At 62.2% G+C, this 55,905-nt stretch carries 56 protein-coding genes and 1 pseudogene (2 of these 57 running past the window's edge); 33 read left to right on the top strand and 24 right to left on the bottom strand.

The genetic code is table 11. From position 1 onward, the window contains the following. The 9 genes from AC1RJY_RS19975 to AC1RJY_RS19935 form a co-directional block, all read left to right on the top strand. Positions 1-1,087: the 3' portion of an MBL fold metallo-hydrolase gene (locus AC1RJY_RS19975; RefSeq protein ID WP_498603090.1), read on the top strand. Its footprint begins 326 nt before the window's first position; 1,087 of the gene's 1,413 nt are visible here — the last part of the coding sequence; the start codon falls outside the window, past its left edge; its stop codon occupies positions 1,085-1,087. A 79-nt stretch (positions 1,088-1,166) separates the two neighbouring features. Further along, positions 1,167-2,441, top strand: coding sequence for an MFS transporter (locus tag AC1RJY_RS19970; protein WP_498603089.1), 1,275 nt, complete (start codon positions 1,167-1,169; stop codon positions 2,439-2,441). 130 nt (positions 2,442-2,571) lie between these two features. Further along, entirely contained in the window at positions 2,572-2,985 is a 414-nt protein-coding gene (locus AC1RJY_RS19965; RefSeq protein ID WP_498603102.1) for an SOS response-associated peptidase family protein, read from the top strand. 328 nt (positions 2,986-3,313) lie between these two features. Further along, positions 3,314-4,315 (top strand): SIS domain-containing protein, encoded by a 1,002-nt coding sequence (locus tag AC1RJY_RS19960; RefSeq protein WP_210064852.1) that lies wholly within the window; start codon positions 3,314-3,316, stop codon positions 4,313-4,315. Between the two features lie 85 nt (positions 4,316-4,400). After that, entirely contained in the window at positions 4,401-5,285 is an 885-nt protein-coding gene (locus AC1RJY_RS19955; RefSeq protein WP_498603088.1) for a PfkB family carbohydrate kinase, read from the top strand. A 74-nt stretch (positions 5,286-5,359) separates the two neighbouring features. Then, on the top strand, positions 5,360-6,466 hold the full coding sequence (locus AC1RJY_RS19950) for a LacI family DNA-binding transcriptional regulator (RefSeq protein ID WP_011773198.1): 1,107 nt from the start codon (positions 5,360-5,362) through the stop codon (positions 6,464-6,466). 213 nt (positions 6,467-6,679) lie between these two features. After that, positions 6,680-8,005 carry an ABC transporter substrate-binding protein gene (locus AC1RJY_RS19945; RefSeq protein ID WP_498603087.1) on the top strand — a complete coding sequence of 442 codons (1,326 nt, stop codon included), beginning with the start codon at positions 6,680-6,682 and terminating at the stop codon, positions 8,003-8,005. Positions 8,006-8,016: 11 nt separating this feature from the next. Next, positions 8,017-8,988 carry a carbohydrate ABC transporter permease gene (locus AC1RJY_RS19940; protein WP_498603086.1) on the top strand — a complete coding sequence of 324 codons (972 nt, stop codon included), beginning with the start codon at positions 8,017-8,019 and terminating at the stop codon, positions 8,986-8,988. Beyond that, positions 8,982-9,818, top strand: a complete 837-nt coding sequence (locus tag AC1RJY_RS19935; protein WP_011773201.1) for a carbohydrate ABC transporter permease — start codon at positions 8,982-8,984, stop codon at positions 9,816-9,818. Before AC1RJY_RS19940 ends, AC1RJY_RS19935 begins: the two co-directional genes overlap by 7 nt. Before the next feature lie 22 nt (positions 9,819-9,840). Here AC1RJY_RS19935 and AC1RJY_RS19930 read toward each other — a convergent pair whose 3' ends face one another. Next, positions 9,841-10,791, bottom strand: a complete 951-nt coding sequence (locus AC1RJY_RS19930) for a hypothetical protein (RefSeq protein ID WP_498603085.1) — start codon at positions 10,789-10,791, stop codon at positions 9,841-9,843. A gap of 4 nt (positions 10,792-10,795) precedes the next feature. Next, positions 10,796-11,392: a DUF6318 family protein gene (locus AC1RJY_RS19925; RefSeq protein WP_498603101.1), complete on the bottom strand. Its 597-nt coding sequence runs from the start codon at positions 11,390-11,392 to the stop codon at positions 10,796-10,798. 329 nt (positions 11,393-11,721) lie between these two features. Here AC1RJY_RS19925 and AC1RJY_RS19920 point away from each other — a divergent pair, with 329 nt between their 5' ends. From AC1RJY_RS19920 to AC1RJY_RS19875, 10 genes are all read left to right on the top strand, one after another. Next, on the top strand, positions 11,722-12,168 hold the full coding sequence (locus AC1RJY_RS19920; protein WP_011773204.1) for an Asp23/Gls24 family envelope stress response protein: 447 nt from the start codon (positions 11,722-11,724) through the stop codon (positions 12,166-12,168). After that, complete coding sequence (locus AC1RJY_RS19915) at positions 12,165-12,356, top strand: hypothetical protein (protein WP_014920563.1); 192 nt, start codon at positions 12,165-12,167, stop codon at positions 12,354-12,356. The genes AC1RJY_RS19920 and AC1RJY_RS19915 overlap by 4 nt, the downstream gene beginning before the upstream one ends. Then, positions 12,353-12,733, top strand: coding sequence for a hypothetical protein (locus tag AC1RJY_RS19910; RefSeq protein ID WP_014920564.1), 381 nt, complete (start codon positions 12,353-12,355; stop codon positions 12,731-12,733). The genes AC1RJY_RS19915 and AC1RJY_RS19910 overlap by 4 nt, the downstream gene beginning before the upstream one ends. Continuing rightward, entirely contained in the window at positions 12,730-13,377 is a 648-nt protein-coding gene (locus AC1RJY_RS19905) for a DUF6286 domain-containing protein (protein WP_498603084.1), read from the top strand. Before AC1RJY_RS19910 ends, AC1RJY_RS19905 begins: the two co-directional genes overlap by 4 nt. Next, positions 13,374-13,985 (top strand): hypothetical protein, encoded by a 612-nt coding sequence (locus AC1RJY_RS19900; RefSeq protein WP_011773208.1) that lies wholly within the window; start codon positions 13,374-13,376, stop codon positions 13,983-13,985. Before AC1RJY_RS19905 ends, AC1RJY_RS19900 begins: the two co-directional genes overlap by 4 nt. A 122-nt stretch (positions 13,986-14,107) precedes the next feature. After that, on the top strand, positions 14,108-14,962 hold the full coding sequence (locus AC1RJY_RS19895; protein ID WP_498603083.1) for a DUF4397 domain-containing protein: 855 nt from the start codon (positions 14,108-14,110) through the stop codon (positions 14,960-14,962). 123 nt (positions 14,963-15,085) lie between these two features. Next, a complete protein-coding gene (locus AC1RJY_RS19890) occupies positions 15,086-15,766 on the top strand; it encodes a class F sortase (RefSeq protein ID WP_011773210.1) in 681 nt (226 codons plus the stop codon). A 52-nt stretch (positions 15,767-15,818) separates the two neighbouring features. Then, positions 15,819-16,397 (top strand): RNA polymerase sigma factor, encoded by a 579-nt coding sequence (locus tag AC1RJY_RS19885; protein WP_011773211.1) that lies wholly within the window; start codon positions 15,819-15,821, stop codon positions 16,395-16,397. Continuing rightward, on the top strand, positions 16,384-17,175 hold the full coding sequence (locus tag AC1RJY_RS19880) for an anti-sigma factor domain-containing protein (protein ID WP_498603082.1): 792 nt from the start codon (positions 16,384-16,386) through the stop codon (positions 17,173-17,175). The genes AC1RJY_RS19885 and AC1RJY_RS19880 overlap by 14 nt, the downstream gene beginning before the upstream one ends. Positions 17,176-17,271: 96 nt before the next feature. Then, on the top strand, positions 17,272-17,988 hold the full coding sequence (locus AC1RJY_RS19875) for a DNA alkylation repair protein (protein WP_498603081.1): 717 nt from the start codon (positions 17,272-17,274) through the stop codon (positions 17,986-17,988). Between the two features lie 5 nt (positions 17,989-17,993). On the opposite strand, the gene AC1RJY_RS19870 is transcribed toward AC1RJY_RS19875, so the two are convergent. Then, entirely contained in the window at positions 17,994-18,395 is a 402-nt protein-coding gene (locus AC1RJY_RS19870) for a helix-turn-helix domain-containing protein (protein WP_498603080.1), read from the bottom strand. A 250-nt stretch (positions 18,396-18,645) separates the two neighbouring features. Between AC1RJY_RS19870 and AC1RJY_RS19865 the strand changes: the two genes are divergently transcribed. The 4 genes from AC1RJY_RS19865 to AC1RJY_RS19850 all read left to right on the top strand — a co-directional run bounded on the left by AC1RJY_RS19865 (position 18,646) and on the right by AC1RJY_RS19850 (position 23,196). Next, complete coding sequence (locus AC1RJY_RS19865; RefSeq protein WP_011773215.1) at positions 18,646-19,992, top strand: ABC transporter substrate-binding protein; 1,347 nt, start codon at positions 18,646-18,648, stop codon at positions 19,990-19,992. Between the two features lie 96 nt (positions 19,993-20,088). Next, positions 20,089-21,054 (top strand): carbohydrate ABC transporter permease, encoded by a 966-nt coding sequence (locus tag AC1RJY_RS19860; protein WP_011773216.1) that lies wholly within the window; start codon positions 20,089-20,091, stop codon positions 21,052-21,054. Then, entirely contained in the window at positions 21,051-22,013 is a 963-nt protein-coding gene (locus AC1RJY_RS19855; RefSeq protein WP_011773217.1) for a carbohydrate ABC transporter permease, read from the top strand. The genes AC1RJY_RS19860 and AC1RJY_RS19855 overlap by 4 nt, the downstream gene beginning before the upstream one ends. Positions 22,014-22,128: 115 nt before the next feature. Beyond that, the gene (locus AC1RJY_RS19850; RefSeq protein WP_014920571.1) at positions 22,129-23,196 is read left to right on the top strand and encodes a LacI family DNA-binding transcriptional regulator; all 1,068 of its coding nucleotides are present in this window, start codon (positions 22,129-22,131) and stop codon (positions 23,194-23,196) included. Here AC1RJY_RS19850 and AC1RJY_RS19845 read toward each other — a convergent pair. From AC1RJY_RS19845 to AC1RJY_RS19825, 5 genes are all read right to left on the bottom strand, one after another. Further along, the gene (locus AC1RJY_RS19845) at positions 23,193-24,092 is read right to left on the bottom strand and encodes a DUF8083 family protein (RefSeq protein ID WP_011773219.1); all 900 of its coding nucleotides are present in this window, start codon (positions 24,090-24,092) and stop codon (positions 23,193-23,195) included. The genes AC1RJY_RS19850 and AC1RJY_RS19845 overlap by 4 nt on opposite strands. Before the next feature lie 32 nt (positions 24,093-24,124). Then, complete coding sequence (locus AC1RJY_RS19840) at positions 24,125-24,931, bottom strand: exodeoxyribonuclease III (RefSeq protein ID WP_011773220.1); 807 nt, start codon at positions 24,929-24,931, stop codon at positions 24,125-24,127. Between the two features lie 70 nt (positions 24,932-25,001). Beyond that, entirely contained in the window at positions 25,002-25,568 is a 567-nt protein-coding gene (locus tag AC1RJY_RS19835; protein ID WP_011773221.1) for an HdeD family acid-resistance protein, read from the bottom strand. Between the two features lie 27 nt (positions 25,569-25,595). Continuing rightward, positions 25,596-26,222: a response regulator gene (locus AC1RJY_RS19830; RefSeq protein ID WP_498603079.1), complete on the bottom strand. Its 627-nt coding sequence runs from the start codon at positions 26,220-26,222 to the stop codon at positions 25,596-25,598. Next, complete coding sequence (locus AC1RJY_RS19825; RefSeq protein ID WP_498603078.1) at positions 26,219-27,448, bottom strand: sensor histidine kinase; 1,230 nt, start codon at positions 27,446-27,448, stop codon at positions 26,219-26,221. Before AC1RJY_RS19825 ends, AC1RJY_RS19830 begins: the two co-directional genes overlap by 4 nt. 190 nt (positions 27,449-27,638) lie before the next feature. On the opposite strand from AC1RJY_RS19825, the gene AC1RJY_RS19820 reads away from it, so the two are divergent. Further along, on the top strand, positions 27,639-28,214 hold the full coding sequence (locus AC1RJY_RS19820; protein ID WP_498603077.1) for a GlcG/HbpS family heme-binding protein: 576 nt from the start codon (positions 27,639-27,641) through the stop codon (positions 28,212-28,214). A gap of 2 nt (positions 28,215-28,216) precedes the next feature. Beyond that, complete coding sequence (locus AC1RJY_RS19815) at positions 28,217-28,927, top strand: ankyrin repeat domain-containing protein (protein WP_210064828.1); 711 nt, start codon at positions 28,217-28,219, stop codon at positions 28,925-28,927. Here the strand turns inward: AC1RJY_RS19815 and AC1RJY_RS19810 are convergent. The 3 genes and pseudogenes from AC1RJY_RS19810 to AC1RJY_RS19800 form a co-directional block, all read right to left on the bottom strand. Further along, positions 28,928-30,142 (bottom strand): annotated as a pseudogene (locus tag AC1RJY_RS19810) (acetyl-CoA acetyltransferase). After that, positions 30,139-30,834 (bottom strand): 3-oxoacid CoA-transferase subunit B, encoded by a 696-nt coding sequence (locus AC1RJY_RS19805; RefSeq protein ID WP_498603076.1) that lies wholly within the window; start codon positions 30,832-30,834, stop codon positions 30,139-30,141. The pseudogene AC1RJY_RS19810 and the gene AC1RJY_RS19805 overlap by 4 nt, the downstream one beginning before the upstream one ends. Positions 30,835-30,853: 19 nt before the next feature. Next, positions 30,854-31,585 (bottom strand): CoA transferase subunit A, encoded by a 732-nt coding sequence (locus AC1RJY_RS19800; RefSeq protein WP_498603075.1) that lies wholly within the window; start codon positions 31,583-31,585, stop codon positions 30,854-30,856. Between the two features lie 178 nt (positions 31,586-31,763). Between AC1RJY_RS19800 and AC1RJY_RS19795 the strand changes: the two genes are divergently transcribed. After that, on the top strand, positions 31,764-32,528 hold the full coding sequence (locus AC1RJY_RS19795; protein ID WP_498603074.1) for an IclR family transcriptional regulator: 765 nt from the start codon (positions 31,764-31,766) through the stop codon (positions 32,526-32,528). Here the strand turns inward: AC1RJY_RS19795 and AC1RJY_RS19790 are convergent. Beyond that, positions 32,521-33,093, bottom strand: coding sequence for a GNAT family N-acetyltransferase (locus tag AC1RJY_RS19790; protein ID WP_498603073.1), 573 nt, complete (start codon positions 33,091-33,093; stop codon positions 32,521-32,523). The two genes, AC1RJY_RS19795 and AC1RJY_RS19790, sit on opposite strands and share 8 nt — an antisense overlap. A gap of 200 nt (positions 33,094-33,293) precedes the next feature. On the opposite strand from AC1RJY_RS19790, the gene AC1RJY_RS19785 reads away from it, so the two are divergent. Next, positions 33,294-33,974, top strand: coding sequence for a fasciclin domain-containing protein (locus tag AC1RJY_RS19785; protein WP_011773231.1), 681 nt, complete (start codon positions 33,294-33,296; stop codon positions 33,972-33,974). 99 nt (positions 33,975-34,073) lie between these two features. Here the strand turns inward: AC1RJY_RS19785 and AC1RJY_RS19780 are convergent, their stop codons facing one another. The 10 genes from AC1RJY_RS19780 to purU form a co-directional block, all read right to left on the bottom strand. Further along, positions 34,074-34,262: a hypothetical protein gene (locus AC1RJY_RS19780; RefSeq protein WP_498603072.1), complete on the bottom strand. Its 189-nt coding sequence runs from the start codon at positions 34,260-34,262 to the stop codon at positions 34,074-34,076. A 45-nt stretch (positions 34,263-34,307) separates the two neighbouring features. After that, on the bottom strand, positions 34,308-36,335 hold the full coding sequence (locus AC1RJY_RS19775; protein ID WP_011773233.1) for a BCCT family transporter: 2,028 nt from the start codon (positions 36,333-36,335) through the stop codon (positions 34,308-34,310). 459 nt (positions 36,336-36,794) lie between these two features. Next, a complete protein-coding gene (locus AC1RJY_RS19770) occupies positions 36,795-37,601 on the bottom strand; it encodes an IclR family transcriptional regulator (RefSeq protein ID WP_011773234.1) in 807 nt (268 codons plus the stop codon). A 104-nt stretch (positions 37,602-37,705) separates the two neighbouring features. After that, positions 37,706-39,034 (bottom strand): molybdopterin molybdotransferase MoeA, encoded by a 1,329-nt coding sequence (locus AC1RJY_RS19765; RefSeq protein ID WP_498603071.1) that lies wholly within the window; start codon positions 39,032-39,034, stop codon positions 37,706-37,708. Between the two features lie 124 nt (positions 39,035-39,158). Beyond that, positions 39,159-40,376, bottom strand: a complete 1,218-nt coding sequence (gene fdhA, locus AC1RJY_RS19760; RefSeq protein WP_011773236.1) for a formaldehyde dehydrogenase, glutathione-independent — start codon at positions 40,374-40,376, stop codon at positions 39,159-39,161. A gap of 147 nt (positions 40,377-40,523) precedes the next feature. Beyond that, positions 40,524-42,842 (bottom strand): FdhF/YdeP family oxidoreductase, encoded by a 2,319-nt coding sequence (locus tag AC1RJY_RS19755; protein WP_498603070.1) that lies wholly within the window; start codon positions 42,840-42,842, stop codon positions 40,524-40,526. Between the two features lie 10 nt (positions 42,843-42,852). Continuing rightward, positions 42,853-43,737, bottom strand: a complete 885-nt coding sequence (locus AC1RJY_RS19750; RefSeq protein WP_011773238.1) for a bifunctional 5,10-methylenetetrahydrofolate dehydrogenase/5,10-methenyltetrahydrofolate cyclohydrolase — start codon at positions 43,735-43,737, stop codon at positions 42,853-42,855. Next, the gene (locus AC1RJY_RS19745) at positions 43,734-44,360 is read right to left on the bottom strand and encodes a cyclodeaminase/cyclohydrolase family protein (RefSeq protein ID WP_498603069.1); all 627 of its coding nucleotides are present in this window, start codon (positions 44,358-44,360) and stop codon (positions 43,734-43,736) included. Before AC1RJY_RS19745 ends, AC1RJY_RS19750 begins: the two co-directional genes overlap by 4 nt. Before the next feature lie 169 nt (positions 44,361-44,529). After that, positions 44,530-47,022: a GcvT family protein gene (locus AC1RJY_RS19740; RefSeq protein ID WP_011773240.1), complete on the bottom strand. Its 2,493-nt coding sequence runs from the start codon at positions 47,020-47,022 to the stop codon at positions 44,530-44,532. Between the two features lie 58 nt (positions 47,023-47,080). After that, on the bottom strand, positions 47,081-47,995 hold the full coding sequence (gene purU, locus AC1RJY_RS19735; RefSeq protein ID WP_011773241.1) for a formyltetrahydrofolate deformylase: 915 nt from the start codon (positions 47,993-47,995) through the stop codon (positions 47,081-47,083). A 119-nt stretch (positions 47,996-48,114) separates the two neighbouring features. Between purU and AC1RJY_RS19730 the strand changes: the two genes are divergently transcribed. The 3 genes from AC1RJY_RS19730 to AC1RJY_RS19720 all read left to right on the top strand — a co-directional run bounded on the left by AC1RJY_RS19730 (position 48,115) and on the right by AC1RJY_RS19720 (position 50,100). Then, positions 48,115-48,795 carry a GntR family transcriptional regulator gene (locus tag AC1RJY_RS19730; protein WP_011773242.1) on the top strand — a complete coding sequence of 227 codons (681 nt, stop codon included), beginning with the start codon at positions 48,115-48,117 and terminating at the stop codon, positions 48,793-48,795. A gap of 161 nt (positions 48,796-48,956) precedes the next feature. Further along, positions 48,957-49,871 carry a pyridoxal 5'-phosphate synthase lyase subunit PdxS gene (gene pdxS / locus AC1RJY_RS19725; RefSeq protein ID WP_498603068.1) on the top strand — a complete coding sequence of 305 codons (915 nt, stop codon included), beginning with the start codon at positions 48,957-48,959 and terminating at the stop codon, positions 49,869-49,871. 4 nt (positions 49,872-49,875) lie between these two features. After that, the gene (locus AC1RJY_RS19720) at positions 49,876-50,100 is read left to right on the top strand and encodes a hypothetical protein (RefSeq protein ID WP_011773244.1); all 225 of its coding nucleotides are present in this window, start codon (positions 49,876-49,878) and stop codon (positions 50,098-50,100) included. A gap of 20 nt (positions 50,101-50,120) precedes the next feature. Here AC1RJY_RS19720 and AC1RJY_RS19715 read toward each other — a convergent pair whose 3' ends face one another. Next, positions 50,121-51,053, bottom strand: coding sequence for a LysR family transcriptional regulator (locus AC1RJY_RS19715; RefSeq protein ID WP_011773245.1), 933 nt, complete (start codon positions 51,051-51,053; stop codon positions 50,121-50,123). A 169-nt stretch (positions 51,054-51,222) separates the two neighbouring features. On the opposite strand from AC1RJY_RS19715, the gene AC1RJY_RS19710 reads away from it, so the two are divergent. Beyond that, positions 51,223-52,527, top strand: a complete 1,305-nt coding sequence (locus AC1RJY_RS19710) for an aromatic ring-hydroxylating oxygenase subunit alpha (RefSeq protein WP_011773246.1) — start codon at positions 51,223-51,225, stop codon at positions 52,525-52,527. Continuing rightward, entirely contained in the window at positions 52,524-53,933 is a 1,410-nt protein-coding gene (locus tag AC1RJY_RS19705; protein WP_014920589.1) for a ferredoxin reductase, read from the top strand. The genes AC1RJY_RS19710 and AC1RJY_RS19705 overlap by 4 nt, the downstream gene beginning before the upstream one ends. Before the next feature lie 34 nt (positions 53,934-53,967). Here AC1RJY_RS19705 and AC1RJY_RS19700 read toward each other — a convergent pair whose 3' ends face one another. Next, complete coding sequence (locus AC1RJY_RS19700) at positions 53,968-55,242, bottom strand: helix-turn-helix transcriptional regulator (RefSeq protein WP_498603067.1); 1,275 nt, start codon at positions 55,240-55,242, stop codon at positions 53,968-53,970. 153 nt (positions 55,243-55,395) lie between these two features. On the opposite strand from AC1RJY_RS19700, the gene hxlB reads away from it, so the two are divergent. After that, positions 55,396-55,905, top strand: the 5' portion of a protein-coding gene (hxlB, locus tag AC1RJY_RS19695; RefSeq protein ID WP_014920590.1) for a 6-phospho-3-hexuloisomerase. 81 nt of this gene lie beyond the right edge of the window; 510 of the gene's 591 nt are visible here — the first part of the coding sequence; its start codon is at positions 55,396-55,398; its stop codon lies beyond the right edge, outside the window.

Genomic DNA, 55,905 nt, shown 5'->3' with positions numbered 1-55,905 from the left:
AGCCGTTCACACCCCGGGCCACACACCGGAGCACCTTTCCTTCCTAGTCACCGACGGCGCCTTCAGTGACCAGCCCGGCTACCTGCTCTCCGGCGACTTCGTCTTCTCCGGTGACCTGGGCCGGCCGGACTTGCTGGACGAGGCAGCCGGCGGGACCGACACCCGTTTCGAAGGTGCCAAGCAGCTGTTCGCGAGCCTGCGGGACAAGTTCCTGGCCCTGCCGGACTACGTGCAGGTCCACCCGGCCCACGGCGCCGGCAGTGCCTGCGGCAAGGCGCTCGGCGCCATCCCGTCCTCCACGGTGGGCTACGAGCGGCTCTACTCCTGGTGGGGCCCCTACCTCGCCGCCAATGACGAGCAGGGCTTCATTGATGAGCTCCTTGACGGCCAGCCCGATGCGCACGCCTACTTCGGCCGGATGAAGCGGGAAAACCGTGAAGGTCCCGCCGTGATGGGTGAGCGGGCGCCGCTGCCCGAACTGGCAACCGGCATCGTTGCTGCAGGTCTTGCCGAAGATGCCCTGACCTTCATCGACACCCGCTCCAACAGCGAAGTCCACGAAGGCACGGTAGCCCGTTCCCTGAACGTCCCGGCCGGCAAGTCTGTGGCCAGCTACGGCGCCTGGGTAGTGAACCCTGAGACGGACAAGAACCCGCTGGTACTCCTCGCTCAGGACCAGGAACAGGCCATGGACCTGTGGGACCACCTGGTTCGGGTCGGCATCGAGAACGTCGCCGGCTACGTCACCAGCATCGAAGGACTTCCCATGTCCACGCCGAAGCTGATCCAGCCAGAGGAGCTGCAGGGTTCTGACGTCGCCTTGGTCGTGGACGTCCGCAACCGCAGCGAACACATCGCCGGGAACATCCCCGGCTCGTACCAGCTCAGTGGCGGCCGGATCATGTGGCACCTGGACAAGCTCCCCGCCGAGGGCACCATCGTCACGTACTGCCAGTCCGGTGTCCGGAACTCGGTGGTGGCCGGCGCCCTGCGCCGGGCCGGGTACGACGTCGTCGAACTCGATGGCAGCTACGCTGCCTGGGACGCCTTCCAGCAGACCCGCCAGAGCGCCGTCTCAGCACAGTAGCCTCTAAGACCGCCCGGACGCGTTCCCCCACGCGTCCGGGCACCTTTTATGTCCCCGGCACGAAGGCGAGAATCCCGGAATGGCCAGAACAAAGGCGGGAAGCACCTTGGACTCCACCGGCGTCACTCTGGGCCTGCGACAGAACCTGGCGCAGTTCATGCTGCTGGTTGCAGTCAACGCCCTGGTGGGCGGCACTCTTGGCCAGGAGCGCACCGTGCTGCCGTTGCTGGCAGGGCAGGTTTTCCACCTGGACCTATACACAAGCGCACTGACCTACATCCTCGCCTTCGGCCTGTCCAAGGCCGCGACAAACTACTTCGCGGGAACACTCTCTGACCGGTACGGCCGTAAACCCGTCCTCGTCACTGGATGGCTGGTAGCGATACCCGTCCCGCTCATGCTCATCTTTGGCCCGTCATGGGGATGGATTGTCGCGGCCAACGTCTTCCTCGGCATCAGCCAGGGCCTAACCTGGTCCACCGCCGTAATCATGAAAATGGACCTGACCGGCCCGAAACAGCGCGGCCTCGCCATGGGTTTGAACGAAGCGGCAGGCTACCTCGGCGTCGCCGTCACTGCCCTCGCGACCGGGTACATTGCCTCCGCCTATGGCCTCCGGCCCGGCCCGTTCCTCCTCGGAGCCGCCTACATCGCCCTCGGGTTAGGCCTGTCAGTCCTGACCATTCGCGAGACCCACCACCATGCCAAGACGGAAGCCTCCCAGCACGTAAGTGCACACAAGAGTGCCGACGCCGGCCTCACCACGGGACAGGTTTTCACCCTCACCAGCTTCAAGGACCGCTCACTTTCCGCAGCCAGCCAGGCAGGACTGGTGAACAACCTCAACGACGGCCTCGCCTGGGGCCTCTTTCCGGTCCTCTTTGTCAGCGCCGGGCTAAACCTGAACCAGGTAGGGATCCTGGCCGCCGTTTATCCAGCGGTCTGGGGCGCCGGGCAACTTTTCACCGGTGCCGCCTCAGACCGGTGGGGCCGCAAATGGTTCATTGTGACTGGCATGATTGTCCAAGCCGCGGGACTGGCAATAGTCGCCGCAGCCCACAGTTTCGGGCTCTGGCTCATCGCCGCAGTCCTCCTCGGTATCGGAACGGCTATGGTCTACCCCGCCCTCCTCGCCGCCATCGGGGACGTCGCACACCCCACCTGGCGGGCCCGCTCCGTCGGGATCTACCGCCTCTGGCGTGACGGCGGCTTCGCCATCGGTGCACTCCTGTCAGGTTTTCTCGCAGACCTGTATGGGATTCCCGCCGCCATCGCCACCGTCGCTGCATTGACAGCCGCCTCCGGTCTGGTGGTCGCCGTTCGAATGCGCGGCAACGACCACATGACCGGGTAGAAACTGGCCCTTGGCCCGGCACCACGTCGATCTAACGCCATTTCGCGTGGAACGCGATGGAAGATGTTGGTGGTGTGGTGCCATAGCTGACAGCCAGGAACACAAATACAAACGAACGGATCTGGCGCGCATGCAAGGCGATGGGCCGAATCTTGTATGGGGTGGTGATGAAGAAAGGCTCCACTACATCAAGAGCATTAGAAAGTCGTCCGCCGTCCGGATTGAGAAAGCCCTGTGTAGGCGATGCAACGACACTCGCAGCCAGCCTTTTGACCGAGCTTATGAAACGTACTCGGCGTACGTCTGGGAAAACGCGGAGACTCTGTGGGATGCCGCAGGGTTGGATATGAGGGCGATCTTTGCTGGCTTGTACGAGTTCTGGCCCGATCCGGAGCTGCCCGAAGATGACCCTGAACGCTGGATGCTGACCTGCGCGGTGCTGACCACAACGAGCCAGGACGCGTTGGGGCACGTGCACGACAGATCGTCCGTCATCTCCGAAACACCTCTCCGCGGAATGGCTCGACCCGGACCTAACCGATAAAGCTGACGTCCAACACCTCAAAGAGTCCCTGCCGGAACCCACGCTAACTCCGCGCATCGTCACCGCCCGCGTGAACAGCACGGGGCAACAGCGCCCCGAGCTGATGAACCAGCTTAGGGGCGGTTCTGCAGGCAGAATGACCTCGTTAGGGTAGCCTTTTACGGCGCCCTAACCTTTCGCTGCGCCGCAGCAACTTTCTTTCTCCCCTAAAATCAACCCAGCTCAATCTATTGACGCCTCCGATTCCCCATGACACCATGATGACCACATGTTGATACCGGTATCAACATGTTTCAACTCTCTCAGCGTCATATTGAAAGGACCATCCGTGCTTGGCTTCAAAGAAGAGGAATTCCTCACGCAGACCCGCAGTGCACTGGCGTTGCAGGGACAGATCGAATCGGTGGTTGACTCCGTCCAGCAGCGGGGACTGACCAACCTGTTCCTCATCGGCGCCGGCGGAACCTACGCCGCGATGCTGCCGTACGAGCACTTCATCCGGTCCCGCTCCACCCTGCCTGTCCGCGCGTCCATCGGCAAAGAGCTCATGCTCACGGATGACCCCACGTTCGGCCCCGGTTCCGTGGCTGTCTTTGCCTCCGTTTCGGGCACTACGGAAGACGTTATCGAGGCCATCGAGTTTGCCAAGGCCAAGGGCGCCTACACCGTTGGGTTTACAGGATTCGGAGATAGCCCCTTCGCCAAAGCCCTCGATGTCGCCCTGGTGACCGAACCCAAAACCTGGCCGTTCGACATTCCCATGATTCTCTTGAGCGCCCGACTCCTCGCGGCGCGGGGCGAATTTGAAGGATACGAAGAGCTGGCAACGGAACTAATGACCGTCCCCGAAAGCTTGGTCGGCGTCGCCCGTCAAGCAGAATCCGTGGCGGAAGCGTTTGCCGAGAAGAACAAGGATGCTGACTACCATTTCCTGGTTGGCACCGGAAACTTGTGGGGTCTCACCTACCTCTATTCAATGTGCATCCTGGAAGAGATGCAGTGGCTCCGGACCACCCGCGTGCACGGCGCAGAGTTCTTCCACGGCTCCTTGGAACTCATTGAGGAAGACACCAGCCTCATGCTGCTCCTGGGAGAGGACGAGACCCGCCCGCTGATGGACCGCGTGGCCAAGTTCGCCGAAAACTACAACAAGAACACCACCTTGCTGGACAGCAAGGACTACGATCTGCCGGGCGTCAGCCCTCGTTTCCGTGCGCTCCTGGCCCCGCTGATTTTGGACACCGTCCTGGACAGGTTCAGCAAGCACCTCGAACGCGTCCGCAACCACTCCCTGGATCTGCGCCGCTACTACCGAGTGGTGGAGTACTGACCGTTCGCCGCACCCCGAACGGGGGAGTAGCGCCACGCTGCGGGCCCGGCTCTGTCCGGGCCCGCAGATTCGAGACAGGAAGAGCATGAAAGTAATCGGATTCGGGGACAACATTGTGGACCGTTTTCTCGACCGCAAAGTGATGTATCCCGGGGGAAACTGCGTTAACGTCGCGGTCTTCGCCCGCCGGCTGGGCGCTGAATCCGCCTATCTCGGCGTCTTTGGCTCGGATCCTCTAGGGGCTTTTGTCCGCGATGCCATAGATGCGGAGGGTGTCGATACCAGTCAGTGCATCATCCGCGACGGCCTCAATGGGGTCACCGAAATCAAGGTAGTGGACGGTGACCGTATCTTCCTGGGATGGAACGACGGAGGTGTCACCACAAGTGATCCCTTCATGCTTGAAGAGGAACACCTCACGTATTTGGCCTCAGCCGATCTGGTGCATTCGAGCGTCTATTCCGCGTCGGAGGACCAGTTGCCTGCCGTGAGAACCACCAAAACGCTGGTCAGTTTTGACTACTCGTCGGAGCCGGAACGTCGAACAGACTCCTATCTAACCCGAACGGCGCCCAACGTGGACCTGGCGCTCTTGTCGTGCGGAAACATGACCGTTGCCGCCGTCGAAAATGACCTCAAGCGAGTACACGCAGCGGGCGTTTCGCTTGCGGTGGGGACGCGCGGGCAGTCAGGCGCAATGATGTACGACGGCGAACGCTTCCTCACTCAGGCAGCGGCACCCACCGACCCGCTGCGGTTCGCGGACACCATGGGGTGCGGGGATGCCTTCCTGGCGGGACTCGTGGTCAGCCTGCTTGGCTCAGGCTGGAGCCGGGCGTACCGGCCGCCGGCCGACGCTTTGCAGAAAGCCCTGGCTCGTGGCGCGGAGTCGGCCGCGGCTCAGTGTTATGTGGAGGGCGCCTTTGGATACGGCAGGGCAGTCGAGGTAGCGGCCAGGCAGTCGCGGTAGCTACTAGGATCTGATGCAGAGACAAATCAACGGACGGAACCGCAAACGCCGATTCCACAACTGAAGGGGGCCGGATGGCGACGGATCATCAGAACCACCCGGCTGCCCCCACCATTACCGAAGTAGCAGCAGCTGCGGGAGTGGGGAGGGCCACGGTCGCCCGAACCCTTGGGAACTATGGTTCGGTCAGTGAAGCCACGCGTGCCAAGGTGATGCGGGCCGCCGAGAAATTGGGCTACCAACCGAACACGCTGGCTAGAAGCATGACCACAGGGGTCACCAAAACCCTTGGAATTGTGCTGGCGGATGTGGCCAACCCGTTCTTCTCGGGCGTGCTCAAAGGCATCTCGGAAACGGCGAAAACGGCCGGCTATGACGCCATCATCCTGAGCACTGACGAGAAGCTTGAGCTCGAGCGCGATGCCATTGCCGTTTTACTGGCAAAGCAAGTGGATGGCCTTGTGGTGGCCTCCGCGGCCGGCCGAAGCGACGATGTCTCGCATCTGTCCAATGCCATTGACCGTGGAACTCCTGTAGTGCTTATCGACCGTTTGGTGGACAAGCTGGAGACGGATTCGGTGGTCATCGACAACCGGGAAGCTGCGCGATCGGCCGTAGCGTCGCTCATTCACAACGGTCATCGGCGCATAGCATTCGCCTGGGGGCCGGTGACCCTGAGTCCGGCGACGGACTTGAAACAAATGCACAGCATCCTGGACGAGGCCCTCTGGAGTGATGGTGAACGGCTGAGGGGTTACCTCGACGCGCTCGAAGAGGCCGGGATCCCTTTCGACACAGCTCTCATCACCCACGTTCTCAAGAATGAGGGCCAGGCGACGCGGGCTGTCAGTGGAATGCTGGCTTTGGCAGACCCGCCAACGGCCATCTTCACCACCGAGACCGAGGCGACGGTTGGGGCCCTTCATTCCTTGCGGGCCAAGAACCTTCGGCTGTTGAAGGACGTCTCCCTGATCGGGTTCGACGACAGCCCTTGGGCTGCCGTCATGGATCCGCCGCTGACCATGATCCAGCAACCCATGCGCCAGATGGGGGCGGTCGCTTCCCAGCAGCTCATTGCAAGGATCGACGGCGACACTTCTGCGCCGAAGAAGCACGTCCTGCCCTCGCAGCTCGTGGCCCGTTCATCAGACGGCCCTGTGCGCGCTGCCCGCGGCGAATAGAAATTCCCTCCTGTAATTTCCGTTAGGTCTCTTCCGCACGCACGTAAATCATGATTCACTGTGGTACCGGTATCACAAATTCCAACCCCTCCCCAAGTTCCGTCCTAAGAGTTACCCCTTCAGCCCGTCTGCGGTGAAGTACATCCCAACGGCGGGCATGACTTCCGACTCCCATAGGGACCCCGCTGATCGGCCCTTCGACCGAAAGAAGAAATGATGCGTAAAAACACCCAATCACTGATGGCATTGCTGGCTGGCGCCGCGCTGGCTCTTACCGGTTGTGCCGACGGCGGTAGCCAGCCGGCCGCTGTCCTGGACCCGAACGCTGAGCCACAGTACGCCGGGACCCTCAGTATCCTCACAAAGTTTGGTGGAGACCCGCTGGAGCCGTACTTTGAGGATCTGGCGGCGGAGTACAAGAAGCTGCACCCGGAAGTGTCCTTCGATCTCATCCAGGAGACGGACCAGAGCATCAAGGACAAGACCAAGACGCTGACTGCGTCCCAAGCCATGCCGGACATCTATTTCACCTGGGCTGGCAGCTGGGCCAACAACTTCATTGATGGGGGACTCGCAGCAGATCTGACCCCGGTCATTGCCCCTGGTACCGAGTGGGGCAACAACTTTGGCGAGTCCGCGCTGAAGGCCTTCGCCAAGGACGGCAAGTACTTCGCGGTTCCGCTCTACAACAACGGCAAGTTCATGGGTTACAACCAGCGCATCTTCAAAGAGCTGGGCCTGACACCGCCGTCCACTTTCGATGATCTGATTTCTTCCTGCTCGGTGCTGAAGGGAGCCGGCTACGAGCCGATCTCGTTCGGGAACAAGGATGGCTGGCCGGGGCTCCACTACCTGCAGCAACTCTTCGCCTACGAAGTGCCGGCCGATACGCTGCAAGCCGACTTCAGCCCGGCGACGGCCAAGCTCGAGGACAAGGGCTACCTCAAGGCAATGGACCAGTTCACCCGCTTGGTCAATGAGTGCACCGGCAGCGGCAAAGACTCCAACGGTGTCCTCTACACCACGGCACAGCAGGCCCTGGCTGAGGGCAAGTCAGGTATGTACTACCAGGAGATCCTTGAATTCGACTCCACTGCTTCCGCCGATTCAAAACTCAAGCAGGACGGTCTGGGCATCTTCAAGCTTCCCGCCGCCGCGGACGCCAAGGGCGATACACAAGCGATCGAAGGTTCCCCTGAGGGCTACATCATCAATGCGCGTTCCAAAAACGCCGCGCTTGCAGCTGATTTCATGAAGTTCGTAACCAACACGCAGAACGCAGCCAAACTCTCTGCCCCGCCATACGGCCAGCCCAGTGCGGTCAAGGGCGCGGTTTCCACGGAGAACTCTTCCGGACCTGTCATCGAGGGCATCAAGCAGGTGAACGAAGCATCCGCGGCGATCACCTGGCTGGACTCCGTCACTGTTCCCGCGGTTGCTGATGCCTGGTTGGCCGGTGGGGAAGCCTTGGTGGCCGGAACGCAAACCCCGGATCAGGTTCTTGCCTCTGTCCGGGCTGCTTCCAGTGCAGCGAAATAGCAGGACACGCCATGACTGTTTCCGATACTGCCTGGAAGCCCGCGGCTCCACCACCGGCGCCCGCTTCCACTAAGTCCCCGAGAACCAGTACGCCAAAGTTTGCCCGGACGACTCACTGGCGCAACGTCGTGTGGGTGTTGCCTGCGGTCCTGCTGTTAGGGGTCTTTGCGTACCTGCCACTGGTTCAGAACCTGGGGTTCAGTTTCCTCAAGTGGGATATCTACAGCGGCCGCCAAACTTTTGTGGGCGCGGACAACTACGTCCGAATGTTCAACGACCCCATCTTCTGGAAGTCACTCCTTAACAACACCCTGTACGCGATCATCTCCATCGCCTTCCAGGTATTCGGTGCGATGATCCTCGCCGCGATGATCGAGGGACTGCGAAGCCAGCGGTGGAGGGGAATCCTTCGAGCCGTCTACTTTGTACCCTCGGCGATCTCCCTGACGGTCGCTGGCCTCCTGTTCTACTTCATCTACGAACCCGAGATGGGCATCCTTAACGCGGCGCTGGATTTCCTTGGCTTGGGGAACTTCACTCAAGCGTGGCTGGGGCAGGAAAACACGGCCATTTTTGCCATCATTGCCATGAGCCAATGGCAGGGCTTCGGATACTGCACGCTTCTGTTCTCGGTGGCCCTGCAGCGGATCCCGTCTGAACTGTATGAAGCGGCGTCCATTGACGGCGTGGGACCCTTCCAGCGGTTCTTTTCGATTTCCTTGCCACTCGTCAGGGAAATGACCGGTCTCATGATGATTGTCACGGTGTCGGGAGCTTTCCAAGTGTTCAACGAAGTCATGGTGATGACCAGCGGAGGGCCGAACAACTCCAGCCAGGTCCTCGGTACATGGCTCTACAGAAGCGGATTCGTCCGCAATGACTTTGGCTACGCGGCCGCCGTCGCCACTGCTGTCTTCATCATCACGTTGGTCCTGGCCGTCATTCAGCTTCGTATCTCCAAGAAAAGGAGGGTCCAATGGTGACGCGCTCAGCTGTGCTCCTGGTACTTGGACGGGTCCTGGTCAAAGCGTTCCTGATTGCACTCGCCGTCGTCGTCATTTATCCCTTGGTCTGGATGCTGCTCAACGGCGTGAAGTCCAACTCCGAATTGTTCTCCAATCCCTTCGCCCTGCCCGTTGCGTGGAAATGGGACAACTACGTCACCGCGTGGAACCGAGGGGTGGGCGACTATCTCACTACCAGCGTCCTGGTCACGGTGGCTTCCACTATTGCAACCGTATTTATCAGCGCGTGGGCTGCTTACGGACTGACCCGGGTGAATATCCCGTTCAACAGGGTGGTGCTGATTCTCATCCTCGGGGGCCTGATGCTCGCTCCCACGGTGGCGCTGATCCCGCTGGTCAAGATGTTCCAGAGCCTGGGGCTGTACAACAACCTCTGGGCGTTGCTGATTCTGTACACGGCGTTCCGTGTTCCGTTCACGACGTTCCTTATCCGGGCTTACATGATGGACCTGCCCGCAGAGGTGGATGAGGCAGCCTCAGTTGATGGGGCCTCAAAGGCCCGGGCGTTCTGGCAGGTCATTCTGCCCATGTGCAAGCCAATCCTCGTTTCTACTGTTCTCTTAAACATCCTGTTCACCTGGAACGAGTACCTGTTCGCCATGGTCTTCACCAGCGGGGGAGCGTTGCAGACCCTGCCGGTGGGGCTTACCAACCTGATGTCCAAACACGGCACGGACTACCCTGTGGTGTTCGCAGGCATGGCCATCGCAGCAATTCCAGTGATTGTGCTCTTCTTTGCGGGGCAGCGGTACTTCATCCGTGGTCTAGCCGACGGAGTTGGTAAGTAGCCGTGGGTTCACCCAGCGCAGGCTAGTTTTCCGGGCTGCCGGGGCAGCCCCAGGAGTTGGGGTTTTCCTGGCAGGTGTCGGCGACGAGTGCTTTTTCTGTTTTCCAGACGTGGATGGTTTTGGCGGGTGTGGTGATGTCCAGGGTGCCGTTGATGGGTAGTGGTGGGCCGTTGTTGACCGAGTAAGTGCCGGTGAAGCTGGTGGTGAGGGCGGCTTGGTAGTTGCCGGTGTCTGTGTAGGTGTGGCTGGTGCGGGTTTGGTTGTTGAGCCATTCGGTTTCGGGGATGGTGTAGCCGGCGGCGGGGGTGGGTCCGAGGGTGGTGCCGTCTCCGTAGGTGTAGGTGTAGCTGGTGGGTGTGGCGGTCAGGTGGACTGCTTGGCCGAGGATGGTGAGGTCGAAGGTTTGGTCTGCGGCGGTGGTGTAGAAGTTGGTGGGTCCGCCTTTGAGGGTGTGGGGGAAGGGTTGGGCTTCGAGGTTTCCGGGGTTGAGGGGGAGTTGGCGGAAGTCGTTCAGGATCCGGGCGGCGATGTTGGCCAGGACGTTCTCGGGTTGGGGGTCGTAGAGGCAGGTGGGTCCGCTGACGGGGATCCAGTCGGTCCAGCCGGGGTTGGTGATGGCTTTGGGTGCTTCTTTCCAGATGACCGGAGTGCCTTCCTCGCCTGCGGGTGTGGTTGCCGGGCAGTCCAGGGCATCGCAGCCCGGGTCTTTGGTGTCGGGGCCGTCGGCGCGGCAGTGGGTATCGGCCATGTACTGATTGGGGTCCTCGGTACCAGCCGTACTGCCCCCAACAAACGGCGTGAATGTGCCGTTGACCTGATCCTTGGTCCACTGAGTTCCCTTCAGTTTCAGCCCGTTATCGACGTAGCCGATGTCTATCTTTGAATCTTTGGCTATGGCGATGCCGCAGTAGAAGGCCGACAGAACGTACGTGCAGGCTAGAAGGGCTGCAGTGATGCGCTTGGAATTTTGCATAGTGCTAGCGGATCAGACCAAGGTCGATCAGTAGCCACCGTTGATCCTCAAAGGTCAGCGCGGCCCGACTTGCCGAGTTCGTGGGGGCGGTTGGCTCTTGATAAAGCGACCCATCTTGTGCCCTGATCTCAATCGTTTCCTGGATTACCTGCACTGCGGCGACTTGCGTGGTCATTGACGGATCAAAGTCAGCCTCAACGGTCGCTGATCTGATTGCGCCTCCGACGATCCAGCGCCCATCTTGCCAGCCACTCTCGACCCCTTTACGGAGTGACGTACATAAGGCGCACGTCGAACTACTCAAAGGCGTCAGCTGCTCTGTGGACCCTGTCTCGTAGCTGTAGCTTAGCTGCGCGTACCAGTACCCAATAAACGCCTCCAGCCCGGCTTTCGAGTTCTCCTTCGCAAGCTCGGGCATCACGGGAACGGGCACGTTCTGTGCTTTCCCCGTCGCGTCGGCGGGCTTGTACACAGGGGCGGCAGACGGAGTAGCCGACGCTGCGGGGACCGAGGCGCTTGGGGTGGGCGCCGCCGTCGTCGAGCCTGTTTGGGAAGCTGCGCTGTTGGGTGTGGAGCCGCTCGCGCAGCCGCTCAGAAGCATCGCAACCGCGAGGGCACAAACCGCTGGCAGAGTGCGGACAAAAGGCGAAGACGTGAACGAATGGCGCGGCATGACAGGCTCCCCAACAGCTGTTTTTGGTGATGTGTCGGCCAGTCTAGGTGGGGCGAACTGCCGCGACCCAGTCACGAATTCCAGCCTGTGGATAACGTGGATGTGGGCGAAGGCCTCATCGCTGGCGCTCTCCCATCCAGGACTGAACCGAGCAGATCTGCGAGCAGCCGCCGCCGCGCGCACCCCACTCTCCGACGCTTCTCCCAAAGCGTCGGAGCTAGACGCTAGGGTGGTACTCAAGAGAAGGGGAGTGCTCCATGGAAGACCAGAACGTGCAGCTTGATCCCGTGCCCGGGGGCGAAATCCTTGGGACCGGACGCACCATCATCTCCGAGGCGGCCGTCGCCAAAGTAGCGGGTATCGCTGCCCGCACCGTGCCCGGCGTCTACTCCTTGGGCTCGGCTCCGTCCCGTGCGCTGGGTGCCATTCGCGACGCCGTCGGCAGCTCCGACCATGCAGCAGGCGTCCGCGCTGAGGTCGGGGAGACCCAGGTGGCGGTGGATATCACGTTGGTTGCTCTCTACGGCCATCCCCTGCACGGCGTTGCCAACCAAGTCAGGGCTGCGGTGTACCGCGCCGTGGAGGAACTGGTTGGCCTTCAAGTGATCGAGGTCAATATCGAGATCACCGATGTCTTCATTGCACCGCCGGCCAAACCCGCCGGAGCCAAGGCAGTGGTAGTGGAAAGGGATGCACTCCAATGAGCATGACCGTGGTGGGAATCGCTATCGGCGCTTTTGTAGCTTTCATGTCCTTCTCGTTCGGGTTATGGGGTTTCCTGATCTCCCTGCTGTTCATGGGCATCGGCGCGCTGTTCGGCCGCGCGGCTGAGGGCAAGCTGGATCTTCGCAGTGTGCTGGACGCCATTACGGGCCGGCGCTCTTCGTCATGAGCGTGGCTGAGGCTGTGGAGTTCACCACCAGCCTGGCCGGCCATAACCGGATCAGTACCCAGGCATTGACATCGTTGGCTCGGGCCGCTGCAGCGGAGGCGCTCGGCGTTGAGGCCAGCGACATCCGCGCTGATTGGGCGGACGACGACGGCCTGCTGGCTTTGTCCATCGTGGCACCTATCAGCGTCCCGGCTTTGACCGAGGTGTTGCGTGATCCGCAGCGTGTCCAAGGATTTGGAGGGTCCATTTGGGACCGTGCCGTGGCGGCCAAGGCTTTCGTTCTTGAAACCGTCACGCGGCTCAGCGGCTCCCAACTCAGCAGGGTGGATATCAGGATCAGCGGAGCACACGTCACTGAGGGAGGCCGCGTCCAGTGACCCAGGATCAGGAAACACAACAAATGAAGGCAACGGACCCGAACGCGGGAGCCAGCCCGGTGGCCGGGGAAGACCCCGACATGAGCCGTATCCTGCGCCGCGAGACGCATTCGTCACGCGCGGGTGCGTCCGTGATTGCGGCTGTCCTCGTCATCATCCTGTGTGTCTATGCACTCCTCGAAGCAGGTGTCCGCGCCATTGGGCAGCCACCTTGGCTGATCGACCCCACCACCGCGGCAGAGCGCATCATCGCACTCCCGGAAGGCATCTCACCCCTGCTGCTTGGTGCGAGTGGTGCGGTCATTGCCATGGTCGGCCTCTTCTTCCTCCTCCACGCTGTTCTGCCGGGCCGACGCGCCCGTCACTTGCTCCGGGACCCGCGGACCGCCGTCGTGGTTGATGACGAAGTCCTGGCCTCTGCGTTGGCACGTCGTGCACGAACTGCCGCGAACGTTACCCAGGAACAAGTCATGGTAGTTGTCTCGCGACAGTTGGTTGTGGTGAACGTGCGGCCAACCTCGGGCAGCCGGGTCAGCGAAGAAGCAGTGCTGACTGCCGTGCAGGCTGAACTTGAAGAAATGTCGCCCGTGCCGATGCCTGCTGTCAGGGTCAACTTGGCGTCGTCGGGGGTGATCGGAGCGTGAACGGAACACCGCGTGCCCTCAACCGCGTACTGCTCTTCATCATCGGTGTGAAACTGCTGGCCATCGGGCTGCTTCTCCTGCTGCTGGCTACTGTGCCGGCAGTGGCTACTTGGTGGCATGGTTGGTCGGCTTCCGTGTGGGCAGGCGCCGAAAATGCTTTCCGGCAGACGCACCTCCCCGGACGCGAAGAAAGCTGGCTGTGGATTGTGGCAGGCCTGATCCTCGTGGCGATCATCATTGCGATGATCGCTTGGCTGTCACAGCAGGGCAAAGGCAGGGCCAACTTGCTGGTGGCCAGCGATGACGACAGCGACGTGGACGGCGAAGTCCGGATCGGTGGTGGCGTAGCTGAACAGGCGCTACGGGCAGCCTTGTCTGAACGGACCGACCTCGCTGGTGCATCCGTGGCGACACTGGAGGTAAAGGGCAAACCGGGCCTGCGCATCCGCATTCAACCGAGGCAAGGAGTGGCGCCCCACCTCCTCGCTGCGGAAGTGTCGCAGCTGGTTGAAGCGCTGGACCTTGTGATCGGACAAAAGACCCCGGTATTGGTGCACATGGTCTCCGGTGCCCGATCCAAGTTCACCAAGGCCGAAAGGGTCCGCTGACAAGGCGCACGCAGAGAAAACATCCACAAAAATACAGCGCATCCGCATCCATAGCCTGCCTTGTGTCGGTAGTAGGGGTATCAGCAAAATCCCCGCACGTCGGGCCGATTGAGGAGAAGGATATGCGCAGCAGAATACTTACGGCAGGAGCAGGAGCCAGCGCCGCAGCACTGGCAGCAGCAATCGTCTTGGCTGTCCCCGCACAGGCGGCGGAGGGTGACGCGCACCTGTCCGTACTGCACGGAGTGCCTGGGTTAACCGTTGACGTCTGGGTCAACGGAGCACGAACCCTGGATGACTTCGCTCCCGGCACTCTGGCCGGGCCCTTGGCACTTCCGCCCGGTGCCTACGATCTGGCCATTACCGCCTCGGACGCTGCCGATGCCTCTGCCCCCGTTATCGGGCCGGTGACGGTGACCTTGGCGGCGAACGGCAACTACACCGCCGTCGCCAACCTCGATGCGGCCGGGAAGCCAACCGCGAACTTCTTCACGAACGACGTCTCGCGCATCGATGCCGGCAAGGGCAAGCTGACGGTCCGGCACACGGCCGCGGCGCCAGCTGTGGATGTGCTTGCCGGCGGCACAGCCGTGGTGACCAACCTGGCCAACCCCAATGAGCAAACGCTCACCCTTGACCCGGGTACGATTTCGGCCGCAGTGGCCGCAGCGGGTACGACAGCACCTGTCATTGGCCCGGCCGATGTGACGGTGTCCGAAGGCACGCACACCATCGTCTATGCGTGGGGAAGCCTGACTGACAAGAACCTTCAACTAGCGGTGCAGACCATTGACGGGCTGCATTCGGCTCCCGGATCGGTACCAGGCGCCCTGGACGGCTCATCGGGCAGTGTCCCGACAGAACAGATGGTCCCGACAGAACTGATGGTTCTGGGCGGCGGACTCGCGGCGGCAACGTTGCTGCTGATCGTCGTGGGGCTTGGAAAGGTTCGCACTTCCGCCGCAAGGAAGTCCTAAGGCCAAGGCAACGGCATGACATAAGAGCGGAACAGGTCCTGGTCGTCCGGTAACGACGGCCAGGACCCCGCATCAATCACGGCAGCCGGAGCATCCGGCCGTAGACGCCAGGAAACAACCGTTATGACACCAAGTAAGCCAAGCCGAAGCCGCCGGGTGGCGGCGCTCGCCGGGATGGCAGTGCTCGTTCTGACGGCATGCGGAACCGCGACACCGTTGACGGCCGGTAGTTCTTCCAGTGAGGCAAGCGGCCCGGACCCCAGCGAGCAGCAGACTCAACCGTCGCTGCCACCGGCCGAGCCGTCCCGACCACCTGCCGAAGTCTCGCTGAAGGGCGCAACTCCCACGCAGCCGGCGGCGGTTCCCCCTCCGGTGTCGCTCAAGGTGGCCGGAACGTCAATTGACATGGCCGTTATCCCCGTGGGGGTCGCGCCCGGTGGGGCTATGGAGATACCGGAGACCTTCTACCAGGCCGGATGGTACCGATTCGGATCCGCCCCCGGAGCCGCGGAAGGCACAGCTGTCCTGGCCGGACACATCGACACCACCTCTGACCAGGCGCCGTTCTCCCAGCTGAAATCCTTGCCGGCCGGAACCTTGATAACCGTAGGGCGGGAGGGTGCTCCCGCACTCAACTATCGGGTTGTCTCCGTCACGCTGATGGCCAAGGACGCCTTTGACGGCGACTCGCTGTTCCGCCGGACCGGACCGCACGAACTCAAAGTGGTCACCTGCGGCGGCAGATGGCTGGACGAACGAATGGACTACAGCGACAATGTGATTGTCACCGCGGTCCTTGAATAAGCACCCCAACCCGGCCGTGGTCCTCGTCGCTGACGCCGGGAAGGAGTCTCCTTTGGTATCCCCAAACGAGGTTTCTTCCGAGTGGGACGATACGTTGACCGCCTCATTCACGGCGGGGGATGAGTCTGCACTTGTGGCTGCTTACAGGCAGTTTGCCCCGCTGGTTCACACGCTCGCTTTGAGGTCCTTGAGGGACCGTGCCGCGGCCGACGACGTCACCCAAGAGGTGTTTATCCGGGTGTGGCGTTCACGGGACACCTTCAACCCCGAGGTCGCGCGCCTGCCGGCATGGATAGTGGGCATTGCACGCCACGTCATTGCGGACGCCCACTCAGCGTCGAACCGGGAAGTTCGTAGAGTCCTTGCCGTCGCCCAGGTCCAAGACACCGGCGGCGGAGGTCCTACGGAGGGAGCTGTGGAGGTGCTGGCCGACAGGCTGCTCCTGGACGGCGAACTCGACCGGCTTGGTGAACCGCAGGGCGCCATCATGAAATTGGCATTCTATGAAGACCTGACGCACGAGCAGATTTCCCGCAGGCTTGAACTACCGCTTGGTACCGTCAAAAGCCACATTCGGCGCAGCTTGATCCACCTAAGAAGCAGACTGGAGGTTGACCATGCCGCACATTGATCCGGAAGAGTTGAGCCTCCTGGCGCTTTACGGTGACTGGCTCGATGAGGAGGGCCGGCAGCACCTTAGCGGCTGCGATGCCTGCTCGGCGGAGTACGCCGCTTTGCGCCGCGCCGTTGACGCCATGAAAACCACGCCGGACAGCAGCACCCTTGAGGTGCCCGGGCCCAGTGTGTGGAGTGGGATTCACCGGGAACTGGGTTTGTCGGACGCAATCCGGGAAGACCCCTTGGGTTCCGCAGCGGGCTCTGCAACAGGAACTGAAACCAGCAAGCCCGGCATTAACGGTCCAACCGAACCAGAGCAACCAGCAGCACCACCCGCGGACATAAATTCCGTCAAGAAACGTCCCCAAGGGTGGCAACGCCGCGGGACCTGGCTGGCGGTCGCCGCAGCAGGTGCCTTGGTCATCGCCGGTGCAACCCTGTGGAACATCAACCAGGCGGCAACGCCGTTGGCACGAGCAGAGCTGACGCCACTTGCCCAGCACACTGCTACAGGATCGGCGACAGTCCTTGAGTCCCCTGATGGAACGCGAACCCTGGAAGTGAAACTGAGCAAAGAAGAAGCGCAGGGCTACCAGGAGGTCTGGCTTATTGGCACGGACCTCACACGGCTGATCAGTCTGGGAATCATGAAGTCGGACTCAGGTACCTTCCCGCTTCCGGCGGACCTGAATCTGGCCGATTTCCCCATCGTCGACGTTTCGGATGAACCACTGGACGGAAATCCCGGCCACTCCAGCGTCAGCATCGTCAGGGGCTCGCTCACTTCCTGAGGGCCCTTCACTGGTGTGAATCGCATTGGCGTGGGCTGCCCTCGCGCTCTCAGTTGCGGGTAGCCTGAATCCCATACCGAAGGACAGGAGGCCCCAGTGGCTGGAACAACAGTGGCTTCAACATCTGCGCCTGACAAATCTCTGCTCGAGACCACCGTGGCCGGGCTTATGGCGGAACTGGCCGCACTGGAAGAACCCCGGGCTCGCGAAGTGAATGAAAAACACGGCGATGACCACGGGGTAAACCTCAGCAAACTGCGTGCCGTCGCGAAGCGGCTGAAGACCCAACAGGATCTCGCGCGGGAGCTCTGGGACACGGGCGACACCGCTGCCAAATTGCTGGCACTTCTGATCTGCCGTCCCAAGGCCTTTGGGCGGGCCGAGCTGGACAGCATGCTGCGTGAAGCGCGGACGCCCAAAGTGCAGGACTGGCTGGTGAACTACGTCGTCAAGAAAAGCCCGCACTCCGAAGATCTGCGATTGGCTTGGTTCTCCGATCCCGATCCTGTGGTGGCGAGTGCCGGATGGGCGCTGACGTCCGAAAGGGTGGTCAGGAAGCCGGAAGGCCTGGACATCGTGCAGCTGCTCGACATCATCGAGGCCGACATGAAGGACGCTCCGGACCGTCTTCAGTGGGCCATGAACCACTGCTTGGCACAGATCGGCATTGAGTTCCCGGAGCACCGTGCCAGGGCCTTGGACATCGGTGAGCGCCTGGAAGTGCTGAAGGACTACCCTACGCCGCCTAACTGCACATCGCCGTTCGCTCCGAGTTGGATCAATGAGATGGTGCGGCGCCAAGCCATCAACTAACTCTTTTAGTCCCTGTTACGGTGCATCATCCGGTAGGTGAGCTCGGCAAGGAGCTCTTCGTCGGAGAGGTGCGAGGCGCGGGCTATGGGAGCGCTGGGAACGGTAACGCGCGGAGGTCCTTGACGTGATTCGTCCCCCGATCGCATGTCGTCGGGGGTGATCATGTCCGGAGCGAAGGTGGACTTGCCTTTCAGGACCTCTGAAACAGACCCTGCCCTCCAGCCCAGGGCATGCTCAAGCTTGCGCTGGTTGATTTCCTGTGTGCGCCGCGTTCCGGACTCCAACGTCCGAACGGTCTTGATGGCGGTTCCCGCCTGTTTGGCCAACTGAACCTGGCTCAGCCCTTGCGCCAGGCGTTCTTCCTTGATCAGGCGGCCAATGGTTTGCAGTGCTTCAAGTTCATCCACGATTCCTACTTTTCCATAGGCAATAGTAGGCAATCAAATCGACATGTCCAATGGCGGAGCGTGAAGCCCGACCGCAAATGCCCGCTTAGGCCCGGCTACCCAGCTCTCCGCAGCGAAAGTCAGGCTACTTGGTATCGATGCGGTTACGTTACGTGTAAGCGCTTGCATTCCGACGCAGACAATGACTAGTGTGAGCGTCACCACATCAATTGCGCCGCCGAATCTTTGTACTCAGCGAGGAGTCTTTAGCATGAAGAAAACCAAGTACCTGCTACCGGTCGCAGCCGCCGGTGTTCTGGCACTTACCCTTTCCGCCTGTAGCGGAGATGGTGGCGGTGGAGGATCCACCGCCGGCTCGGAGGATTGCTCCGCCTACGAAAGCTATGGCAAGCATGACGGCAAGACCGTCTCCGTCTACTCCACCATCGTGGACATTGAAGCCACCAACCTCGAGGAATCCTGGGCGCAGTTCGAGAACTGCACAGGCATCACCGTTAAGTACGAGGGCAGCAAGGAATTCGAAACGCAGATCGGTGTCCGTGCCCAGTCCGGCACCGCCCCTGATGTGGCGATCTTCCCGCAGCCCGGTCTTCTGGCCACCCAAGCACGGGCAGGCTACCTGAAGCCAGCTCCGAAGACTGTCTCCGATCTTGTAGACAAGAACTGGTCCCCTGACTGGAAGAAGTACGGCACCGTGGACGGCACGTACTACGCCGCTCCGATGCTGGCCAACGTCAAGGGCTTTGTTTGGTACGCGCCCAAGACCTTCAAGGACAAGGGCTGGGAAGTCCCCAAGACGTGGGACGAAATGATCGAGCTGTCCAAGAAGATTGCCGCGGATGACCCGAACATGAAGCCGTGGTGCGCAGGATTCGAGTCCGGTGAGGCTACCGGCTGGCCCGGCACTGACTGGATCGAGGACGTCGTCCTGCGTGCGCATGGCCCCGAGGTTTACGACCAGTGGGTAGCTCACCAGATCCCCTTCAACGACCCCAAGATCGTTGATTCCTTCAACAAGGCCGGCGATATCCTGCTCAACCAGGAAATGGTCAACGGCGGCTTCGGTGACGTCCGCTCGATCCTGAGCACCGGCTTCGCCCAGGCTGGCCAGCCGGTCCTGGATGGTACGTGCGCCATGCACCACCAGGCCAACTTCCAGGCAGCCAACTGGCCTGCAGGAACCAACGTTGCTGAAGATGGCGACGTGTGGGCCTTCATCACCCCGCCGATCGACGAAAGCAAGGGCAAGGCAGTCACCGGTGGCGGCGAAATGGTGGGCGCATACAAGGACACTGCAGAGGTTCAGTCGTTCCTGGCCTACCTGGCAAGCGCCGACTTTGCCAACAACCGCGTCAAGCTTGGCGGCGTCGTCAGTGCTAACAAGGGCCTGGATCCCAACAACGCACAGTCCGACCTCGACAAACTGACCGTCCAGATCCTTCAGGACCCCGAGACTGTGTTCCGCTTTGACGGCTCTGACCTGATGCCGAGTGCGGTTGGTTCCAACTCCTTCTGGAAGGGCATCGTGCAGTGGATCAACGGCACGTCTTCGCAGGATGTTGCCAACAGCATCGAATCCAGCTGGCCTAAGAGCTAACTCCCAAAGTGCTGCCTCCCCTGACTGGAACTCCCAGGCGGGGAGGCAGCGCTTTTCCCGGAACTTAGTGATTCACTCACGCCCCGGAGGTTGGGTATGGAATTTATAGGAGAAAAACTCCTTCAAGTAGTGATAGCCCTGGCGATATTCGCAGCGGTTATCGGCCTCATCATGTTGCTGGTGGACAGGGCTCCGAAATCAGTCAAGGACAAAGTCACCGTGGCCGGCTTCCTTGCCCCTGCCGCGATCCTGATGCTGGTGGGCCTTGTTTATCCGGCCATTCGCACGTCAATGCTGGCGTTCACGGATGCCAGTGGCAACGGCAACGGCTTTGACAACTTTGTCTGGATGTTCACGCAGCCAGAGGCTCTGACCACTCTGCGGAACACCGTCATCTGGACCGTCCTGGTTCCCTTGCTGTCCACAAGCTTTGGACTTGCATATGCAGTGTTCATCGACAAAGCCCGTGGCGAGCGGGTTCTGAAGTCGTTGGTCTTCATGCCGATGGCCATCTCCTTTGTGGGCGCAGGCATCATTTGGAAGCTCGTATATGACTACCGCGGTCCAAACATCGAGCAGACCGGTGTCATCAACTTCTTCCGGGACGCCTTGGGCATGGATCCCAAGCAGTTCCTTCTGGACGCACCGGAAAACACCATCTTCCTCATCATCGTCATGGTCTGGATCCAGACCGGCTTTGCCATGGTGATTCTCTCCGCTGCTATCAAGGGTGTCCCCGTGGAGCTCATCGAAGCAGCCCGTCTGGATGGGGCCAACGCCTGGCAACAGTTCCGCAATGTCACGGTCCCCGGTATCCGCGGAGCCTTGGTGGTGGTGCTCACAACCATTACCATCGCCACGCTGAAGGTCTTCGATATTGTCCGAACCATGACGGCAGGCAACTACGACACGTCCGTGGTTGCCAACGAAATGTACACGCAGGCTTTCCGTGCCGGTGAGCCAGGACGAGGTGCCGCACTGGCCCTGATCCTGTTCCTGATGGTGCTGCCGATCGTCGTGTACAACGCTCGAGTCCTTCGCAAGCAAAGGGAGATCCATTGACAGCCACGCCAGCCCCGAAAGAGGCCTCGAAGGCCACCCGGCAGCGTCCTGGATCCGATCCCACGGAGGACGCCCAGCCGATCATGCGTCGGGTCAAGACGAAGCTCACCTCCAAGTGGGCAACAGCGGCAGCGATCATCATCGCCGTCGTATGGTCCGTGCCGACGTTCGGCCTGTTTGTCACCTCGTTCCGTCCGGCCGCCAAGCAGGTGGGTCCCCGCTCCAACGGCTGGTGGAATGCCTTTGTTGACTGGGACTTCACGTTCAAGAACTACGCGGACGTCCTGACCCCGGCCGGCTCGCAATCTGCCAACCTCTCCCAGTACTTCGTCAACTCCATAGCCATCGTCATCCCGGTCACCATCTTTGTGCTGGTGCTGGCGTCAATGGCCGCATACGTTTTCGCATGGGGGAAGTTCAAGGGCCGTGACGCACTCTTCATCTTCGTCTTTGCCCTGCAGATCATCCCGCTCCAGATGGCCCTGATTCCGCTCCTGCAATTCTTCACGCAGACCCTGCAACTCCCCGCGGGCTCGTACGCGCAGCTGTGGATAGCTCACACCATGTTCGGCCTCCCGCTGGGCATCTTCCTGCTCCACAACTTCATCTCCGAGATTCCCGGTGAAGTCATTGAAGCAGCAAGGGTGGACGGTGCCGGACACAGCACCATCTTCTGGCGGATCATCCTGCCGTTGTCGGTGCCTGCGCTTGCTTCCCTGGCAATCTTCCAGTTCCTGTGGGTGTGGAATGACCTGCTGGTGGCGCTGGTGTTCTCCGGTGGAACAGCCGACGTGGCCCCGATTACCCAGCGTCTGGCTGAGATCTCCGGTACTCGTGGCGCCAGGGACTACCTCAACCCGGCAGCGGCATTCGTTTCCATCATCGTCCCGCTCCTGGTGTTCTTCGGATTGCAGCGCTACTTCGTGCGCGGCCTGCTCTCCGGTGGCCTCAAGGGGTAGGAACCGCAGCCTCGGTTGCGTTGCGCATTACGTCGCCGCGTAACCGAGGGCTGCAAACCACAAGTCCACAATTAAGGTGTGAAGGCGGAGCAACGGCGGCCGGAGAGGGGAGCCTGTGTCAAAAACAACGGGTAGATCCCAACGCGGCGGCCATACGGGCGTTAGCATCGAGGACGTCGCAGCGGCTGCCGGAGTCTCCACCGCCACTGTCTCCAGGGCGGTCCGCGGACTGCCCCGGGTGTCTCCAGCAACCCGAGAAAAGATCCTCGAAGTAGCCAGTTCCCTGGGGTACGTGGCGTCGTCGTCGGCCTCGGGTCTGGCGACGGGCCGCACACGCACCATCGGCGTGCTGGCCCCTTTCGTTAGTCGCTGGTTTTTTTCCAAGGCCATCGAAGGCGCAGACCGGGAACTGCATTCCCGCAAGTACAACCTGTCCTTGTTCAATTTGGGCGGCCACGGCAGCAACCGTGAGCGGCTCTTCAGTTCCACCATGGTCTACAAGCAGATAGATGCCCTGCTGGTGCTATGCATGTCCTTGACCGAGGAAGAGCTGGAACACCTCCACAAGATCGACATCCCGCTGGTAGTGGTGGGTGGTCATGTTGAGGATTGCGCGTACATCGGCATCAATGATTACGACGCCGCGTCCACCGCCGTGCGGCATCTGCTGGACCTGGGCCACAAGGACATCGCTTTGCTTCATGGCGACGATGAAACGGACCTGAACTTCGACGTTCCCCGCGTGCGTATCCGCGCCTTCCAGGAAGTGATGACCGACGCCGGCCTGGCAGTCCGTCCTGAATGGGACCAATGGGGGGACTTCACTGTCGCCAGCGGACAGCAGGCGTTCAACCGGCTCTGGAGTCAGCCCGGCCGTAAACCGACAGCCATCTTCTGCTCGTCCGACGAGATGGCGATGGGCGTCATTTTCGAGGCGGGGCGTCACGGCGTCAGGGTGCCGCAGGACCTCTCAGTCATCGGGATCGACGACCATGACTTCTCGTCGTCCATCGGGCTCACAACCGTGGGCCAACGGCCCGACAATCAGGCGGAGCTGGCCACCAAAATGCTCCTGGATGAGCTGGACGGCAACCCGGGAGCGGTGCATTCAGAGGTGGCACCCCACAAGCTGATTGTCCGGGAGACAACAGCCCCGCCCACCTTTCCTGGACAGCCAAGCTAGGAAGCCCGCGCCAACTGCCGGATGGGAATCCACCGCGAGGCGAGCCGTCGGTACGCAGCTGCCGCGCCGGTCATGTCGCCTTCAGCCAAGCACTCGATGCCGAGCCGGACATCCATGGGGGATTCGTCCGGGTACACCTTGTCAGCTACGGCACCATAATCCAGCTCCACCATGGACTGAACATGGAAAAGTTCCAGCCATTCCGTGAGCTGCGTCAGGTCGTCCAGCATGTCCAAGTCCGGCGCTGCCAAAGCCAGGTGGGCCACGGCGAAGCGTGCCCGGTCCAGGGCCTCAGTGATGGGTGTCCATACCCGGACGGTCAGAATGCGCCCCTCGGATTCCACCACGTCCTTGCGGTCCGACTCGGTGAAGAGAGAGAACCAACTGAACGGGATTCCCCAGGTTGAGGCTCGGGTATGCACGCGTTTGGCGTCTTCCCCGGCATTGATGCGATCGATCCTGATTTGGTGCTTGTCCCGCTGCGATACCGGAATAAGAAGATCGGCCAGCGGACTGTGCACGCCGTCCATGAGCGCGTTCGCTGCCAGGCCGGCCCGAATCACCAGCTGGCTGGGGCAGTAGAGCAGCCGTCCGGCGTCGTGATCTTCTTTATTCGCCGCCGTCGCCGACCCCGCCGCGTGCCGTCCGCCCGGCACCCGCGTCATGCGCACCAGGTCAGTGCGGCCGGTGGGGAAGGGGTCACCGCCGGAGCGCGTGATGCGTCCCAGGGAGGCTTGGAGCTCCGCATTTTCGATGGCGGCCCGGGAACCCGCCTTGCTGCCCTCCGCCACGAGTTGGCGCTGCTGCTCGGGCGGGAAGGCCTCGAGGGGCTCGTAAATGCGCAGCGACGACGAGAACGGCAGACCTGCCTGGCCCCGATACAGGTTTCCAGTCATGTCAGCCGCCCCTTTCGTCAGTGACCTTGTACTTAGTCTGCAAGCTCTACGATGACGGGAGCGTGGTCCGAAGCGCCCTTGCCCTTGCGTTCCTCGCGGTCGATGGAAGCGCCGGTGACCCGCGATGCCAGAGCCGGTGATGCGAGGCAGAAGTCGATGCGCATGCCTTCCTTCTTGGGGAAGCGCAGCTGCGTGTAATCCCAGTACGTGTAGACGCCCGGGCCCGGAGTGTAGGGACGGACGACGTCGGTGAATCCGGCTGTTTCGAAGGCGTGGAAGGCGGCGCGCTCGGGTTCGCTGACGTGGGTGTAATTGTTGTTGCGGAAGAGCTCGATGTCCCACACGTCGTCGTCGAAGGGAGCGATGTTCCAGTCACCCATGAGTGCGATCTGGGCGGTCGGTTCGGACTTTACCCATTCGGCTGCGTGGCCCTGCAGGACGTCCAGCCATTTGATCTTGTACGGCATGTGTTCGTCGTCCAGTGAACGGCCGTTGGGCACGTAGAGGCTCCAGATGCGGATGCCGCCGCAGGTGGCTGCGATGGCACGGGCTTCCTGTGCGGGATCCTTGCCTGCCTTGCCGAACGCCGGCTGGTCCAGGAAGGTGCGCTGCACATCGTCCAAACCCACACGGGAAGCGATGGCAACGCCGTTCCACTGGTTCACCCCAAAGTGCGCAACCTCGTAACCCATGCGTTCAAAGAGCTCCCACGGGAAGTTCTCGTCCTTGCACTTGGTCTCCTGGATGGCAAGGACATCACAGTCGCTGCGCTCAAGCCAGGCTTCAACGCGGTCGGCACGGGCGCGGAGGGAGTTCACATTCCAGGTTGCTATCTTCACAGCCACTAACTTACCGAACTTGGCGCTGAGCGCATCCCCTGACGGCTTTTTACCCGGGGGACTCTCAGGGTCAGCGGGCGAACAACGGCGGTGAAGTGGCCAGCTTGCGGAGCCCGATGCCGGACGCGAGCAACAGCAAGCCCGTCACAATCGCGAACCCTGCCAACATCCACACCAGGCTCAGCAGACCGAGACCCGGATTCACCAGCACAACAATCCCGAACACGGTGGTCACCAGGCCCGTCAGGAGCCAGATACCCCAGCTCCGGATAAAATTCCTCGCGGCAAGGGACAGGATGATTTGGGAAAGGCCCAGGACCAGGGCCCACAAGCCAATGAGGACACCGATTGCTGCTGCCGTGATTCCCGGCAAGGCAATTGCCACAATGCCGGCCGCAATGGAGATGAACCCACCTACTACGGTCCAGCGGGAACGGCCGGCGGGGTCGTAAAAGTAATGCGCCACGCTGGTAATGCCGTCAATGATTGCGAAAACTCCGAACATGACAACTACCACCAATGCGGTGGCGCTGGGCAAAACAATGATCAATAGGCCGAAAACTATGGAAAGGACTCCCCGGACCAGCAAAGCAGTTCCCGGGTTTTTGAACATTTTGCGATCCGCTACGTCCGACATACGGTCAGCGTATCCAACCAGCCGCCTTTACCGCATCCCCTCTCGCCGGATAGCTGTGGCAATTGCTGCGGCACGCGTTTCGACACCCAATTTGGCGTAGATGTGCGCGAGGTGGGTTTTGACAGTTGCCTCCGAGATAAACAGCCGTTTCCCGAGGTCGCGGTTGCTGAGGCCTTCGGTGAGGAGGCTGAGCAGCTCTGCTTCGCGGGGAGTGAGGATCTCATCAGGATTCCGCAATTGTTGGAACAGGCGCGAAGCCACCGGCGCACTCATCACGCTCTTCCCCTGCACAGCGCCCCGAACGGCCGCGAAGATCTCCTCCGGGGCCGCGTCCTTGAGCAAATAGCCCATGGCTCCGGCGTCCACCGCGCGGACGATGTCGGCGTCCGAATCGTAGGTGGTGAACACGATGACGGCCTGCTTCGGGTTCCGCTGACGGAGTTGCTTGATGGCCTCGATGCCATCCATCCCGGCACCCATGGCCAAATCCATGAGGACTACCGCGGGCATATGCTCTTGGGCGGCTTCCAGGGCTTCCTCACCGGAGGACGCTTCCCCGACGACGGCGATATCGCCTTGGGTGCCCAACAGCGCCTTGAGTCCGCTCCGGACTACGGTGTGGTCGTCCACGAGGAGCACGGAGATGCTGTTCATCGGGCCTCCTTCGGAGCGTTTTCCGGATCAGCAGGCCGGGTCAGCGGGAACTGCGCCGCGATGATGGTTCCTTCGCCGGGCGAGCTCTCCACAGATAATTCTCCGCCCAACTGTTCAACCCGCTGCCGCATGGCCCGCAGGCCGTATCCTCCGTTTGCCGACGGCGGAGGCAACGCTGCGGGATCAAAGCCGCGGCCGTCGTCGAACACGTCCAGGGTGACCGCGTCCGGAAGGTACCCCACAGTCACACTGGCGTGGTTCGCGTGGGCGTGGAGTTTGATGTTGGCAGCTGCGCTTTGCGTGACGCGGAGCAGGGCATGCCGCACCTCGGAAGGAAGGGGCTGAGGCTCACCGGTGACCTGGACGCTGATGTTATCCACATATTGCCGTGCTGCATGTTCCAAGGCCTCCGGGAGCGGACCCGTCTCGAGGCCGGGGGCGGAGAGTTCGTGCACCAGGCTGCGGGTGTCGGCGAGGTTGCGTCTGAGCAAATCCGTTGCCTTGCGTACGTCGTCATGGGCGGTTTCGGCTGGCCATGACCGTTGGGCCGCCTCAAGGAGGAGCAGGCTGCTGGCCAGGCCTTGGGTCACGGTGTCGTGGATTTCTTGCGAAACGCGCTCGCGTTCGGTGGCGATTCCGGCTTCACGTTGCTTGGCGGCGAGTTGCTCCTGGGCCTGGGTGACGTCGTCGAAAAGCCTGCGTTGCAGTGCCGCGTCGCGTTCAATCTTGTCGTAGATCAGCGTGAGCAGGGCGCCCGCCGCGAGGGGCCCGAGCAGCATGGCGATGTCCGTCCAGTCGCTCATCCGGAAGAGGCCGACGGCGGTAGCGGCCGCCGTCGCACCGCCCGCCACGTAGCCCGACCATCCCCGGAAGGCCGTGCGCGTGAGGAAGAAGATGGCGAAGGAACACCAGGCGAAGCTCGGAGCGACCACCACCAGCGCGGCCCATGCTGCCACTAACGCGACCATCCACGGAATCCACAGCTGTTGCCTACCCCGACGTGGTTGCCGATGGGCCAGCACGGCGGTGACCGCATACAGCGCACACACGGCTATGGCCATGGCGACGGTCCACAGGTTGTCGGCGGGGGAGTGACGCATGACGTACCTGACCGCGGAGGCCACCATCAGCACGGCAAAGCCCGAATGCACTACGGCATCAAGACGGCCATCGATCCGGTTGCTGGGCTGGTTGCCAGGTTCGGGCCGTAAGCGGGTAGTTGGCATGGGCGGTTCCCGGTTTCAGTTGAAGGCGTTCTTTCCATGCTAGGTCCCCGCGGAGTGGTTGGTCTCTCCACCTTTTGGCTGATACCGGTGGAGGAAAGGTTGAGCCCGTGCACGGCGGCCGGCCGATGTGGCGTGGGGACATTCGCGGAAGCATGGAGCTGTACCCGATGCTTACTACGAGGAGAACACAGTGAAGAAGTCCAAGAAGATGATTGCCGCCGCAGCTGCCGGAGCATTGTTGCTCACCGGCGGAGTGACGGCCGTGGCCAACGCAGTGGCACCCGCTGCCGCGCCTGTTGCAGCGCCCGTGAAGGTTGCCGCAGACGTCCTGCCCGCGCCGGAAAATGTCGTCGCCCAGAACCGCATCTCCGTGGGCGCCTCCAGCGCAGCCGTCAACGCGGCGCTGGCCAAGTGCCAGGCCGACAAGCTGCCGTTCGTGACCGTGGCCCTGGTTGACCGCTTCGGCACCGTCCAGGCCCTCCTTCGCGGTGACAACGCCGCCGAGCACACCATCGAAGCCGCCAAGCAGAAGGCCTACACGGCAGCAGCCTTCGGCGCTCCAACCAGCGAGCTCGCCAAGCGCATCAACGGCAACGGCCCGTCCATCGCCGACCTCCCCGGGACCCTCTTCCTGCCGGGTGGCGTTCCGCTGAAGGTCAACGGCGTTTCCGTTGCGGGCATCGGAGTTGGCGGCGCACCCGACGGCGCACTCGACGAAGCCTGCGCCACTGCCGGCGCCGATGCCTTGGCCGCAGCAGCGAAGTAGCCATGAACGCCCTCGGTACAAAAGCGCGGGTGGTGGGGGCGGGCGTGCTGGTGCTCGGGCTGCTGTCCGGATGTACGACGGCGGCCCCGTCGCCTTCCAGCCCGACGCCGACTCAAGCAACCCCCACCCAAGCCGCGTCGTCGAACGCCGGTCCCGGGCCGGCGTCGTCGGCTGCTGTGCCGGCCCAACAATCAGCGGAAGCCAAACTCTCACCGGAGGCCCAAATCGAAACCGACCGACTCCTCATCCTCGCCGCGAAAGCCAACGACGCTGCGAAGGTCCGCGAACTGATCGCGGCGGGTGGGAACGTCAACGCGAAGGACGAGATTCAGGACTCCGCGTTCCTCTACGCCGGCGCCGAGGGTTTCAACGAGGTCCTGCAGCTGACGTTGGCTGCAGGAGCGGATGTTCGCAGCACCAATCGGTACGGCGGTACTGCCCTGATCCCAGCGAGCGAGCATGGGCACACGGAAACTGTTCGGATTCTGATCGCAGCAGGCGTGCCCGTGGACCACGTCAACAATTTGGGGTGGACCGCCATGCAGGAAGCGATCCTGCTTAACAATGGTGGGCCCAATCAGCAGGACGTGGTCCGGCAACTCCTGGCAGCGGGAGCCACCCCGGACATCCGCGACCCCCAAGGCCGAACCGCCCTGCAGAATGCAGAGCGGCTCGGGTTTACGGAGATCGCGGCGCTGATCCGCAACCGCTAGCTACAGCGCTTCCAGCACACTCACGTAGTTGGCGATGCCCACGCCGCCCATGTTCTGGACGGCGCCGCGGCGGGCGTTGGGCAGCTGCATGTCTCCTGCGGTGCCGCTGAGTTGCATCGCGGCGATGACGTGCTGCGATACGCCCGTCGCGCCCACCGGATGCCCCTTGGCTTTCAGGCCGCCGGAGACGTTGATGGGCAGCTTGCCGTCTTTGTAGACCCAACCTTCCTTGATGGCACGTGCGCCCTCGCCGCGGGGAGTAAGACCCATGGCCTCGTACATGATGAGTTCGGCGATGGTGAAGCAGTCATGCACCTCGGCGAAGTCCAGGTCCTCAATGTCCACGCCCGCCATGCCCAGCGCGCGTTCCCACGAAGCCCTCGTGGCGGCGAACTCCGTGGGGTCGCGCTTCTCTGCGGGGAAGAAGTCGTTGGCGTGGCCGAACCCAGCAAGCCGCACTGGTGCGGTTGCGCCTCCGGTCGCCGACGTGGACAGCACGACGGCGGCAGCACCGTCGGAGACCGGCGAACAGTCGGTGCGGCGCAAGGGTTCGGCCACCATGGGGTTCTTCTCGGAGATGGTCCGACAGAACTCAACGCCGAAGTCCCGGTGCATTTGGGCGTACGGGTTGTCCATGCCGTTGCGATGGTTCTTGGCGGCGATGGAACCGAGGACGTCGCCGAGGCCATTTTCAAAGCCCGGGCCGTTGATTCCTGCCCCGTACCGCTTGTCGTAGTGCTTGGCTACCTCCGCGAACAGGCCGGTGAAACCGGTGGAGGACGCTTTACCGGCCATCTCGTAGGAAGCACCGAGCAGCGCTGCTCCCACAACGTCCGCGCCGGCGTCGGTCATCTTCTCAGCGCCGATCACCAGGACGTTGCGGGCAGTTCCAGACAGGACAGCTTTAGCACCTTGTTGGAACGCCGCGGAACCGGAAGCGCAGGCGTTCTCGGTGCGTGTTGCGGGGACGTTGGCAAGGTCCGCGGAGAGCTGGAGCGCCAATGAGGAAGTGAAGCCCAGTGGCTACATGCCGGAGTTGAACTGCCCGAGGTAAATCTCGTCAATGTCCTTGGGGTCCAGCCCAGAGTTCTTGATGGCTTCGCCGGCCACCTGGACGATCAACGACTCCAGGGTGTCATCAGTGAGCTTCCCGAACTTGCTGTGGCCCCACCCCGTGAGCAGGATGTCTTTGCCGAACTGATCCTTCAGGCTCATGAGTGTGCTCCTTCTAGCGTGGGTTCTTCAGCCGTCAGCGCTACCGTGAACGCCGCGTCGGTCTTGATGCGGATTTCTTCTACCGTGAGGCCTGGTGCGAGGCGGGTCAGTAGCAGGCGCGTGCCGCCGTCGTGTATTTCCGCGTCAGGCACGATGTCGAAAACGGCGAGGTCGGTGATGATCCGGTCAACGCATTTGAGCCCCGTGAGCGGGAGCGTGCAGTCGGTGACGATCTTGGCCGAACCGTCCTTGGCGTTGTGCTCGGTGAGGACAACCACCCGGGGCGTCCCGGCCACCAAGTCCATGGCGCCGCCCATGCCTTTGACCATCTTGCCGGGGATGGTCCAGTTGGCAAGGTCGCCGGACCCGGACACCTGCATGGCGCCCAGGATGGCCACCTTCACGTGCCCGCCGCGGATCATGCCGAACGACGTGGCGGAGTCGAAAATGCTGCCACCGGGGGTAATGGTGACGGTTTGCTTGCCGGCATTAATAAGGTCCGCGTCCTCCTCGCCCTCAAACGGGAACGGGCCCATGCCCAGCAGGCCGTTCTCGCTCTGGAGCACCACCCGCACGCCGTCGGGCAGGTTGTTGGCCACCAACGTTGGAATGCCGATGCCGAGATTTACGTAGTCGCCGTCGTTCAGTTCTTCGGCCGCAATCGCGGCCATCTGGTCACGTGTCCATGCCATGATGATGTGCTCCTTTGCCTCAGGCCGTCAGTGCTTCAGCGCGCCGTGCCTCCGGGCGCGGGCGGACAGTGCGCTGTTCGATGTCCTTGACCCGGTTGATTGCTTGGACGAGCCGCTGCACGTAGACGCCCGGGGTGTCGATGTGGTTGGGATCCAGCTCGCCCGGTTGCACGATGACCTCGGCCTCGGCGATGGTCACCTTGCCAGCTGTGGCGACCACAGGATTGAAGTTCCGGGCCGTGTAGCGGTACACCAGATTGCCGTCGGTATCGGCGGTGTGGGCGTGGACCAGCGCGACGTCGGCGGTGATGGCGCGCTCGCGGACGTACGTCACGCCGTCGAACTCTTCCAACGGCTTGCCTTCGGCAACCAACGTGCCCACGCCGGTTCGTGTGTAGAAAGCAGGAATGCCGGCGCCCCCGGCCCGGAGACGTTCGGCGAGTGTGCCCTGCGGGGTGAACTCAACCTCGAGCTGGCCAGCGAGGTATTGCTCGGCGAAGAGCTTGTTCTCAACCACGTAGGGCGCGATGACCTTCCGGACCTGGCCCGCTTCAATCAGGACCCCAAGGCCCTTGCCGTCCACGCCCATGTTGTTGGAAACGATGGTGAGGTCCTTGGCGCCCGACTCACGGACGGCGTCGATCAGGTCCGCGGGGATACCGCTGAGGCCAAAGCCGCCGACGGCGATGGTCAAGCCGTCTGCCATGAGGTCATGGAGCGCTTGGGCTGCGCTGGTGTGGATCTTGGCCATGCTTGACTCCTCTTTGAGTTTTTTGTGCGTATCCACTTTGTGGACTGAGTTCCTCTGTAGTGGAGCCTAGGGTTCTTGCGGATGCGGGTCAACGGCAGGATGTGTTGGTGACTCACGCTGTGGACGCTACGCTTAAAGGTGTCCATATTGTGGATGAATTATTCGAAAGGGTGCCGTGATGGTTCAGGGAGCACAAGTAGTAGGCCGGGTAGCCCTGCTGCTTCGCCTGGTGGGACGCAAGCCCGAAGGCACCTCATTGGCTGGCTTGGTACGTGAGTCCGGGCTGACCAGGCCAACCGTGCACCGGCTGCTGACGTCGCTGGCTGCTGAAGGGCTGTTGGAGCACGATTCAGACTCTGGAAAATGGGTGCTGGGCCCGGAGATCTTCCTGCTGGGATCCGTAGCTGCTGCACGTTTCCCCATGGAGGACATCGCCCGGCCGTCGCTGCGCCGGTTGGCTGCCGAGACAGGGGAGAGTGCCTTCTTCTCCATACGTCGTGGAAACGAAACCGTGTGCGTGTTGCGGGAGGAGGGCTCGTTCCCCGTGCGTTCCTTCGTGCTGCACGAGGGGGTGCGGTTCCCGCTGGGAGTCGCGTCGGCAGGGACGGCGATCATGGCTTTCCTGCCTCCCGAAGAGCAGGAATCGTTGCTCAACGACTGGCCGGGGCATGCGGGCGACTTTGCCGCGGGACATCCGCCCGGCGTAGTGCGGGACAACCTGGAGCAGACCCGTTTGGCCGGCTACTCCGTAAATCCCGGGCTGATTCTTGAGGGCAGCTGGGGGATGGGCGCTGCAGTGTTTGACCAGCAGGGAAGGCCGGCGTGGGCTCTTTCCTTGACAGGCATTGAGTCAAGATTCCGGCCGGACCGCCAAGAGTTCCTGGGCAAACTGTTGCTCGAGGAAGCGCACCGAATGACCGCGCGGTTACAAGGCGCTAGCTGAGGTCTAGGCGCATGAGCACCCTGGGGAAGCCGTTGAGCACGGACGTCGTTTCCGCGACCTTTGTGAAACCGGCCTTCTCGAACAGTCGGCGGGTGCCCACGTATGCCATGGTCAGATCCACCTTGCCGCCCTTGTTGTCCACGGGGTAACCCTCGATGGCAGGCGCGCCTTGGCTCTTGGCGAAGTCAATCGCCCCACGCAGTAACTCGTGCGAAATGCCCTTGCCGCGATGCCCGGGCCTCACCCGAATACACCAGACCGACCACACGTTGCTCTCATCCACCTGGGGGATCTTGCGGTTCTTCGCAAAAGTGGTGTCCGCGCGCGGGTGAACCGCTGCCCACCCGACTACTTCGTCGCCGTCGTAGGCTAAAACGCCTGGGGGCGGGTCCTCAGCTACCAGCTGCTTCACGAACTTCCCGCGCTCCTGCCTCTGGAGCTCCTGGTTCAGTTTCGACGGGATCCGGTAGCTCAGGCACCAGCACACATTCGCATCGGGGCTCTTGGGCCCCACCATGGTTTTCACGTCATCGAACACCGTCGCGGGTCGAACATCGATTGCCATCCGCCCATCCTGTCACCGGGTTACGCCCCGCCGCAGCAATCACGAATAAAAACTTTTTCAATTCGCACCCATCCACCCCGTCCCATCCTCCGAATAGCTGATGAGACACAAACCGCTAGTGAAGCAAAAGCATCACTTTCAGCCCGTGTCCCGCCAACCAATGGATCCAACGCCCTGGTTCCAAAAACAAGGAGAATGACATGTTGTCCACAAAGCGCCCCGCCCTCGCCTTCGTTGGCCTCACTGCAGCCGCCCTTCTCGGACTTACTGCCTGTGGTGGTTCAAGCACCACCAGCACGCCGGCTGCTTCGTCTGCCGCCCCGGAAACCTCCATGGCGGCACCGTCGCCGTCGGCCTCCGCCATGTCCAGCGCTGCCATGGATCCGGCCGCTAACCTTGTGGGCCCCGGCTGCGCCGGTTACGCCGCACAGGTTCCGGACGGTGCCGGTTCGGTAATGGGCATGGCCCAGGACCCGGTAGCCGTAGCAGCATCGAACAACCCGCTGCTCAAGACCCTGACCGCCGCCGTTTCGGGTCAGCTCAACCCCAAGGTTGACTTGGTCTCCACCCTGAACGGCAGCGAATTCACGGTGTTCGCACCGGTTGACGATGCTTTCGCCAAGATCGACCCCGCCACAATCGAGACGCTCAAGACGGACGATGCCCTGCTGAGCAAGATTCTCACCTACCACGTAGTCCCCGGTCAGCTGACCCCGGACCAGGTCGTCGGCACCCACAAGACTGTCCAGGGTGGCGAAGTGACGGTTGCCGGCACCAAGGATGCCCTCACGGTTGACGGAGCTTCCAACGTGATCTGCGGTGGTGTTCAGACCGCCAACGCCACGGTTTACCTGATCGATTCAGTGCTGATGCCCAAATAGGCCATAGCGCTCTAGGAAACGCTCTAGGAAACACAGCAAAGCAGGCGCCGGAATCCGGCGCCTGCTTTGTTGTGTAGGGACTAGTTGTTGTGTTGGGCTCTAGCGGCTGAAGTCAGTGTCGACGTAGGAGCCGGCCCGGTTGTGTTCGGACCCGCAGGGGCAGTGGTCAACCTCAATACGCACTGTCATTGGTTTGGATGAGTCCAAGGTAAGAGTCACATCCTTGCCGGCCTGGGCGCTGGACTGAGTGTTGAGGCGAAGGGTGCCCTGGGTAGCGTTTTTGGACATGGTAAACCTTCCTGATGTCTTAAGTGAGGGTCCGTTGAAGCCGGGCTATTTGTCGTCTGATTCCAGTTGGGGTTTGCCAACCAACGGAATGGTTCCCGTGGGTGTTCCCCCGACGCAGTCGGACTCCGTGCATTTTTCAGCGCAATCGTGCTTGGTGACGAGGTCAAACTGAACGCCGCCGTGTTGTTCGACGCCCGTCCGGATGGCTCGTTCCACCACTGAAGTGGCCAAGCGCTTGTGCAACTGCAGCGGGTCGCGACGGAGGTCTTTGACCAGTGCGAAACAGAGCAGCAGCATGACGATCACGAAAGGCAGCGCCGCCACGATGGTTACTCTTTGCAGGCCTGACAACGCTTCCGATGGTTTATCGCCGCCTGCAAGCAGCATGACTGCTGCCACTGCGCCGGTGAGGCTTCCCCAGAAGATCACCACTCCTCGACGCGGGTGCTCGGCACCATTGGAACTGAGGGATCCCATCACGATGGAGGCTGCGTCGGCGCCGGTGACGAAGAATATCGCCACCAGGACCATGGCCAGGACAATGACGGCTGCGGTCAGCCAACCAGGCATGCCAAGGTTCTTGACCAGATCGAAGAGCGCACCGTCGAAGTTGATGGAGGGCGCGCCGTCCACCATGGTTACAAGGCCCGGTGTGCCGGCTTTGTCAGCTTCTTGCTGGACGTGGAACGCAGCCCCGCCGAAAATGCCGAACCAGATGACGCTGACAACGCTGGGCACCAGCAGGACGCCGGTGACGAATTGGCGGATGGTGCGGCCACGGCTGATGCGGGCGATGAACATTCCGACGAAGGGCGTCCAGGAGATCCACCAAGCCCAGTAGAAGATGGTCCAGCTGGTCATCCAGCTGCGCAGGGAGTCGTCTCCCACAGCTTCGGTCCGTGAGGACATTTCGGCGAGGTCCCTGGCGTAGTCACCCACGGCGGAAGGGATGAGATTGAGGATGAACAGGGTGGGACCGGCAACGAACACAATAAGGGCCAGGACAACCGCCAACACCATGTTGATGTTGGAGAGCCACTGGATGCCGCGGCTGATGCCTGAAACAGCGGATGCCACGAAGCAGAAGGTCAGAATCGCGACGATGACCACCAGCACGGGAGTGCCGACCTCACCCAGCCATCCATTGGATGTCATGCCGCTGCCGATCTGGAGTGCGCCGAGGCCCAGTGAGGCGGCGGTTCCGAAGAGCGTGGCGAAGATGGCCAGGATGTTGATGAACTTCCCAAGCGGACCTTCCACCATGCGGATGCCGAAAAGCGATGTGAAGGCTGCGGAGACCAGTTGCTTGCGGCCCAGCCGGTAGGTGCCGTAGGCCATGGCGATGCCGACCACTGCGTACATGGCCCAGGGGTGCAAGGTCCAGTGGAAGATGGATGTGGCCATGGCCGTCTGGATGGCTGCTGGTGTGCGGCCGTCCACGGTGCCCGGGGGCGGTGAGATGTAGTGGTACAGCGGTTCAGCCACACCGTAGAACATGAGCCCGATGCCCATGCCTGCGGCGAACATCATGGCTACCCAGGAGATGGTACGGAACTCAGGCTTCTCTCCGTCTTTGCCCAGCGGGATGTTGCCAAACTTGCCGAGGGCAAGCCACAGGACGAAGACGACGAACAATGATGCGAGGACCATGAACAGCCAGCCCGTGTACTCCATGACCCAGTTCAGGGCGCCTTTGGAGGTCGCGGAAAGGCTGTCCCTTCCGACGAAGCCCCAGACCACGAAGGCGACGGCGATGGCGCCCGTGATCCCGAAGGTGACTTTGTCGAGAGTAAGTTTGCGGTTCCGGCGGGCCGAAACGGCCTGCTCGGTCTTGGCGTGGCGCAGCTCTTCCATGATCTGTTCGTACTCTTCAGAATCGGGAAGGATTTCTGCGCCTCCGTCCTCAGCGTCGAGGGCTGCCAAGGTGGTGTCGGGGGAGACGCTGATGACTTCTTCAGGGTTCTCCGCGCGGGCGGGGTTGGTTGGGCTGGCTGCAGCCGGGGTACCTGCCACGTGTCCGTTGGCAGGTATTTCCTCGGGTGTCAGCGGTTTTGTGTCACTGTTTATAGCCATGAGCGGGTCCTTTGCTCGGCGTGTCATGAGCCTGCGTTTCTGCGAGGCCTTGGTAAATGGATCGGCGGGAAGGTTGGGGCTTCCTCCGATCCGATGATCATGGCGGGCCGTGGCGCCTCCCCGAGTGCGCGGTCACGGAGCGGGCAGGCGATAGGGATGATTCACCTCTTCTGGTTCGTGGGACGGGGGCGGCTGAGTCGTCGGTCGATGCTCCAGGGCGTGTTCCGCAGGAATCAACAACATCCGCGCTATGCAACAGAGTGCGCTCCGTCACATCCAAAGTCAAGGGTTTCCCGCTCTTTAACAGCAAATTGATATATCAATTGGCTGGAAGAGAAACGTTGCGTATCATGGATGGGGTTGCGAATAACGCGTCCCTGATGGCATCAGGGGACAGCGAGCGTCACTCCGGCGAGCTTCGTTCCGGAAAGTAGTGAGGGTATGGCTGAGCCGCGGTAGCTAGCGCGGCCTGTAGCCCATACGGGCACTGATGGTCAGTCCCGCCTCCCGGAGGCTCTTGATGAGCCCTGGCTGTTCCTCGGGTGAAAAGCGGAACGCCGGACCGGAAATGCTGACGGCGGCAATGACGCTGCCCGCGTGGTTGAAGATGGGCACAGCAACGGCAGTAAGGCCGATTTCAAATTCTTCGTGGACTGTGGCGTACCCGTTGCGGGCCACGTCGAGCAGCTGCTTTTCCAGCTCCCCGCGGTTTGTCACGGTTCGTGGCGTTCGTGCGGGCAGGCCCACTGCCTTGAAGACCTGGGTTCTTTCGTCGGCGGTCAGTGCAGCAAGGAGAACCTTGCCGCTGGACGTTGCGTGCAGCGGCGTCAAGCTGCCCACCCAGTCGTAAGTGGCCAGTGTGGAGGGCCCCATCGCCTGATCCACGTTGACAGCGTAGTTGGACCTCAGGACGGCCAGGTTGACGGTTTCCTTGTACTCGGCTGCCAGTGCTTCAAGGACTTCCCGCGCCTCATGCACCACGCTTAGCCTGCCCGGAATTGACGATGCGAGGCGGAGGATCCCAAAGCCCAGCTGGTACTTGCCGCGCTCACTGTTCTGCCGGACGATGTCGCGGTTGACCAAGGAGCCCACCAGCCTGGACACGGTGGATTTGTGGATGCCCATTTCTTCTGCGATTTCGCTCACTCCGGCATCGCCTTCGCGGGCCAGGATTTCCAGGATCTGGAGCGCGCGGTCCACAGATTGGACGCCGCCGCCTTGGGCGTCTGCGCCCTTGTCAGTGTCCGCGTGGTTGCGTTCGGCCATGATGCCCCGTGTCGTTGTCCAGGCAGGCCGCCTTGGGCTGATAACCCTGTCCGGCCTGCACCCTCGTCTTTCCTCATCCTAGACGGAGTTTTGCAGGGACCCTTTCACACCATGGGGACTCGTGTCCGGACTTCGGAACTGAAGGATGTCGTCCACGGCAGCGGCAGGACCTGAACAGGCGTGCCAGCTGCTGCACCGGCAGGGGGAACAGCCATGTATCCGTCTGCCCAAGCAAGACCCCGCATCATGCCTGGACCCGTGTGGGAGGCGGGGAACACGAGGTCGTGGACAAGGGTGCAGGGCATGAGCCGGGTCCGTCCCGGGTCCGGATCGATGTCCGCGCCCGACGTCATCAGGATGGCACTTTGGAGAGGCCGGTTTCCCAAGGCCGCCAACAGGGGTTCGCCCAGGGTCATGAGTGCCATCATGGCGGCCAGGGGATTTCCAGGGAGCCCGATGACAAAGCGGCCATCGGGAAGTTCCGCCATCACCGCCGGATGACCTGGCCGCATGGCGATTCCGTCCAGCAGGAGCCGGCCACCGAGTGCCGCAATGGCATCGCGGAAGTGGTCTGTCCCTGATTTCCCCGTTCCGCCGGTAGTGATCGTCACGTCGGGCAGCGGGCCCGCCTGACCGCCGGGCAGCGGGCCCGCCTGACCGCCGGGCAGCGGGCCCGCCTGACCGCCGGCCAGCGCCGCAAGCCACTCGTCGTACGAGTCGCCTATCCTGATCTGGCCACGGGGCTCCCCGCCCAATTGCGAAATGACAGTATCCAGCTGCGGGCCGAACGCGTCGCGGACCTGTCCCGGCGCGGGCTCACCTGAGGTCACTACTTCCGAGCCGGTTAGTACGACGGCGACACTCGGCTTGCGCTGTACCTGCAGTTCGTCGCTCCCCGCCACCGCAGCCAGGGCAATGTGGGCAGGATTGAGGAGCGTTCCGGCGGGTATGAGGACCTCGCCTGCGGATGCTTCCTCTCCGGCAGGACGTATGTGCCGGCCAGGCAGTGTTTCTCCGAGCTTCGCGTCAGGTTTGAGTGTCAGCTGGCGGGCGCCGCCAGCTCCGTCAACAACCACGCCGCTTTCCTTGCGCAGGACGGCTGAGGCGCCTGCAGGGATCAATCCTCCCGTGGCGATGACGCTTGCTTCTCCCGGTGACAGCGGCAGCCCCGCCGTCGTCATTACCCACGGACCGTTGCCGTTGATGGCCCAGCCGTCCATGGCGGACGACGCGTAGTGCGGGAGATCCTGGGACGCTGTGATGTTGGCGGTGAGCGTGCGTCCGATCGCGACGGCGGGGCGCAGGTTCAGCGGTGGGAGCGGGCCGGCACAGTGGTATGCCAGCTGCCGGGCCTCGGCCCAGGATGGGGCATGCCTTCGTTCGGCCGAAACCGTGGGGCCGGGAACGTCGATGAAGGTAGCTTGTGCAAGCATGGTTGTCCGCTTCCTGAGGTGGTGCTGCTGGTATGACGCAGATACCGGGGACTGCACGGCCTTCCCGTAATTCTTGCCGCGCAGTCCCCGGTATCCGTGTGGTGCGTACTGAGTCTGGTTCGTACTACGCCTTCACGTAGCCGTTGGGGTTCAGCACGAACTTTGTTGCCGCGCCCGCGTCGAATTCGGCGTAGCCGCGCGGAGCGTCTTCGAGCGGGATGGCTTTGGCGTTGACTGCCTTGGCTATCTGGACCTTGTCATGGAGGATGGCCATCATCAGCTGACGGTTGTACTTCATGACCGGGCATTGGCCGGTGGTGAAGGACAAGGACTTGGCCCAGCCGGTGCCCAGGGACAGCGAAAGGGAACCGTGCTTGGCTGCGTCGTCTATTCCGCCCGGGTCGCCCGTGACGTAGAGGCCCGGGATACCCAAGGATCCGCCGGCGGCCGTGATGTCCATGAGGGAGTTCAATACGGTGGCCGGAGCCTCGTGGGAGGCATCCTTACCGTGCCCGCGGGCTTCGAAACCAACCGCATCCACGCCGCAGTCCACCTCAGGCACGCCGAGGATCTGTGCGATCTGCTCCTTCGGATCGCCGTTGGACACGTTGACGGTTTCGCAGCCGAAGGAGCGCGCCTGTGCCAGGCGGTCCTCGTTCATGTCGCCCACAATCACGACGGCGGCGCCAAGCAGCTGAGCGCCGACGGCAGCAGCAAGGCCCACGGGCCCGGCACCTGCCACGTAAACGGTGGAGCCTACGCCCACGCCGGCGGTGACGGCGCCGTGGAAGCCGGTGGGGAAGATGTCCGAGAGCATGGTCAGGTCCATGATCTTTTCCAGGGCCTGATCGCGGTCCGGGAAGCGCAGCAGGTTCCAGTCGGCGTAGGGAACCAGGACGAACTCTGCTTGTCCGCCCACCCAGCCTCCCATGTCGACGTAGCCGTACGCGCTGCCGGGGCGGTCGGGGTTGACGTTGAGGCAGATGCCGGTCTTCTGTTCTTTACAGTTCCGGCAGCGGCCGCAGGAGATGTTGAACGGCACGGAGACGATGTCGCCCACCTTGATGAACTCGACGTCGGGCCCTACTTCCACCACTTCGCCGGTGATTTCGTGGCCGAGGACCAGGTCCTGCGGGGCTGTGGTGCGACCCCGGACCATGTGCTGGTCCGAACCGCAAATATTGGTGGTCACTGTTCGCAGGATCGCGCCATGCGGCACTTTCCGCCCGACGTTGGCTGGGTTGACGCCCGGCCCGTCCTTGAGCTCAAACGTTGGGTAGTCAGTGTCAATGATCTCCACGACACCAGGTTCCTTGTAGGCGACTGCTCTGTTTCCTGACATGGTCACTCCCTATTCTTTGGCTGTTGCTGAAATGTGCTGCCCAATGATCCGAAAGCGGTGCTTCGATGAGGAAATACCTCCCCAGGTTTCAGGCCACCGAAGCACCATTCACGGACCATCGGACATGTGGACAACTCTGTTGTGGATCTACGCCTTTTCCATCCTGATGATCACGGACTTTGACGTAGGCGTTCCGCTGGTATCCGCCACGGAATCCAAAGGCACCAGGACGTTGGTCTCCGGGTAGTACGCGGCGGCGCAACCCTTCGGCGTCGAATACGACACGATGCGGAAGTTCTCGGCTCGCCTGTCCGTTCCTTGGAACTCGGAGATGAGGTGCACCATGTCTCCGTCAGCAAAACCCAGCTCGCTGATGTCCTGGGCGTTGACGAGCACTACGCGTCGGCCGCCGTGGATACCTCGGTAGCGATCGTCCTTGCCGTAAATGGTGGTGTTGTACTGGTCGTGTGAGCGCAGGGTTTGGAGGACCAGCCGGCCGGGCGGGATCTTGATGAACTCCAGTTCATTGCCCGTGAAGTGTGCCTTGCCGGACGTGGTGTCAAACTTCCTTGCATCGCGCGGCGGGTGTGGCAGCACAAAGCCGCCGGGATGTTGGATCCGCGCTTCGAAGTCTTCGAAACCATCAAAGACTGCTTCGATGTGCTTCCGGATCAGCGAGTAGTCATCCCTCAGGGAGAGCCACGCGGCCTGGGGTGTTTTGGGCAGGCGATGGTGTCCGTCGGTGAACAGCCTGTGTGCCAGATTGCAGACAATTGCCACTTCCGAGTGGAGGTGGTCACTTGCGGGCTTGAGACGTCCCCGTGATGCGTGAACGGCGCTCATGGAGTCTTCCACGGTGACCCGCTGGTCGCCTGTCCGCTGGGTATCCTTCTCGGTGCGCCCGAGTGTGGGCAGGATCAGCGCCCGTCGACCCGTGGACAGGTGCGAGTGGTTCAGTTTTGTGGAGATTTGAACGCTCAACCGGGTCTTGGCCAGTGCCTGCTCGGTGACCTCTGAATCAGGGGCAGCCCGGACGAAGTTGCCACCCATACCCATGAAGAACCGGACTCGTCCGTCCCGCATGGCGCGGATAGCGGCCACGGTGTCATAGCCGTGCTCGCGGGGAGACCGGAACTCGAACTCCTGGTCCAAACGGTCATGGAACGTTTCCGGCATTTTCTCGAAGATGCCCATGGTGCGGTCGCCTTGGACGTTGGAGTGGCCGCGCACAGGGCAGACGCCCGCGCCAGGCTTGCCGATGTTCCCTTGGAGCAGCAGGACGTTGACCACGTCCCGCAGGGTGGGTACGGAATGCTTGTGCTGGGTCAGTCCCATGGCCCAGCACACGATGGTTGCGCTGGAGGCGAGCAGCCGCTCACCCGTCGAACGAATCTGCTCCAACGTGAGGCCCGTTGCCTCCACAATGTCATCCCATTCCACCTTTTCCAGGTAGCGGAGATAGTCATCAATACCCACGGTGTGGTTGTTGATGAACTGGTGGTCCAGGACCGTCTCCAAGCCTGGGGTCTTCCGGCCGTCAGCTTCAGCCTCCAGAAGGTACTTGCCCAGACCTTGGAAGAGGGCCTGATCGCCGCCGGCGCGGATCTGCAGGAAGTCGTCCGTCAGCTGGGTCCCCTGAATCATGCCGGCCACGTGCTGGGGGTTTTCAAAGTGCAGGAGCCCGGCTTCGGGAAGCGGGTTGACGGAAACGATGATCGCGCCGTTTTTCTTCGCCTTTTCCAGAGCACTGAGCATGCGGGGGTGGTTGGTACCGGGGTTCTGGCCTGCCACGAAGATCAGCGATGCCGTCTCCAAGTCCGTCAGGCTGACAGATCCCTTGCCGATGCCGATGGTTTCAACCAGCGCGGAGCCGGAGGATTCATGGCACATGTTGGAGCAGTCCGGGAGGTTGTTGGTGCCCAAGCCGCGAACCAAAAGCTGGTAAACAAATGCTGCTTCGTTGGAGGTCCGGCCGGAGGTGTAGAAGACCGCTTCATCAGGGTGTTCCATGCCCCGCAGTTCCTCGGCCATGAGGTCATAAGCGTCGTCCCAGTCGATGGGTTTGTAGTGGGTTGCGCCTTCGTCAAGGAACATTGGATGCGTGAGCCGGCCTTGCTGCCCCAGCCAGAAGTCATCGCGGGTCTTGAGATCGGCAACGGAGTGCTGGGCAAAGAATTCCGGTGTGACGCGGCGACGGGTGGCTTCCTCTGCCACGGCTTTGGCGCCGTTCTCGCAGAACTCCGCGGCGTTGCGCTTTTCGTGCTCGGGCCAGGCGCAACCCATGCAGTCGAACCCATCGAGCTGGTTCACCGCGAGCAGGGTTTGCACGCTGCGCAGTGGGCCCATCTGTTCGAGTGAGATTTTCAAGGCGTTGGCAACAGCCGGGATGCCCACTGCCTTGGTTTTGGGCTTGGTGACGGTCAGCTTTGACTCGTCAATGTTCTCGCGGGGGGCTTTGGACGCCATGGGAAATCCTTCAGATCCGGGAAGTGGAAGCAGTCAGTAAGCCGCTGCGGGACTGCTGCCGGGCGGCTTCGACGGTGTGCAGCAGCAGGAGCGCAGTGGTGACTGATCCTACGCCTCCCGGGACAGGACTCAACCCGGCTGCAACGCCGGTGACGCTGGCCTCGTCAACGTCACCCACCAGGGAGCCGTCGGGAAGGACGTTCGTGCCGACGTCGATCACTACAGTTTCGGGGGAGAGGTGGCTGCCCTTCAGCAGTCCCGTTCGCCCTGCGGCGACAACCACGACGTCGGCTGGCTGGGTATAGCGTTCCAGCGGTCCCGATTTGGAATGACAGATGGTGACGGTCGCGTCCCTTTCGAGGAGGAGCAGGGACAGCGGCTTGCCCACCACGGCGGAACGTCCGACGACGGCCACGTTCCGTCCCGCTACCGGGATCTGGAAGTGGTCCAGCAACTCCACCACGGCCTGGGCAGTAGCGGGCGCGAAGGCGGGCTGCCCCACAGCCAAGCGGCCCAGGCTGAGGGGATTGGCACCGTCGATGTCCTTTTCCGGAGCGATGAGGCCCACCAGCCGGTCAGCGCGGACGGCAGCCGGCAGGGGAGTCTGAAGGATGATGCCGTGAACGGTTGGTTCTGCGCTGAGGTCCGCCAGGACACTGGCCAGAACCTGCTCGGTGGCGTCGTGGCCAAGATCGATGATCCTGCAGCCGATGCCTGCACGCCCGGCGGCACGCTCAATGGAACGGACGTACCAGTGCGTGGATTCGTCGTCCGTTGCCACAACAACAGCCAGGACCGGCCGGACGCCCTCATCATCCAAGAGAGCCGTTTCCTCGTGGGCGCGCTGCTGGATGATGGCAGCGAGCGGCTTGCCGGAAAGGACTTCGGTGGTCATGACAGGATCCTTTCGCGGACACGCTTCACCAGGGCATCGACGGCGAGAACCACTTTGTCCTCAATCCCGTCCGTCTGCTCCGCCAAGCGGGAACGGGCTTCGCCGGGCTTGATGGCCACTACGTTGATGTCGATGTTGACCCGGGCCGTGGTGGCAGCTGCGCGGGCTGCATCGGCAGCAGCGGCGATGTCACTGATGACGTTGGGATTGGCTACGTCGAACAGTTCCGTAGCAAGGTCCACCACTTCGCCGGCAACGTTGATGAGCTGCGCGGGGGTATGGGCAGCCTGGACCAGGGCTTCCTGGATGGCTGCTGTGCGGGCGGCCTTGAGTTCTTCCGTGCCGGACGGGAGCTTGTAGGAGTCGATGACGGATTGGAAGGCGTGCTCGTCCGCGTCCGCGAGACGCAAGGCTTCCACCCCCAGGTGGTCGGCGGCGCTGGTGATCCGGGTGACCAGTGCGGCATGTTCCTCATATTTTGCGCCGGTGGTGTATCGGGCCACCATGGCTACCAACGCAGCACCTTGGGCCGCGTGCAGTGCCGCGGCCGCGCCTCCGCCGGGTGTGGGCTGACGTGAAGCAAGCCTGGAGAGGTAATCACTAATGGTTTCTGAACTGATCATGGGTCTTCCTGGCTGACTGAAGAAGAAGGCTGAGTGAAGAAGAGAGCTGAGTGAAGAAGAAGGCTGAGTGAAGAAGAGAGCTAACTAAGAAAAGGGAAAGCTGCGGCCCGGACCCTGTCAGTGAGGGGGGATAGGTCCGGGCCGCATGCTGTCGTTGGCCGTGAGGCTCTTAGCCGCGGAGCCGGCTCATGGTGGGGTCGTACAGCGGATCCTCGGTGACGGTCGCCTGGATGCGGCGTCCGAAGTACTCGATTTCCACGGAGTCTCCCAGGGACACTGCAGCGGGCAGGTAGGCGTAGGCAATCGGCTTGCGGACCGAGTAGCCGTAGGCCGCGCTGGTGACGTAACCCACCGCCTGGTCCTTGTAGAACACCGGTTCCTTACCCAGCACAAGGCTCCTGCCGTCGTCGACAGTCAAGCAGCGCAGGCGGCGGGCCGAGCTTTCCTCGCTGCGCCCTTCCAAGGCGGCCTTGCCGACGAAGTTCTCCTTGGTCATCTTCACCGCGAATCCAAGGCCGGCCTCATACGGGTCATGCTCGGTGGTCATGTCCGAGCCCCAGGAGCGGTAGCCCTTTTCGAGTCGCAGCGAGCTGAAGGCGGCACGGCCGGCGGCGATGACGCCGAACGGCTGGCCGGCCTTCCACAAAGCGTCCCAGAGGCGCTGCCCGTTGTCGGCACTGGTGTAGAGCTCCCAGCCGAGTTCGCCCACGTAGGAGAGTCGCATCGCAGTGACAGTGACGCCTCCGATGGTCACCTTCTTGGCACGGAAGTACTTCAGGCCGTCATTTGAGAAGTCGTCGCTGCTCACCGTGCTGATGAGGTCACGGGCAAGGGGTCCCCACAAACCGATGCAGCAGGTGCCACCCGTTGTGTCCCGAACCTGGACCCAGTCTCCGGCGCCTCCATTTTCGGTCTGGTGCCGGGCCGCGCGCTCGAAGTAGGCGGTGTCCATGTTGCCGTTGGCGCCAAGCTGGAAGGTGTCTTCGCTCAGGCGGGCCACGGTGATGTCGCTTCGCACGCCACCGGCTTCATCCAGAAGCAGGGTGTAGGTGACGGCGCCGGGCTTCTTGGCAAGGTCGCCGGTGGTGAGTTCCTGCAGCAACTTCAAGGCTCCCGGGCCGGAGACCTCAAGGCGCTTCAGCGGGGTCATGTCATACATGGCCACCGCGGTGCGGGTCTTCCAGGCCTCGGCGGCAGCAATGGGAGAGCTGAACATTCCGGACCACGCATCACGGGCCGGGGGCTGCCAGTCGTCCGGCATCTCCTTGAGGAGTTCGGCGTTGGCCTCGAACCAGTACGGACGTTCCCATCCGGCGCCCTCAAGGAAGTAGCCGCCCAACTGCTTGTGACGTGCGTGGAACGGGCTGACGCGAAGGTTGCGGGGAGAGAGCTTGGGCTGAAGCGGGTGCATCACATCGTAGATTTCCACGAAGTTCTGCTGGGAGGTCTCACTGACGTATTCGGGCGTCAGCTGGACCTCTTCGAAGCGGTGGATATCGCAGTCTCCAAGATCGATCTGGGACTTGCCGGTGGTCAGCAGTTCGGCAACGGCGCGGGCAATGCCGGCTGAATGGGTGACCCATACGGCCTCGGCCACGAAGAAGCCGTCCACTTCCTTGGATTCGCCCACCAGGGAGCCGCCGTCCGGCGTGAAGGAGAAGATGCCGTTGAAGCCATCTTCGATTTCGCTTTCGCGCAGTGCCGGCAGGATCTGCTTGGTTGCTTCCCACGCGGGCAGGAAATCTTCCAGCGTGAAGTCAAGGCGGGAGGGCATGTTGTGCTCGCTGATGCTGCTGGGTTCGTAGCTGCCCAGTTCGTCCAGGTCCACGGGCATGGGTCGGTGTGCGTAGGAGCCAATGCCGTAACGGTCACCGTGCTCGCGGTAGTAGAGGTCCTGGTCTTGGTGACGCAGGATGGGCAGCTGGGCTCCGTTGGGCAGCTCGTTCTTGCCCTTTTGTGCCGGCACGGGAGTCGTCTTGACGTACTGGTGTGCCAGCGGGAGGAGGGGAACGGACATCCCGATCAACTCGCCTACCTTCGCACCCCAGAAACCGGCACAGGAAACCACGATGTCCGCGGGGATCACGCCGTCGGCGGTCTCGACGCCGGTCACGCGGCGGTTTGACTGCTCGATTCCGGTGACCTCGGTGTTGCCGATGTACTTCACGCCCGCGGCCTCCGTGCGCTTGATCAGCAGCTGGACGGCGCGGGCTGCAAGCGCCAGGCCATCGGTGGGGACGTGGAGGCCACCCAGGATGTCTTCCTCATTGATGAGCGGGTACAGCTCCTTGCATTCCTCGCGGGAGAGGATCTTGCCGTCGATGCCCCACGCTTGTGCGTAGCCGAGCTTGCGTTTCAGGTCAGCCAGGCGGGTCTCGGTGGTGGCAACTTCCAGGCCGCCCACCTGGTTGAAGCAGCTTTGGCCGTCCTCCGTAAGGGACAGAAGCTTTTCCACCGTGTACTTGGCGAAGAGTGCCATGGACTTTGAAGGGTTGGTCTGGAAGACCAAGCCGGGTGCGTGGGACGTGGAGCCACCGGGCATGTTCAGGGGTCCCTGATCAAGGACCGTGATGTTGTTCCAACCGCGGGTGACCAGTTCGTCGGCGAGGTTGGTGCCGACGATCCCGGCGCCGATGATGACAATGCGAGGCGTCGATGTCATGAAAGTTTCTCCTGCTGAAAGTTAAAGGGGTGAGTCTGCTGGTGTTCTATTGCGCGGTTTAGCGGAAGACCACGGTGCTGGTCTGGTCCAGCAGTACCCGGTGTTCGCAGTGCCACCTGACAGCCCGGGACAATGCCAGGGCTTCAGCATCCTGGCCCACGGTTGAGAGCGTGGTGGGACCGTAGCTGTGGTCGACGCGGATGACTTCCTGTTCGATGATCGGGCCCTCATCCAGGTCCGCGGTCACGTAATGGGCGGTGGCGCCGACGAGCTTCACGCCTCGGTCATAGGCCTGGTGGTAGGGGCGCGCACCCTTGAAGCCGGGAAGGAACGAGTGGTGGATGTTGATGGCGCGTCCTTCAAGGGCGCGGCACAGGTCGTCGGAGAGAACCTGCATGTACCTTGCGAGCACCACGAGGTCCACGTTGTATTCCTCCACCAGGTCCAGCAGCCGCTGCTCAGCTTCTGCCTTGGTGTCCGGGGTAACGGGAATGTAGACGAACGGAAGTCCTGCAGCCTCGGCCATGGCGCGGTGGGTTTCGTGATTGGAAGCAACCACCACGAGGTCGCCGCCCAGGCTACCGCCCCGCCAGCGGAAGATGAGATCGTTAAGGCAGTGCCCAAACTTGGACACCATGACCAACACGCGCTTCTTGGTTTGGTCGTGGAAGCTGAACTTCATCTCGAAGCGGTCAGCAATTGCGCTGAATTCCTCTTCGAGCCGCTCCGGCGAGTAGGACAGCGGCCCGGAGAAAGCGGTCCGCAGGTGAAGCGTCTGGCGGAGGCCGTCGTCGAACTGCTGGTGTTCTTCGATGTTGAAACCGCGTTCGAACAGGAAGGTAGTGACTGCCTGAACGATCCCGGCCCGTTCTACGCACGACAATGTGAGTACGAACTTCTGTGCCTGCTCGTCTTTGAGCGTTTCCGGCTTGGGCAGTGTGCTTACGGGTGAGTCTGTCGCCATGAGGGTCATGTCGCCTCCTTTAGATATATTCCTGGGTCCTGAACTGATATATTAGGATTGAATTCAGCGTATACTGGTGACTGAGGCAGGTCAATAGATTTTTCGGATGTGAAGAAAGGGCTGGCGCCGTGGCTTTTGGAACCCTGGCAATCACTGGCGATGCCACGAAGAAATCCTTGGCAGATGTCGCCTACGAGCGACTCCGCGACCGGCTGCTGATGCTGGAGATCAAGCCCGGCGACCTCCTCAATGATGATCAGCTCGCCAAGGAGCTGGAGATCGGACGCACCCCTGTGCGGGAAGCCCTGAAGAGGCTTGAGTTGGACCGGCTGGTCATCACATATCCGCGGCGGGGCACGTTTGCCACCCGCGTTGAAGTAACCGACCTGGCATTCATTTCAGAGATTCGGGCCCAGCTGGAACCCTTGGCTGCCGCGCGTGCCGCGCGGGTTGCTTCCGCCGCCACCAAAGAACACCTGCGTGAAGTGATGCGCAATGTGGAGGACTTTGATGTCAGCGCCGCGTCAGTGGTTGAAACCTTGCGTCTCGACGCCAGTGTTCACCAGGGAATCTATGCGGCGGCCGCGAACCCGCACCTTGAGGACGTCCTGATTCGCTACGACAATCTGGCGACACGTATCTGGTGCATGGTGCTCGATCGCCTCCCTGATCTTGAGCATCATGTGCGCGAACACCTCGACCTGCTGCGGGCCGTCATTGACGGCGATGAAGAAAAGGCGGCCGAGCTGGCTCGCGTGCACGTCAGCGGCTTTGAGCATGCGGTACGTCAGGCGCTGTTCGCTGCTTAGGCCTTAGTGTCATGCCGGGCTGTTGACTCCATGCCGCAGTGATTGCATACTGAACACTCCAACTAATATATCACCCGGATATCAGATGCGGCTCGCTCTGCACCTCCGCTGTGTCCGGGCGCTTGTGATGCAATCACAGCCTTTATCCCTTGGAGTATCGCGTGACTACAAGACCCCTCCTTTTCGAACACATCCCGCTCACGGGCAGCAGCCGGGTTAAGCGGGGCATGGCGGAGATGCTCAAGGGCGGCGTCATCATGGACGTCGTTAACGTCGAGCAGGCCCGCATCGCCGAGGATGCCGGTGCCGTGGCTGTCATGGCACTCGAGCGTGTCCCGGCCGATATCCGCGCCCAGGGCGGCGTGTCCCGCATGTCCGATCCCGAAATGATCGATGCGATCATCGCCGCCGTGTCCATCCCGGTCATGGCCAAGGCCCGCATCGGCCACTTCGTCGAAGCCCAGGTCCTGCAGTCCCTCGGTGTTGACTACATCGACGAGTCCGAGGTCCTGACCCCGGCGGACTACATCAACCACATCGACAAGTGGAACTTCACCGTCCCGTTCGTCTGTGGTGCCACCAACCTGGGTGAGGCTTTGCGCCGTATCAACGAAGGCGCGGCGATGATCCGTTCCAAGGGCGAAGCCGGTACCGGCGATGTTTCCAACGCCACGGGCCATATGCGCAAGATCCGTTCGGAGATCGCCAAGCTCGCTGCCCTGCCCGAGGACGAGCTGTACGTCGCGGCGAAGGAGCTGCAGGCCCCGTACGAGCTGGTCAAGGAAGTTGCCGCCACCGGCAAGCTCCCCGTGGTGCTGTTCACCGCCGGTGGCATCGCTACCCCGGCTGATGCTGCGATGATGATGCAGCTCGGCGCCGACGGCGTATTCGTTGGTTCCGGTATCTTCAAGTCCGGCAACCCGGCAGAGCGCGCCGCCGCCGTCGTGAACGCTACTGCCTACTACGACGACCCTGATGTGATCGCCAAAGTCTCCCGCGGCTTGGGCGAAGCCATGGTGGGCATCAACGTCGACGACATCCCCCAGCCCCACCGCCTCGCAGAGCGCGGCTGGTAAGCGAATGACGGATCTTAGTCTGGTCAAAACCATCCACGGCCGCGGCCTGCGGAAGGATTGGGCCCAGTTGACCGGCCGCACGGTGGAGGTGTGGCTGCTCGATCACCACGTTCTCACAGGGGTTGTAGAGCAGGCCGCCGACGATGATTCCGTGCTCTGGATAGCGGCGGAGGGGCTCTCCACCAGGAAGCTGTTTGATAAGTCGACGGGCTACCAGATCTGGGCGTGAGCGACTAGTTTCTGCGGACGTCAGAGATCGTCTTCGGGTCGGGCGGTGAGGATCCGATTGGCGCGGTCCTGCAGGATGCCGAGCGACTCCTGGATGAGCGGCGAAGCGATGCTGCCCCTGCGCACCGCAGCGACGATGCGGCGCGAGGGCTTGCCTTTGCCGGTGATGCGGAGTCGAACCACGTTCTCTGCGCCATGGAGTGGCGCCAGCCGCGGCAGCAGGCCCACGCCAAGTCCCGCACCCACAAAGGCGATTTGGGTTTCCCATTCAACAGCCTCATGGGCTATCCGGGGTGTCACTCCGACTGCCGTGAACGCCGCGGTGAAGAGGGAATGGTAGGTGGAGCCGGCGGCCTCGGTGATCCACGGTTCCGATGCCAGCTCTTCGAGCGTTACCATCTCCCGCGATGCCAACGGGTGGTCACCGGGAATGATCACATCCAAGGGATCGTCGAGCAGAACCCTCTGCTCGAACCGTGGATCGTCCTCAACATAGGTGTCGGACTGCATGGCGACGATCACCGCGAGGTCGATTCGCTCGGCAACCAACAAGTCGAAGCAGCGGGCCGGGTTGGCCTCGAGGACCTGTACCTCCAGCAGGGGGCGAGTTGAGCGAAGGGTGGCGGCGAGGGGCGCGAGCAACTGGGCGGCCGCCGTCGAGAATCCACCGAGCCCAAAACGGGACTGCACCTGGTCGCCGGCCTCCATGGCTGCGGCGCGCAGGCTCTCCCATTCCGCCACGAGGGCGTCTGAGCCCGCCACGAGGAAGCGGCCGGTGGCGGTCAATCGCACGCCCCTGCCATCCTTCGTCAGCAGCTGCATTCCAAGCAGACGCTGGAGTTCCCGCAGTTGCGCGGAGACGGCGGAGGGGGAGTATCCCGTGAGTTCAGCTGTTGCTCCAACAGTGCCGCAGCGGGCAAATACACGAAGGGTGTTGAGCCTTGCATCGATCATGCACCCATCATGCACCTATTGTGCATGGTTATCTCCAAAATATTGCGCTTTTGTTGCAGTTCATTCGTCCCTAATCTCGTACTACGAAGACTTCGATAACGCCGGTGACGACGACGCACCTGCGATCCCCAAAAAATGCACGCTTACCCAGCCTCCCGGGAGGAAACCCATGACTGCTCCAGTGAACTTGCCCCTCAAATCACGCGGAAAACTCGCTTCATCATTGCCTGCTGAGCAGCTGGCGGAAATCGCCGGGCTGTTTGAATTCCGCCGCACGGGCTACTCACTTGATGCCCCCTTCTACACGGACCCCACGATCTTCAAGATCGACATGGAAGCAATTTTTGGCGAGCACTGGATATTCGCCGGCAGCGTCGCTGAGCTGCCGGAGCCGGGAGACTACATCACGGTCGATTACGGGCCCTACTCCCTGATCGTGCTGCGCAATGACGATGGCGGCGTGAACGTCCTGCACAACGTATGCCGCCACCGCGGCGCCCGCGTCCTCACCGAAGCCGCAGGATCAACCGGAAACCTGGTCTGCGGCTACCACTCCTGGACCTACTCTCCCGAAGGTAACCTGATCCACGCTTCGGCCCCCGGGGAAACCAAGTTCGATAAGGGCTGCTTCGGTCTCAAGCGCGCCCACAGCCGCGTGGTGGCCGGACTCATCTTCGTTTGCGTCGCCGACGAACCGCCAACCGACTTCGACGAAACCTCAAAGATCTTCGAGCCGTACCTCGCACCCCACGATCTGTCCAAGACGAAGGTCGCCTACCAGCAGAACATCATCGAAGAGGGCAACTGGAAGCTCGTCATGGAGAACAACCGTGAGTGCTACCACTGCGACGGACACCCGGAGCTTGCCTGTTCCCTCTTCCCCACCTGGGGCCTGACGGAGGGCCTGATCCCGGCCCACCTCGAAGAAGTGTGGGACCGCAACAAGGAAGCCCAGTCCTCGCTCGAGGAGCGTTGCCGCCGCTACGGCCTTCCCTACGAGGTGGTGGAAGAGCTCGACACCCGCATCGCCGGAATCCGCATCTCACGTGAATCGCTCGACGGCGAGGGCGAATCGTTCTCGGCTGATGGACGCAGGCTCTCCAAGAAGTTGCTCGGTGACTTGCCGGACTTCCGCCTCGGCCGCTGCTCGATGCACCTGCAGCCCAACAGCTGGTTCCACTTCCAGAGCGACCACGTCATCACGTTCGGCGTCTTCCCCGTCAACGAGCACCAGACCCTGGTGCGCACCACCTGGCTGGTAGCCGACGACGCCGTTGAAGGCGTTGACTACGACCTGGACAAGCTCACCTACACCTGGAAGCAGACAAACCTGCAGGACAAGGCCTTCGTGGAGCTGTGCCAGACGGGCGCCGGCAGCCCCGCCTACGAGCCCGGCCCGTACATGAAGAGCGAGTACCAGGTGGAGGCGTTCATCAACTGGTACGTGCAGCGCGTGCAGGAGCACTTGGCATGATTGAACTCCTCACTGAAACGGCAATCCAGGAGCCACAGCGCATTCGCGGACTTGAGATGCCGTGGAACAGGGTCATGGGCAGCACCGAGGCACCCGCCCGGGCTGCCCGTGCGCTGGGTCCCTGGCATCCACAGGAGTTCATGGCCGAATGTGTGGAGACCGTTCCCGAGGCGGGCGGCCTCATGACTTTCGTGTTCCGCCGCTGCGACGGTGCGCCCCTGGCGTTCCGTGCGGGCCAGTATGTGAACATCGCTTTTCCGGTGAACGGCGAGGACCAGGACCCGGTTGACCGCAGCTATTCGCTGTCCAGTTCTCCAACTGAGCCTTGGACCTTCAACATCAGCGTCAAGCGCGATGCCACAGGACTGGTTTCACCGTGGGTGCACCAGAATGTCAAACCCGGCACTGTGCTGGAGATGCTGGGACCGGTGGGCGCATTCCACTTGCCGGATGCCGACCGGCGGGCGCGGTATCTCCTGTTGGCTGCCGGCGCAGGCATCACCCCCATCATGTCCATGGTGCGCACCATCCACTCCTTGCCCGGACATGCTGATGTTGTGGTGCTGTACCACGGTGCGGAGGCCGGAGGCTTTGCCTTCCATCAGGAGCTGGCCTACATCGCCTCCGTGGACTCGCGCATCAAGGTCTTCTACTCCCTGGGCGACCGCAACAAACCTGAGGGATGGGAAGGGCTCAGCGGAAGGCTGACGGCAGCCATGCTGGATGAGGTGGCTCCCGACGCCAACGGCCGCCAGGTCTATGCCTGTGGCCCCGAGGGCTACTTGAACACCGCCACCGAGCTGCTGGGCAAGGTTGGCGTCGACGACACCTCCATTTACATGGAGTTCTTTTCGGGTGATCGTCAGACACTCCTCGAATACCAGGCGGAGCTCGCGCTCGCAGTGGACATCGCCGAAGAAATCGCAGAGGAAATCGCCGATTCCGCCGAGGACTACTACGAAAGCCAGCCCACAGCGTTCGGGCTCTACGAGCCCGGCTACGACGCCGAGGGCCCCCTCCAGGCCACGGGGTTGCCGCTGGAAACCGTCGACCCTGAGGCGCCCGAAACCTCCGACGGCGGTTCGGCTGCGGAAGCGGAGGCCGAGGCCCCTGATGCTTCGAGCTTCGAAACCGTGGGAACGGGAAGCCTTACCCTGTCCTTCATGCGCACCGGCATCAACGTGCGCATCGACCCCACCGAGCACATCCTCGGTCCCGCCCAGCGTGCGGGCGTCAGGATCGGCGCCAACTGCAAGGAAGGCATGTGCGGCTCCTGCAAGGTCGTTAAGCTTTCCGGTGAGGTGGACATGAATCACCAGGGCGGGATCCGGGCACGGGAAATCGATGCAGGTAAGTTCCTGCCCTGCTGCTCCACCGCACGCACCGATATGGTGATCGACGCCTAACTGCTGACAGCTGCGGCAGCAGATCCAGCAGCGGCTACCGGAGTCCCGCACTGTGGGCCAGCGCAATGGCCTCAGTGCGGGACCGGACGTCCAACTTCCGGAAAAGGTTCCGGAGGTGGAATTTCACGGTGTTTTCGCTGATGCCAAGGTCCGTGGCAATCGTGCGGTTCCGTTGGCCGGCGGCCAGCAACTGAAGGACCTCGAGTTCCCTGGCAGCCAAACCCCACTCCGCTACGTCCCCCGCAGGGGTTGACGGCGGATCCAGCGGCAGGACCACGGAGATATCCGCGCCCCACCCCTGCATAATGTCCACGGTCATGGTCCCGTCCACAGCCTGCACGCGTTGAAGCAACCGTTCAAGGGTGGGCCCTTCGGGCGACAGCTCACCGCCGCCGTCATCCCTGACATTGATCAGAAGGTTCTCGCCATCGCAGTCCCATTGCGTCCGGACCCGATGGACATCAGACTGCTCGGCGATGGCCAGGACCAATCCTCGAACCACAGCCCGGGCGGCATGGGCCACCTCGCCGGGCAAAGCCCTTCCGTTCGCGGGGGGCTCGATGAACTGGATATCGATCTTGCTGAAGTGCATGAGTGGCCGCAGGTCCTCCCGAAGCCTCTCGAAGGCCGTAGCCACAGGCTCTTCCACCAGGTTGCTGGTGCGGTCGTTGAGCGTACGGAGGCCTACCAACGCTTTGACAGTCACATCCGTCACGAACGTGCGCGCCGCGTGATCGTCCAGGGAGTTTGACCGGAGGGCCGCGAGGACGGTCTCCAAAGTTGTTGAATGCTGGTCCACCAGTTCGCCGGTGACGCGGACACGCTCCGCTGATGCCGCCCGGGACTCCAGAAGATACGACGGCGGCGCGTCGCTGACTTTCTCCTGAATGCGCGCCGCTGCCAACTGCCAAAGGTAGGTCACCATCCGGACAGCTGCACTGTCCTCATCCGTGGGCGTTGGAGCCGGATCGCTAAGGACCAACAAAGCATTGCTTGGCGTGTAGCGAAAAGCCAAGACCTCCCGCTGCTGGCCGCCAATGACAGCGGGGCCACGCCACGGTCCTTCCCCTTCCATCGCAGCACGCAGGCGGTCCAGTTCCGGGATGGACACCTGGCTGACGATGTCCTCGGCGCCGGCCTTCTTCTGTGGCCTGCCCGTGCAGTCCTCGGTGAAGATGACCAGCGCACTCGATGCCAGGAAAGGGAGGGTGGCTGCGCGGAGCTCCTCGGCAATCCGGTTCAAGGGTGCCTTCGCAATGGACGCAATCGCGTCCAGGAGAGACCAATAGAAGTCGGTGGGCTGCGGCATGCCACTAAGCCTAAGCGATTCCACACCGCACTGCCTACCCAAACGGGTGGTCAGAACCGTCCCTTCTTGGCGTTACCCCTACCTGAATCAGCCGGAACAATTGTTGTTAAACCCCCTTGAGGGAACAGGGCACCTACCCACGAAGGAGCAAATGTGAACGTCACCGCCGAATCAATAACCTTTACCAGTGACGACGTAGCCAGCAACGTATCCCTGATCCTCGGCGAGGTGGCTGACACTGCCTCCGGCATCGACTACAGCCAAGTGTCGCGCCTTGCCGACAAGATCAACGGTGCTGAACGCGTCTTCCTCACCGGTGCTGGGCGGAGCGGCCTGGCCTTACGGATGGCAGCCATGCGCCTCATGCATCTAGGCAAGACCGTCCATGTTGCCGGCGACACCACAACACCGGCCATCAGTGCCGGGGATTTGCTGGTGGTCGCTTCCGGTTCAGGTACCACATCCGGGGTGGTCAAAGCAGCTCAAACCGCGCTCGCAGCCGGCGCGCAGCTTGCCGCAATCACTACCAATTCCACCTCGCCTTTGGCCGGTCTTGCCGACGCCGTGGTGGTTATCCCGGCTGCGCAGAAAACGGACCACGTATCCAACATTTCGCGGCAGTACTCCGGCAGCCTCTTCGAACAGTCGCTCTTCCTGGTGACC

This window comes from Arthrobacter sp. GW822-FHT05G07 (assembly GCF_058799755.1).
The sequence above is the reverse complement of the archived record's forward strand: the minus strand, read 5'-3'. Positions and strand labels throughout refer to the sequence as shown.

Bases quoted from the DNA above. Each gene is read 5' to 3' on its own strand.
- AC1RJY_RS19830 (WP_498603079.1), bottom strand. From the start codon at position 26,222: ATGAACAGCATCTCCGTGCTCCTCGTGGACGACCACACCGTAGTCCGG.
- purU (WP_011773241.1), bottom strand. From the start codon at position 47,995: ATGACCCTCATGGCGACAGACTCACCCGTAAGCACACTGCCCAAGCCG.
- AC1RJY_RS19970 (WP_498603089.1), top strand. From the start codon at position 1,167: ATGGCCAGAACAAAGGCGGGAAGCACCTTGGACTCCACCGGCGTCACT.
- AC1RJY_RS19790 (WP_498603073.1), bottom strand. From the start codon at position 33,093: ATGGCAATCGATGTTCGACCCGCGACGGTGTTCGATGACGTGAAAACC.
- AC1RJY_RS19955 (WP_498603088.1), top strand. From the start codon at position 4,401: ATGAAAGTAATCGGATTCGGGGACAACATTGTGGACCGTTTTCTCGAC.
- AC1RJY_RS19910 (WP_014920564.1), top strand. From the start codon at position 12,353: ATGAGCGTGGCTGAGGCTGTGGAGTTCACCACCAGCCTGGCCGGCCAT.
- AC1RJY_RS19750 (WP_011773238.1), bottom strand. From the start codon at position 43,737: ATGACCACCGAAGTCCTTTCCGGCAAGCCGCTCGCTGCCATCATCCAG.
- AC1RJY_RS19945 (WP_498603087.1), top strand. From the start codon at position 6,680: ATGATGCGTAAAAACACCCAATCACTGATGGCATTGCTGGCTGGCGCC.
- AC1RJY_RS19805 (WP_498603076.1), bottom strand. From the start codon at position 30,834: ATGGCATGGACACGTGACCAGATGGCCGCGATTGCGGCCGAAGAACTG.
- AC1RJY_RS19895 (WP_498603083.1), top strand. From the start codon at position 14,108: ATGCGCAGCAGAATACTTACGGCAGGAGCAGGAGCCAGCGCCGCAGCA.
- AC1RJY_RS19815 (WP_210064828.1), top strand. From the start codon at position 28,217: ATGAACGCCCTCGGTACAAAAGCGCGGGTGGTGGGGGCGGGCGTGCTG.
- AC1RJY_RS19835 (WP_011773221.1), bottom strand. From the start codon at position 25,568: ATGTCGGACGTAGCGGATCGCAAAATGTTCAAAAACCCGGGAACTGCT.
- AC1RJY_RS19800 (WP_498603075.1), bottom strand. From the start codon at position 31,585: ATGGCCAAGATCCACACCAGCGCAGCCCAAGCGCTCCATGACCTCATG.
- AC1RJY_RS19825 (WP_498603078.1), bottom strand. From the start codon at position 27,448: ATGCCAACTACCCGCTTACGGCCCGAACCTGGCAACCAGCCCAGCAAC.
- AC1RJY_RS19755 (WP_498603070.1), bottom strand. From the start codon at position 42,842: ATGGCGTCCAAAGCCCCCCGCGAGAACATTGACGAGTCAAAGCTGACC.
- AC1RJY_RS19780 (WP_498603072.1), bottom strand. From the start codon at position 34,262: ATGTCCAAAAACGCTACCCAGGGCACCCTTCGCCTCAACACTCAGTCC.
- AC1RJY_RS19700 (WP_498603067.1), bottom strand. From the start codon at position 55,242: ATGCCGCAGCCCACCGACTTCTATTGGTCTCTCCTGGACGCGATTGCG.
- fdhA (WP_011773236.1), bottom strand. From the start codon at position 40,376: ATGTCAGGAAACAGAGCAGTCGCCTACAAGGAACCTGGTGTCGTGGAG.
- AC1RJY_RS19860 (WP_011773216.1), top strand. From the start codon at position 20,089: ATGGAATTTATAGGAGAAAAACTCCTTCAAGTAGTGATAGCCCTGGCG.
- AC1RJY_RS19795 (WP_498603074.1), top strand. From the start codon at position 31,764: ATGGTTCAGGGAGCACAAGTAGTAGGCCGGGTAGCCCTGCTGCTTCGC.
- AC1RJY_RS19940 (WP_498603086.1), top strand. From the start codon at position 8,017: ATGACTGTTTCCGATACTGCCTGGAAGCCCGCGGCTCCACCACCGGCG.
- AC1RJY_RS19890 (WP_011773210.1), top strand. From the start codon at position 15,086: ATGACACCAAGTAAGCCAAGCCGAAGCCGCCGGGTGGCGGCGCTCGCC.
- AC1RJY_RS19935 (WP_011773201.1), top strand. From the start codon at position 8,982: ATGGTGACGCGCTCAGCTGTGCTCCTGGTACTTGGACGGGTCCTGGTC.
- AC1RJY_RS19765 (WP_498603071.1), bottom strand. From the start codon at position 39,034: ATGCTTGCACAAGCTACCTTCATCGACGTTCCCGGCCCCACGGTTTCG.
- AC1RJY_RS19705 (WP_014920589.1), top strand. From the start codon at position 52,524: ATGATTGAACTCCTCACTGAAACGGCAATCCAGGAGCCACAGCGCATT.
- AC1RJY_RS19915 (WP_014920563.1), top strand. From the start codon at position 12,165: ATGAGCATGACCGTGGTGGGAATCGCTATCGGCGCTTTTGTAGCTTTC.
- AC1RJY_RS19745 (WP_498603069.1), bottom strand. From the start codon at position 44,360: ATGATCAGTTCAGAAACCATTAGTGATTACCTCTCCAGGCTTGCTTCA.
- AC1RJY_RS19720 (WP_011773244.1), top strand. From the start codon at position 49,876: ATGACGGATCTTAGTCTGGTCAAAACCATCCACGGCCGCGGCCTGCGG.
- AC1RJY_RS19715 (WP_011773245.1), bottom strand. From the start codon at position 51,053: ATGATCGATGCAAGGCTCAACACCCTTCGTGTATTTGCCCGCTGCGGC.
- AC1RJY_RS19785 (WP_011773231.1), top strand. From the start codon at position 33,294: ATGTTGTCCACAAAGCGCCCCGCCCTCGCCTTCGTTGGCCTCACTGCA.
- AC1RJY_RS19920 (WP_011773204.1), top strand. From the start codon at position 11,722: ATGGAAGACCAGAACGTGCAGCTTGATCCCGTGCCCGGGGGCGAAATC.
- AC1RJY_RS19880 (WP_498603082.1), top strand. From the start codon at position 16,384: ATGCCGCACATTGATCCGGAAGAGTTGAGCCTCCTGGCGCTTTACGGT.
- AC1RJY_RS19710 (WP_011773246.1), top strand. From the start codon at position 51,223: ATGACTGCTCCAGTGAACTTGCCCCTCAAATCACGCGGAAAACTCGCT.
- AC1RJY_RS19965 (WP_498603102.1), top strand. From the start codon at position 2,572: ATGCAAGGCGATGGGCCGAATCTTGTATGGGGTGGTGATGAAGAAAGG.
- AC1RJY_RS19775 (WP_011773233.1), bottom strand. From the start codon at position 36,335: ATGGCTATAAACAGTGACACAAAACCGCTGACACCCGAGGAAATACCT.
- AC1RJY_RS19740 (WP_011773240.1), bottom strand. From the start codon at position 47,022: ATGACATCGACGCCTCGCATTGTCATCATCGGCGCCGGGATCGTCGGC.
- AC1RJY_RS19845 (WP_011773219.1), bottom strand. From the start codon at position 24,092: ATGACTGGAAACCTGTATCGGGGCCAGGCAGGTCTGCCGTTCTCGTCG.
- AC1RJY_RS19925 (WP_498603101.1), bottom strand. From the start codon at position 11,392: ATGCTTCTGAGCGGCTGCGCGAGCGGCTCCACACCCAACAGCGCAGCT.
- AC1RJY_RS19950 (WP_011773198.1), top strand. From the start codon at position 5,360: ATGGCGACGGATCATCAGAACCACCCGGCTGCCCCCACCATTACCGAA.
- AC1RJY_RS19770 (WP_011773234.1), bottom strand. From the start codon at position 37,601: ATGGCCGAACGCAACCACGCGGACACTGACAAGGGCGCAGACGCCCAA.
- AC1RJY_RS19865 (WP_011773215.1), top strand. From the start codon at position 18,646: ATGAAGAAAACCAAGTACCTGCTACCGGTCGCAGCCGCCGGTGTTCTG.
- AC1RJY_RS19930 (WP_498603085.1), bottom strand. From the start codon at position 10,791: ATGCAAAATTCCAAGCGCATCACTGCAGCCCTTCTAGCCTGCACGTAC.